Source organism: Pseudomonas abieticivorans (assembly GCF_023509015.1).
In the GTDB taxonomy this organism is placed as follows: domain Bacteria; phylum Pseudomonadota; class Gammaproteobacteria; order Pseudomonadales; family Pseudomonadaceae; genus Aquipseudomonas; species Aquipseudomonas abieticivorans.
In genome coordinates this window covers 120775-178076 of the sequence record NZ_CP094975.1, presented here as the reverse complement: position 1 = coordinate 178076, position 57302 = coordinate 120775, and the positions used below count along the sequence as shown (strand labels likewise).

54 protein-coding genes (2 of these 54 only partly in view) are annotated in these 57302 nt (G+C 61.2%); 35 read left to right on the top strand and 19 right to left on the bottom strand.

Annotated elements, in window-relative coordinates; translation table 11 throughout:
* From L9B60_RS00785 to bcsQ, 5 genes are all read right to left on the bottom strand, one after another.
* Positions 1-440, bottom strand: the 5' portion of a protein-coding gene (locus L9B60_RS00785; protein ID WP_249675138.1) for a cellulose biosynthesis protein BcsC. It extends 2785 nt beyond the left edge of the window; only the first 440 of its 3225 coding nucleotides appear in the window; its start codon is at positions 438-440; the stop codon falls past the left edge of the window.
* Positions 416-1606: a cellulose synthase complex periplasmic endoglucanase BcsZ gene (gene bcsZ, locus L9B60_RS00780; protein ID WP_249675136.1), complete on the bottom strand. Its 1191-nt coding sequence runs from the start codon at positions 1604-1606 to the stop codon at positions 416-418. The genes L9B60_RS00785 and bcsZ overlap by 25 nt, the downstream gene beginning before the upstream one ends.
* A complete protein-coding gene (gene bcsB, locus L9B60_RS00775; protein ID WP_249675134.1) occupies positions 1603-3771 on the bottom strand; it encodes a cellulose biosynthesis cyclic di-GMP-binding regulatory protein BcsB in 2169 nt (722 codons plus the stop codon). The genes bcsZ and bcsB overlap by 4 nt, the downstream gene beginning before the upstream one ends.
* A gap of 62 nt (positions 3772-3833) precedes the next feature.
* Positions 3834-6041, bottom strand: a complete 2208-nt coding sequence (gene bcsA / locus L9B60_RS00770; RefSeq protein ID WP_438866047.1) for a UDP-forming cellulose synthase catalytic subunit — start codon at positions 6039-6041, stop codon at positions 3834-3836.
* Positions 6038-6862, bottom strand: coding sequence for a cellulose biosynthesis protein BcsQ (gene bcsQ / locus L9B60_RS00765; RefSeq protein ID WP_249675132.1), 825 nt, complete (start codon positions 6860-6862; stop codon positions 6038-6040). The genes bcsA and bcsQ overlap by 4 nt, the downstream gene beginning before the upstream one ends.
* Positions 6863-7315: 453 nt before the next feature.
* On the opposite strand from bcsQ, the gene L9B60_RS00760 reads away from it, so the two are divergent.
* Both L9B60_RS00760 and L9B60_RS00755 read left to right on the top strand, forming a co-directional pair.
* Entirely contained in the window at positions 7316-7702 is a 387-nt protein-coding gene (locus L9B60_RS00760; RefSeq protein WP_249675130.1) for a hypothetical protein, read from the top strand.
* Between the two features lie 80 nt (positions 7703-7782).
* Positions 7783-8367: a hypothetical protein gene (locus tag L9B60_RS00755; protein WP_249675129.1), complete on the top strand. Its 585-nt coding sequence runs from the start codon at positions 7783-7785 to the stop codon at positions 8365-8367.
* Here L9B60_RS00755 and L9B60_RS00750 read toward each other — a convergent pair.
* Both L9B60_RS00750 and galU read right to left on the bottom strand, forming a co-directional pair.
* Positions 8361-8687: a mannose-1-phosphate guanylyltransferase gene (locus tag L9B60_RS00750; protein WP_249675127.1), complete on the bottom strand. Its 327-nt coding sequence runs from the start codon at positions 8685-8687 to the stop codon at positions 8361-8363. The two genes, L9B60_RS00755 and L9B60_RS00750, sit on opposite strands and share 7 nt — an antisense overlap.
* Positions 8688-8747: 60 nt before the next feature.
* Positions 8748-9581, bottom strand: coding sequence for a UTP--glucose-1-phosphate uridylyltransferase GalU (gene galU, locus L9B60_RS00745; protein WP_249675126.1), 834 nt, complete (start codon positions 9579-9581; stop codon positions 8748-8750).
* A 240-nt stretch (positions 9582-9821) separates the two neighbouring features.
* On the opposite strand from galU, the gene L9B60_RS00740 reads away from it, so the two are divergent.
* From L9B60_RS00740 to L9B60_RS00685, 12 genes are all read left to right on the top strand, one after another.
* The gene (locus L9B60_RS00740) at positions 9822-10265 is read left to right on the top strand and encodes a low molecular weight protein-tyrosine-phosphatase (protein ID WP_283780549.1); all 444 of its coding nucleotides are present in this window, start codon (positions 9822-9824) and stop codon (positions 10263-10265) included.
* Positions 10266-10404: 139 nt separating this feature from the next.
* A complete protein-coding gene (locus L9B60_RS00735) occupies positions 10405-12621 on the top strand; it encodes a polysaccharide biosynthesis tyrosine autokinase (protein WP_249675124.1) in 2217 nt (738 codons plus the stop codon).
* Between the two features lie 14 nt (positions 12622-12635).
* Positions 12636-13814: a polysaccharide biosynthesis protein gene (locus L9B60_RS00730; protein ID WP_249675123.1), complete on the top strand. Its 1179-nt coding sequence runs from the start codon at positions 12636-12638 to the stop codon at positions 13812-13814.
* Positions 13811-14968 (top strand): polysaccharide pyruvyl transferase family protein, encoded by a 1158-nt coding sequence (locus L9B60_RS00725; RefSeq protein ID WP_249675122.1) that lies wholly within the window; start codon positions 13811-13813, stop codon positions 14966-14968. The genes L9B60_RS00730 and L9B60_RS00725 overlap by 4 nt, the downstream gene beginning before the upstream one ends.
* Before the next feature lie 9 nt (positions 14969-14977).
* Entirely contained in the window at positions 14978-15988 is a 1011-nt protein-coding gene (locus tag L9B60_RS00720) for a hypothetical protein (protein ID WP_249675118.1), read from the top strand.
* Complete coding sequence (locus tag L9B60_RS00715; RefSeq protein WP_249675117.1) at positions 15985-17055, top strand: glycosyltransferase family 4 protein; 1071 nt, start codon at positions 15985-15987, stop codon at positions 17053-17055. The genes L9B60_RS00720 and L9B60_RS00715 overlap by 4 nt, the downstream gene beginning before the upstream one ends.
* A gap of 23 nt (positions 17056-17078) precedes the next feature.
* A complete protein-coding gene (locus tag L9B60_RS00710; protein ID WP_249675116.1) occupies positions 17079-18296 on the top strand; it encodes a glycoside hydrolase 5 family protein in 1218 nt (405 codons plus the stop codon).
* Between the two features lie 168 nt (positions 18297-18464).
* A complete protein-coding gene (locus L9B60_RS00705; protein ID WP_283780548.1) occupies positions 18465-19505 on the top strand; it encodes an acyltransferase family protein in 1041 nt (346 codons plus the stop codon).
* A 425-nt stretch (positions 19506-19930) separates the two neighbouring features.
* The gene (locus L9B60_RS00700; RefSeq protein ID WP_249675114.1) at positions 19931-21037 is read left to right on the top strand and encodes a polysaccharide biosynthesis/export family protein; all 1107 of its coding nucleotides are present in this window, start codon (positions 19931-19933) and stop codon (positions 21035-21037) included.
* Between the two features lie 14 nt (positions 21038-21051).
* Positions 21052-21717 carry a YjbF family lipoprotein gene (locus L9B60_RS00695; protein ID WP_249675113.1) on the top strand — a complete coding sequence of 222 codons (666 nt, stop codon included), beginning with the start codon at positions 21052-21054 and terminating at the stop codon, positions 21715-21717.
* Positions 21714-22472, top strand: a complete 759-nt coding sequence (locus tag L9B60_RS00690; RefSeq protein ID WP_249675112.1) for a capsule biosynthesis GfcC family protein — start codon at positions 21714-21716, stop codon at positions 22470-22472. The genes L9B60_RS00695 and L9B60_RS00690 overlap by 4 nt, the downstream gene beginning before the upstream one ends.
* Positions 22469-24535 (top strand): YjbH domain-containing protein, encoded by a 2067-nt coding sequence (locus tag L9B60_RS00685; protein WP_249675111.1) that lies wholly within the window; start codon positions 22469-22471, stop codon positions 24533-24535. Before L9B60_RS00690 ends, L9B60_RS00685 begins: the two co-directional genes overlap by 4 nt.
* A 73-nt stretch (positions 24536-24608) precedes the next feature.
* Here the strand turns inward: L9B60_RS00685 and L9B60_RS00680 are convergent, their stop codons facing one another.
* From L9B60_RS00680 to L9B60_RS00665, 4 genes are all read right to left on the bottom strand, one after another.
* Positions 24609-26003 (bottom strand): undecaprenyl-phosphate glucose phosphotransferase, encoded by a 1395-nt coding sequence (locus L9B60_RS00680; protein WP_249675110.1) that lies wholly within the window; start codon positions 26001-26003, stop codon positions 24609-24611.
* A 260-nt stretch (positions 26004-26263) separates the two neighbouring features.
* Complete coding sequence (locus tag L9B60_RS00675; protein ID WP_249675109.1) at positions 26264-26914, bottom strand: winged helix-turn-helix domain-containing protein; 651 nt, start codon at positions 26912-26914, stop codon at positions 26264-26266.
* A gap of 38 nt (positions 26915-26952) precedes the next feature.
* Positions 26953-27702 carry an EAL domain-containing protein gene (locus tag L9B60_RS00670; protein ID WP_249675107.1) on the bottom strand — a complete coding sequence of 250 codons (750 nt, stop codon included), beginning with the start codon at positions 27700-27702 and terminating at the stop codon, positions 26953-26955.
* A 24-nt stretch (positions 27703-27726) separates the two neighbouring features.
* The gene (locus L9B60_RS00665; RefSeq protein ID WP_249675106.1) at positions 27727-28434 is read right to left on the bottom strand and encodes a winged helix-turn-helix domain-containing protein; all 708 of its coding nucleotides are present in this window, start codon (positions 28432-28434) and stop codon (positions 27727-27729) included.
* Positions 28435-28886: 452 nt separating this feature from the next.
* Here L9B60_RS00665 and L9B60_RS00660 point away from each other — a divergent pair, with 452 nt between their 5' ends.
* Positions 28887-29717 carry an undecaprenyl-diphosphate phosphatase gene (locus L9B60_RS00660; protein ID WP_249675104.1) on the top strand — a complete coding sequence of 277 codons (831 nt, stop codon included), beginning with the start codon at positions 28887-28889 and terminating at the stop codon, positions 29715-29717.
* Between the two features lie 42 nt (positions 29718-29759).
* Here L9B60_RS00660 and L9B60_RS00655 read toward each other — a convergent pair whose 3' ends face one another.
* Both L9B60_RS00655 and L9B60_RS00650 read right to left on the bottom strand, forming a co-directional pair.
* On the bottom strand, positions 29760-29993 hold the full coding sequence (locus L9B60_RS00655) for a hypothetical protein (RefSeq protein WP_249675103.1): 234 nt from the start codon (positions 29991-29993) through the stop codon (positions 29760-29762).
* A gap of 2 nt (positions 29994-29995) precedes the next feature.
* Positions 29996-31579: a phytoene desaturase family protein gene (locus tag L9B60_RS00650; protein WP_249675101.1), complete on the bottom strand. Its 1584-nt coding sequence runs from the start codon at positions 31577-31579 to the stop codon at positions 29996-29998.
* Between the two features lie 168 nt (positions 31580-31747).
* Between L9B60_RS00650 and L9B60_RS00645 the strand changes: the two genes are divergently transcribed.
* Positions 31748-32215 carry a winged helix-turn-helix transcriptional regulator gene (locus L9B60_RS00645; RefSeq protein ID WP_249675099.1) on the top strand — a complete coding sequence of 156 codons (468 nt, stop codon included), beginning with the start codon at positions 31748-31750 and terminating at the stop codon, positions 32213-32215.
* On the opposite strand, the gene L9B60_RS00640 is transcribed toward L9B60_RS00645, so the two are convergent.
* Positions 32187-33098 carry a LysR family transcriptional regulator gene (locus tag L9B60_RS00640; protein WP_249675097.1) on the bottom strand — a complete coding sequence of 304 codons (912 nt, stop codon included), beginning with the start codon at positions 33096-33098 and terminating at the stop codon, positions 32187-32189. The two genes, L9B60_RS00645 and L9B60_RS00640, sit on opposite strands and share 29 nt — an antisense overlap.
* Positions 33099-33267: 169 nt before the next feature.
* On the opposite strand from L9B60_RS00640, the gene L9B60_RS00635 reads away from it, so the two are divergent.
* From L9B60_RS00635 to L9B60_RS00575, 13 genes are all read left to right on the top strand, one after another.
* Positions 33268-34395, top strand: coding sequence for an FAD-dependent oxidoreductase (locus tag L9B60_RS00635; RefSeq protein WP_249675095.1), 1128 nt, complete (start codon positions 33268-33270; stop codon positions 34393-34395).
* 15 nt (positions 34396-34410) lie between these two features.
* Positions 34411-35427: an SMP-30/gluconolactonase/LRE family protein gene (locus L9B60_RS00630; RefSeq protein ID WP_249675093.1), complete on the top strand. Its 1017-nt coding sequence runs from the start codon at positions 34411-34413 to the stop codon at positions 35425-35427.
* Between the two features lie 28 nt (positions 35428-35455).
* Positions 35456-36739, top strand: a complete 1284-nt coding sequence (hisD, locus tag L9B60_RS00625; RefSeq protein WP_249675091.1) for a histidinol dehydrogenase — start codon at positions 35456-35458, stop codon at positions 36737-36739.
* Positions 36739-37491: an SDR family NAD(P)-dependent oxidoreductase gene (locus tag L9B60_RS00620; RefSeq protein ID WP_249675090.1), complete on the top strand. Its 753-nt coding sequence runs from the start codon at positions 36739-36741 to the stop codon at positions 37489-37491. Before hisD ends, L9B60_RS00620 begins: the two co-directional genes overlap by 1 nt.
* An 11-nt stretch (positions 37492-37502) precedes the next feature.
* Positions 37503-37934 (top strand): VOC family protein, encoded by a 432-nt coding sequence (locus L9B60_RS00615; protein ID WP_249675088.1) that lies wholly within the window; start codon positions 37503-37505, stop codon positions 37932-37934.
* Positions 37931-38923: a fumarylacetoacetate hydrolase family protein gene (locus L9B60_RS00610; RefSeq protein WP_249675086.1), complete on the top strand. Its 993-nt coding sequence runs from the start codon at positions 37931-37933 to the stop codon at positions 38921-38923. Before L9B60_RS00615 ends, L9B60_RS00610 begins: the two co-directional genes overlap by 4 nt.
* 1 nt (position 38924) lies before the next feature.
* The gene (locus L9B60_RS00605) at positions 38925-39875 is read left to right on the top strand and encodes an NAD-dependent epimerase/dehydratase family protein (RefSeq protein ID WP_249675085.1); all 951 of its coding nucleotides are present in this window, start codon (positions 38925-38927) and stop codon (positions 39873-39875) included.
* 61 nt (positions 39876-39936) lie between these two features.
* Positions 39937-41175 (top strand): MFS transporter, encoded by a 1239-nt coding sequence (locus L9B60_RS00600; RefSeq protein ID WP_249675084.1) that lies wholly within the window; start codon positions 39937-39939, stop codon positions 41173-41175.
* A gap of 82 nt (positions 41176-41257) precedes the next feature.
* The gene (locus L9B60_RS00595) at positions 41258-42700 is read left to right on the top strand and encodes a carbohydrate porin (protein WP_249675083.1); all 1443 of its coding nucleotides are present in this window, start codon (positions 41258-41260) and stop codon (positions 42698-42700) included.
* Positions 42701-42952: 252 nt separating this feature from the next.
* Positions 42953-43927, top strand: coding sequence for a VOC family protein (locus L9B60_RS00590; protein WP_249675082.1), 975 nt, complete (start codon positions 42953-42955; stop codon positions 43925-43927).
* Between the two features lie 25 nt (positions 43928-43952).
* Positions 43953-45101 (top strand): alpha/beta hydrolase family protein, encoded by a 1149-nt coding sequence (locus L9B60_RS00585; RefSeq protein ID WP_249679632.1) that lies wholly within the window; start codon positions 43953-43955, stop codon positions 45099-45101.
* Between the two features lie 258 nt (positions 45102-45359).
* Entirely contained in the window at positions 45360-46034 is a 675-nt protein-coding gene (locus L9B60_RS00580; RefSeq protein WP_249675081.1) for a class I SAM-dependent methyltransferase, read from the top strand.
* Between the two features lie 95 nt (positions 46035-46129).
* The gene (locus L9B60_RS00575; RefSeq protein ID WP_249675079.1) at positions 46130-46675 is read left to right on the top strand and encodes a DUF4174 domain-containing protein; all 546 of its coding nucleotides are present in this window, start codon (positions 46130-46132) and stop codon (positions 46673-46675) included.
* 6 nt (positions 46676-46681) lie between these two features.
* Here L9B60_RS00575 and mltA read toward each other — a convergent pair whose 3' ends face one another.
* The 4 genes from mltA to L9B60_RS00555 form a co-directional block, all read right to left on the bottom strand.
* Positions 46682-47833: a murein transglycosylase A gene (gene mltA, locus L9B60_RS00570; RefSeq protein WP_249675077.1), complete on the bottom strand. Its 1152-nt coding sequence runs from the start codon at positions 47831-47833 to the stop codon at positions 46682-46684.
* A gap of 76 nt (positions 47834-47909) precedes the next feature.
* Entirely contained in the window at positions 47910-48350 is a 441-nt protein-coding gene (locus L9B60_RS00565) for a CBS domain-containing protein (RefSeq protein ID WP_249675075.1), read from the bottom strand.
* A gap of 170 nt (positions 48351-48520) precedes the next feature.
* Positions 48521-49852: a glucarate dehydratase gene (gene gudD, locus L9B60_RS00560; protein WP_249675072.1), complete on the bottom strand. Its 1332-nt coding sequence runs from the start codon at positions 49850-49852 to the stop codon at positions 48521-48523.
* A 24-nt stretch (positions 49853-49876) separates the two neighbouring features.
* Complete coding sequence (locus L9B60_RS00555; RefSeq protein ID WP_249675070.1) at positions 49877-51238, bottom strand: MFS transporter; 1362 nt, start codon at positions 51236-51238, stop codon at positions 49877-49879.
* Between the two features lie 222 nt (positions 51239-51460).
* On the opposite strand from L9B60_RS00555, the gene L9B60_RS00550 reads away from it, so the two are divergent.
* Positions 51461-52171, top strand: coding sequence for a FadR/GntR family transcriptional regulator (locus tag L9B60_RS00550; protein WP_249675069.1), 711 nt, complete (start codon positions 51461-51463; stop codon positions 52169-52171).
* 238 nt (positions 52172-52409) lie between these two features.
* On the top strand, positions 52410-53537 hold the full coding sequence (locus tag L9B60_RS00545) for a GGDEF domain-containing protein (protein WP_249675067.1): 1128 nt from the start codon (positions 52410-52412) through the stop codon (positions 53535-53537).
* Here the strand turns inward: L9B60_RS00545 and L9B60_RS00540 are convergent.
* On the bottom strand, positions 53516-54406 hold the full coding sequence (locus tag L9B60_RS00540; protein ID WP_249675065.1) for a LysR substrate-binding domain-containing protein: 891 nt from the start codon (positions 54404-54406) through the stop codon (positions 53516-53518). The two genes, L9B60_RS00545 and L9B60_RS00540, sit on opposite strands and share 22 nt — an antisense overlap.
* Before the next feature lie 111 nt (positions 54407-54517).
* On the opposite strand from L9B60_RS00540, the gene phnD reads away from it, so the two are divergent.
* The 4 genes from phnD to psrA form a co-directional block, all read left to right on the top strand.
* Positions 54518-55387, top strand: a complete 870-nt coding sequence (gene phnD / locus L9B60_RS00535) for a phosphonate ABC transporter substrate-binding protein (RefSeq protein WP_249675063.1) — start codon at positions 54518-54520, stop codon at positions 55385-55387.
* On the top strand, positions 55384-56181 hold the full coding sequence (gene phnC, locus L9B60_RS00530) for a phosphonate ABC transporter ATP-binding protein (protein ID WP_249675062.1): 798 nt from the start codon (positions 55384-55386) through the stop codon (positions 56179-56181). Before phnD ends, phnC begins: the two co-directional genes overlap by 4 nt.
* On the top strand, positions 56181-57002 hold the full coding sequence (phnE, locus tag L9B60_RS00525) for a phosphonate ABC transporter, permease protein PhnE (RefSeq protein WP_249675060.1): 822 nt from the start codon (positions 56181-56183) through the stop codon (positions 57000-57002). Before phnC ends, phnE begins: the two co-directional genes overlap by 1 nt.
* A 150-nt stretch (positions 57003-57152) precedes the next feature.
* On the top strand, positions 57153-57302 hold the start of the coding sequence (gene psrA / locus L9B60_RS00520) for an iron-containing alcohol dehydrogenase PsrA (RefSeq protein ID WP_249675058.1). It continues 942 nt past the right edge of the window; only the first 150 of its 1092 coding nucleotides appear in the window; the start codon lies at positions 57153-57155; its stop codon lies off the right edge, out of view.

Genomic DNA, 57302 nt, shown 5'->3' with positions numbered 1-57302 from the left:
CCTTGGGCGGGACGGCCCTGCAACAGCTCGCGATAGAGCGCGGTGGCCTGCCCGCGGGCACCGGCATCCACCAGGCGGCGCGCTTCTTTGAGGCGCTCCTGGCTTTGAGGCTGCGCCAGGCGGATGTCCTGCTCCAATTGCAGCGCAAGCCGCGTGGGCGGTTGCAAGGCTTGCAGCCGTACGAGGCTCTGCCTGGCCTGGTCCGCGTTGCCCTGCTGCACGCCAATCAGGCCCAGGCCATACAGGGCGTCTGGCTGGCGCGGGTCCAGCAACAGCAGCTTGTTCCACACCTCTGTCGCACGTTGCGGGTTGTCGTGCTGTTGCCAGTATTGGCCCTGCTCGATAAGGCGTAGTTGGGCTGACGGTTGCGCAGCGTGGGCGGGGCTGGCCAGCCATGCGCAGACGATGGCCAGGGTTAGGGTTGGGTAGTGCGGGGGCATGCAGTCTCCCAGGAAAGGCTCAGCGTTCCGTCATCCCGGAAGCGATAGTGGTGATCTGCCCAGCCGAGCGCGAACAGGCTCAGCATCAGGTTGTAGTAGCGTGGCGCGTTGCGGCCGGTGACCGGGTTGGCCAGTTCTGCTTGCAGCGCCTGGTCGACACGTCGCCGTTGCAGGTCGGCGAGCCAAGGGTGGCCCAGGGCCTGGAAGTATGGGATCAGGGCAGCGCTGAAGCCGAACGGCCCCTGGCCCTGCGTTGTGCCGGTCGACAGGCTGACTGTTTCCGGCGGCACGCCTTGCGAGGCCGTGGGGGCCAGCATGCCGTCCAAGGTGCGCAACAGCATTGTGGCCTTGGGTTCGGTGGCCGCGCCCAGGCCCAGCCACAGGTACACGCGAATGGCGTCGTAGCTGCCGACATCGCCCTTGATCGGGTCGATGACCCATAGGCCGCCTTGTTCGGAGGTCGCGCGGTAACCCACCCAGTCCGCGGCAAAGCCGTGCAGGCTGCCGTGTTGCAACAGGGTCACGCTGGTGTTGGCCACGGCGTGCCACAAGCGCTCGTCGCTGTCGAGCGCCAACCTGCGCAGCAGCGGCAAAGGCAGATAGCTGGGGTTCAGGCGCCACAAGTGATCTTCCCCGGCAAAGCCTTGGGGGCCGGGCAGCACCATGAGGCCAAGGCCTGGCAGGGTTACCAGCAGTTGCAACATTACGTTGGCCAGCAGCTTGCGGGCATCGTCGCGGTAGCCAGGCTGATGCCATACGCGTGCGGCTTCCAGCAAGGCGTAGGCGAACCACAGGTCGGCATCGCTGGCCGAGTGGGCATCCTGGATTTGCCATTGGCCATCGTTGCCGCGTCCCCACAACCAGCCCGGCAGGTGCATGGCAATGTCGCCGCCGGCCAGGTTTGCGGTCGTCCAGCGCCACAGGGCGTCGAAACGTGGTTGATCGTTGCCCACCAGGGCAAACAGCATGGCATAGGCCTGGCCTTCGGAGGTGCTCTGGTCCGCCGCCATGGCCGACTCCAGCACCCTGCCATCGGCTTGCACGAACTGGCTGGCATAGCGTTGCCAGAGTGGCCAGGCGGGCACCGGGCAGGCAGCGGCAGCCTGGGCCAATGGCAGCAGGGCCAGGGCCAGGCCGCCGATTATCCCTCGTACGCCGGCGCTCATTCGCCCAGGCGCCGCTTGGCCTGCGCTCGCAAAGCCAGGTAAGCGATAGCGGCCAGCAAGCCTACCGCGCTGGTGGTGGCCAGGAGCATCAGCCAGACGTTTTGCGACAGGTGCCATTGCAGCCAACGCCAAGGGCCCAGGCTGCCGATGTAATAGTCCTGCTCAGCCACCAGTGACTCAACGAGCTTGCCCTTGATCACCACCAGACTGCCTTGCAAGGGATGGGCGTCTTCACCGTTGTCCATGAGCGCGTCGGTCACCTCGCCCAGGCCTTGGGGGCGGGCAGCGATCATCAGCACCACGCTGCGCCCGCGCTGCAAGGGCGACTGAAAGCCTGCGAGGTAGGCGCCCTCATCTGCAGCCGTGTAACGCAGGCTGTCGCGGGCTTCGCGCAGGTTGGCCTTGGGGTCTGGGCTCAACCAGTCGCGTACGCGCAGGGGCAGGTCCGACAGTTCGAAATAGCGCTCCTCACCCGCAAGTGCCACTGGCATGAACCGCTGCCACTGTTCCAGCAACGGTTGGTCAACGGCAGTGGCCAGAACCAACAAGTCTTTGTCGCGCAGGCGTGCCAGTGGGTCGGCTTGCACGACGCTGACACCCGTGGCGGGGTAGCCGGTGGACTCGCCGAAACGCCCCAACACCGTGAGGTAGGCGCCAAGCTCAGCGGGGCTGGGGTGCTCGGGTAGCACCACGGCGGTTTCCGACAGGTCGGCCAGGCGCGTGAACGGGAAGCCACTGTCCTTGAATACCCCAAGGTTGGGCATGGCCATGAAGTGTTCGTAATGGCTCAGGTCCAGGGTCGAGTCCGGGTCGATCACCCCGCGCATGTTGTCGATGATGATGTCGCGGCAATCGCCCTGCTTGATGTAGTCGTACATGAAGCGAAATTGCAGGCGCGATTGCAGCGCTACCGCATTGAGCGGCAGCAGCAGATGCGACTCGCGGGCCAGGCTGTCATCGCTTTTCAAGGCGGCCAGCACGCTGTTCGCAGCGCCAAGCTTGTCCACCGAAGGGAGCGCGATCGACTGGATGAAACTGTCATTGAAGCTGATCAGCAAGGACGAGTTGGTGGCCACCGGCTGTGGGGTGTATCGGTATTTGAGGTTCAACGGTGCGCCACTTTCGCGCCAGCTGAACAGATCCGGTGGCAGACGCAGGGGCACGGTGATCTGCCCCGGGTTGTAGCCGGCCACATTGAGTTGGCCAGCCGTGGCCAGTTCGCCAAGGCGTACCGGACGATCAGAGGGTAACCAGTTGGGCGCGTCGTAGGGGCGTCGCGGTTTGAGCGCGTCGACACTGCCAATGGTCACGCTTTGCCCCGATAAGCCCTTGCCACCCAAAGCCAACGCGCTGGCCGCAACCTTGAGCTCGGCGCTATCGCGGCCGGCCACGATCAACAGTTTGCCCAGTGGGTCGCCGGGGTGAGTGAGCAGGCTCAGCGTAGGCCCCTGCGGGGCAGGCAGGCTGAGACCGGCAACGGTCTGCGCCTCACGCCCACTGACGAATATCACCGCGTTACCACTGGCAGGCAGTTGCCCGATTTGCGCGCCAAAGCGTGCGCCCCGGTAACTGGCCAGTGCACCAAACCGTGACGACAAGGTGCCGGCAGCCTCCAGGGTGGCGTTGTCCGGTGCGCTGGCAAACACGAACGGCAGGTTCAGCGGCCGGGCATCGCGACGATCAAAAAATGGCAGCGGCCAGTTCGCCAAGTCATTGGGTTGGGCGATGGGCGTGAGTGTCAGGTCCAGTAGGCTGTCGTTGCTGATGCGTGCCCAGAGGCTGGAGTGCAGCGGGTCTTCGCACTGCATCGTGTAGTGGCCGATGAACTGCAGGCTCAGGCGGTTGAACTCGGTAATCAATTGCGCGGGGATCTGCACGACCTGTCGCTGCGGGGTGCCGGCCTGCGCCTTGGGCAAGGGCAGGGTGGCGGCCACCTGGTCGTTCACCAGCACGTTGATTTGCGACAGGTCGGCCAGCAAGGCCTGGGAATAGCTGTAATCCAGGGTCAACTGGGCAGCGGTCACCAGTTCGTCGGCGCGCACGTCGAAATTGACGCTGTCGGTTGCCTCCACGCCCTTGAGGGTCATCGAGTAGCTTTTGCCCAATGCCTTGAGTGTGCGGCTGTAGTGAACGGTTGCAGCGTCATCGGCCGGTGCATCGGCCAACGCACAGGGACATGCAGCAAAAAACGTGAGGACAGCGAGCAGGCCGCGGGGGGTAAAAGAGTTCAAGGCTGGGGCGTTTCCACGGTAGGTGGCAGGGAGGGCGTGCGGGTGAATAGCGGGCGCAGTCGCAGGTGCACCGCACCCAGACTGCTCAGGAACAAGTCGCCAATGGCGTGCAGGCCGATACCGCTGACGTGGAGCAGCGCGCGCAGGGGGGCATCGACTTGCCCATTGCCCCAGGTCGAGGCCCAGGTATCGGCACGCGAGAAGGTCAGGCGCACTAACTCGCTTTGCAGTGTCAGGGGCAGGTCGTCCAGGCGCAGCCCGGCCATGTCGCCCTCGTGGAAAATGGCCGAGGCGCAAAACAGGCTGGAGGGAGGCTCGCGCAAGATGCACACGTGCACTTTTTCGCCCAGGCCCAGGGTGATGCCAGCGGGCAACTTCACGCCGATGCCGCGCTGGGAGAAGTCCTGGGTATGACAGTCGAAATGGCTGCCATCGGCGCGCAGGATGCGCACCGGCAGGTTGGCCGCAACCCGGGGTTCGGCGCGTACCTGGGACACTTCCTTGGCCACGGCCACGGCGGTGGCCACGATGATGATGTTGTACAGGGTCCACACCAGGTTGATCGCCAGGGTGGTGGAAACAGACGTATCGCTCCACAGCAGCTTGACTGCGCCGAACAGCAGGCCCAGCACGTTCAGCGTCAACAAGATGATGTAGGGGCGGGCCAGTTGCCAGTCGAAGTAATCCTCTTTGATGATGCCGCCTTTGTCGGTCACGTTGAACGTGCCCAGCGAGGGTTTGACCAGTGCCAGCAGCACCGGGCGCAGGATGTACCAGGCCAGCACCGACTCATACACCTCGTTCCAGAATGAGTGGCGGAAGCGCCCCTGAATGCTGGAGTTGGTGAGGTTGGAGTGGGCGATATGCGGCAGTACGTACACGGTCACCATCAGTGCCGAGGCATGGAATATCTGCGCATCGAATATCAGGTAGGCCAGGGGCGCGGTGAGGAACACCAGGCGTGGCAGGCTGTAGAAAAAATGCATCATCGCGTTCAGGTAGCAAACCCGCTGGCCCAGGTTCAGGCCCTTGCCCAACAGGGGATTGTCGGTGCGAAAGATTTGCGCCATTCCACGTGCCCAGCGAATGCGCTGGGCAATGTGCCGCGACAGGTTTTCGGTGGCAAGCCCGGCGGCCTGGGGGATAGCCAGGTACGCGGTGTTGTAGCCGCGGCGGTTGAGCTTGAGGGCGGTGTGGGCATCTTCAGTGACGGTCTCGGTAGCGATGCCGCCCACGTCCAGCAAATGGCTGCGGCGCATCACCGCACATGAGCCACAAAAGAACGTGGCGTTCCACAGGTCGTTGCCGTCTTGCACCAGGCCGTAGAACAACTCGCCTTCGTTAGGCACGGAACGAAAAGTGCCCAGGTTCTTTTCGAAGGGGTCGGGGGAGTAGAAAAAATGCGGCGTTTGCAGCAGCGCCAGGTTGGGGTCCTTGAGAAACCAGCCTAAGGTGATTTGCAGAAACGAGCGCGTGGGGACGTGGTCGGCATCAAAAATGGCGACGTATTCGCTGTGCGTGACTTTCAACGCTTCGTTCAGGTTGCCGGCCTTGGCGTGGCGGTTGTTGTCGCGGGTGATGTAGTTCACCCCGACCTGCCGGCAGAAGGTCTTGAAGGTGTCGCGCCGGCCATCGTCGAGCACATGCACACGCAATTTGCCAACTGGCCAGTCGATGGCTTGCGCCGCCAGCACCACTAATTTGACGATGCTCAGGTCTTCGTTGTACGTGGGGATGAACACGTCCACCGTGGGCCATTGTTGTTGGTCGGCTGGCAGCATTACCGGTTTGCGTTGCAACGGCCAGGCGGTTTGCACGTAACCCAATACCAGCACCATCAGTGCGTACAACTCGGCCAGCACCAGGCCGTAACCGAACACCGCGTCTTCCCACGTCTCAAAGCTCAAGGTGTCGCTCAGGCGCCAGTACAGGTACCGCAACGAGGCGATCAACGACAGGATGATCAGGCTGATGATGGCCAGGCGGCCCTTGTATTTGCGCACCCAAAGGCTCAGGCAAAAACAGAAGCTGGCGAACACCGCCTGGGCCTGCAGGCCCAGCGGGGCGCTGAGGATACCGATCAGGATGACGATGACGATCAGCGTCAAGCCTGCGCGCATCAGCCACTGTGCAGGCCTGGGCCAGCCGCTGATATGCGCCGCCAAGGTGTCCAGGCAGGCCTGAGGGGTAGGGAAGGCGATCATTGCGCGGCGCGCTCGCCCAACAGTTCACGCAGTGTGCCGGCCAAGGTGTTGACGTCGCGGCAGCCGATGCCTTGGGGCATTCGTAGCAGCGGGTCGCGACCGTAAGCCAGTGATTCACGCAGTTGATGGTCCAGGCGCACCGAGCCGATCAAGGCGCTGCCCAGCCGCTGTTCAAACAACATCACCATGTCTTCGCAAAAAGTGCGCGACTCATCGACCTGGTTCAACACATGCCGGGTGCACGGCGCACGTGCGCCCAGCCCTTGGGGCAAGCTGTCGAGCGCGAGGTAGGAAGCACCGTCGGCCAGGCTCACCACCAGCACCATGTCGGCCACCTGGATCGCTTGTAACGTCGCCTCTGAAGCACCCGAGGGGGTGTCTAGGATCACCGTGTCGCGTTCGCCCAAATCCATGCCCGCCAAGTGCCGGCCCAACCAATCGCGGTCCTCCAGCATCTGCTGCTGGAGGGTGCGATATGCCGCCTCGTCGGCCATGCCGTAGCCCAGGCACTCACTGTGGCTGTAGCCGGGCGTACAGTAGGTGTTCCAACTATCGCCGGGCGCAAGCAACTGTGCCAACCCTGGCGCCCGTGGCGGCGTGCCCAGGTGATTGGGCAGAGCGCCTTGCGGGTCCAGGTCAATGGCGAGGGTGCGCGCCCCCGGGTTTTGCAGGGTCTTGGCCAGGCCCGCCGCCAGCGTGGTCTTACCCGTGCCCCCATTGGCCGACACCAGCGCGATGAGGGTGGCAGCCGTTTGGCGGTACCGGCGATCGGCTTTCGTCGAGCGTTGTTGGCTCAGTTCAGTCAGCAGGTCGCGCAGCAATCGAGAAGGGCTGCCGGGTGTCGAGGCAAGAGGCGCGGCGGCCGATTCTATATCCGTTACTTTAGTAGTAGTGCAGTGCGGTACAGGAGTTATTTCCTGATAGTTGCTTGAACTTGCGCCAATCCGTGAAAAGAGTTTCTTGATATCGTCCGACGCTGACATGCATTGTACCGAAAATGAAATAAGCAAGGTGTGCGCTAGGATAATAAAAAGTGAGGTTAATACCGCTGTTATTAATGTGGGATAAGCGTTAGGAGCTGTCAATCATTGTTATAAGTCGTCAGTGTTTTAAGTGTCGTCCAGCTTGCGGCGGTTAGTAATTGCCGTATCTGTTATAAAACGTCATGCGCGCGTTAAGGGAGGCGTCGTATTATGAAGGTGACGAATTAGGTGTGTGCCCGGTGTTTGCATTTTTATGAGAATACACTTAATTATTTTAACGGGAGTGTCTGCGTGGGCGCCTTGAATAACTTAATGCTGGGCCATGTGCTGAGGAAGTTGACCGATGTCTTTGAGGTGATGTTGATTACCTCAAAAAGTACTGCGCCCCAGGCGGCTGCGATCGCGCAAGCCCAGCAGCGCAAAACATCAGCAAAAATGCCTTATTGGTTGCGCTGCTTGCGTTCAAATACGCCGCTGCAGGTGACTCACGTGTTGTTTCAACATATGCATCAGATGCAAAAAATTGACCGCCAGGGGCGGTTCGAGGCGCAGTCGGCGCTGTTCGAACTGCTGGTAGAGGAAGGCATTGCGATGGACATCGTCAGTTACTCGGCATTGCGCCTGGGGCCGGTGGCACTGCCGACGGCTTGTCGCGCCAAGGCCGGCGTGCGCGTATGATTGCGCGCTGATCCACCTTTTGATACGAGGCTCCATTGGATTCCAGGTTGGCAATCGCCCAATACGCTGGCATCACGGTCATGCTCCCTGCAGCGATCGTGATCGGACTGTGGCTGTGGTTCAACGCCTCGCGCCGCGCGGCTTGCCTGTGGGGCACCGTATTGCTCGGCGTTTACGCCGTGGTGGCCACCAGCAAAATCCTCTACAAGGGCTGGGGCGTGGGTATCGACAGCCTGGACATCGCGGTAATCAGCGGCCATGCGATGAATGCCTGCCTGATTTGCACGGTGGGCCTCAGCTTGTTGGCACGCCAATGGCATCCGGCTTTGCGTTGGCCAGCGGCGGTGGTCGGGTTGGTAGCCAGTGTTTGGTTTAGCGTGACCTTCATCGCGCCTGCCGTTCATCCGTTGCCGGAGGCGATTGCCGGCGCTATCGCCGGGTGCGTCGCAGCCCTGGTGTTTTTAGTGCGCCTGGAGCGGTTGGACGCCGAATCGATTCCCATATCGGCCATTGCCATAGGGGTTACGGTGATTATCCTGTGTGCCGGCATACCCAAGGTCACGGCGGAGTCGCTGCTTAACCATTGTGCGATGGCCATCTCGGGGGTCAGTCATGCGTTTGAGCGGGCGGATTGGCCGGGGCGGGCGCAGGTGGCCCGTTATTGATCCGCCGTGAAACTTCTCAAGCGACTGAGTAATTCCTGCGTTTTATCACCGAGCACGCCTACATCCCCCCGGCTGTCCACGCGCAGCACGACCGCCGCCTCGCCCTGTACCCGGTGCACCCAAAAGCGCCATTGTTCGAACACCATCCGCAAGCCATGGCGCTCATCGATCTCCAGTGCCTGGGCGGCATAGCGCTCACGCAACCGAGTCAGGCAGGCGTCGGCGTTGGGCAAAGCCTGGAGGATATCGCCGGAACTGGGGAATACACCCATTCGCTCCACCAATGGCAACGTTTCAAAAAGATATTCAAGGGCGTTCATGGTGAGGCCTTCTCAGGTAATGGGGCAGGCCGCCCTGTCGTGAGCGGCCGAAGGTCGGGCTCAGCGACCTTTGAGGTACAGTTGTTCGTAACAAAACTGAGTGGCGTCGATGTAGCCTTCCGCACCGCCGCAATCGAAGCGCAGCCCCTTGAACTTGTAAGCCAATACGCAGCCGCTTTGGGCCTGCTTCATCAGCGCATCGGTGATCTGAATTTCACCGCCCTTGCCGGGCTCGGTGTCGGCAATCAAGTCAAAGATGTCGGGGGTCAAAATATAGCGGCCAATAATGGCCAGGTTTGAGGGTGCAGTTTCAGGGCTGGGCTTTTCGACCATGCTGTTGACGCGATAGATGCCATCGCGAATCTGCTCGCCGGCGATAATCCCATATTTATGGGTCTGGTCGGCGGGGACTTCCTGAATGGCCACGATTGAGCAGCGAAACTGTTTGTACAGTGCGATCATTTGCGCCAATACGCCATCGCCGGCCAAGTTGATACATAAGTCGTCGGCGAGTACCACGGCAAAAGGTTCGTCACCAATTAACGGGCGCCCGCTGAGAATGGCATGGCCTAGCCCCTTCATCTCGACTTGCCGGGTGTAGGAGAACGTACAGGTTTCGATCAATTCCCGCGTGCCGGCCAGGAAGGACTCTTTTTCGGTTCCGCGAATTTGATGCTCCAACTCGTAACTGATATCGAAGTGGTCTTCCAAGGCGCGTTTACCGCGACCTGTAACAATGGCCATGTGTTGCAGGCCTGCGTCTCGTGCCTCTTCAACGGCATACTGGATCAGGGGTTTGTTGACAATCGGCAACATTTCCTTGGGCATGGCTTTTGTCGCCGGTAGAAAACGCGTGCCATAACCGGCGGCGGGGAATAAACACTTGCGAATCATGGGCGTACCTTAAAGTTGAAGCGATGAGCTTTGCGGTGGGCGGGATGTCAATAAGCTTAGTACCTCAGCAACTTTTTACCTTATTAATTGGGTGGCTGACAAATGTAAAAGTGCGCGCAATCCCGGGATGTTAGTAATTGTCCTGCTGCACGGTCATGCGTTAATAACTGTCAGCTAACACGGCCGCGCAGTGCGTACTCTGATTGACGTTATCAGGTTGATGTTGCCGGAGTAAGTTCGTTGATTAATCGGGTTCTAATTGTGTGCATTGGCAATATTTGCCGAAGCCCAATGGCCGAGCAGTTGTTGCGCGAAGCGTTGAGCTCTTCGGCCATTGAAATTCATTCGGCGGGGCTTGCGGCATTGGTCGACGCGCCGATCGAAGCGACGGCGCGCAGTGTCTTGGAAGCTCATGGCCACGCTGCGCCAGAGCACCGTGCCAGGCAGTTTACCCGTCAGGCGGCGAGCGATTGCGAGTTGATCCTGGTGATGGAGCAACACCAGGTAGAGCGCATTTTGAAACTGGCACCAGAGGCCCGAGGCAAGGTGTTCCTACTGGGTAAATGGCAGGGCAATCGGGAAATAAGCGACCCTTACTGTAAAGGCGAGAGCGCGTTCAAACAGGCCTATGCATTGATTGAAGAGGGGGTGCAGGCGTGGATCAAACGGTTGGCCTACCCATAAAGTTAGTTTGGTGATCCTGGTGTTATAAACCGTCAGCCGCGCGCCCAGCATCAGCATTAGCATAGTGTCTGTTCGCCGCGGTATCGGCGGGTTCCCTTGTGGATTTTCAATTCAAGCGCTCCTACTGAAGAAGTTTAGAATGCAACCGATCATGCCGAAGGCCTTGCACAGCGAAAGCGACACTCATGAGTTTGTCGCGTTGGCTGCCAACTTGATTGACAGCAAATGGAAAATTGCCGGCCTAACCTCGGTGTTCATGGCCGTGGCCATCGCCTATTCGGTGTTCACACCGCCTATTTTCAGCGCCAATGCACTGGTGCAGGTGGAACCTAAGAAGGCTGATATTTTTGGCCTGTCCGATATCTCCAGCATGCTCGGTGGCGCCTCGCCAGCGGCCACTGAAATAGAGTTGATCAAGTCCCGCTCGGTGGTCGGCAAGGCGGTCAAAAACCTCAGGCTGAATATCATCGTGCAGCCCCGTTATTTGCCAGGGGTAGGGTATTTCCTGGCTAAGCGCTATGAGTCAGCCAACACCGACCTGGCCCCACCGCGCTTGGGCCTTGAGCGATATAACTGGGGCGGTGAGCGCGCCAGTGTCACGACCCTTGAAGTGCCAGACGCACTGTTGGAAAAAGACCTGACCTTGCGCGCCCTCGACGATCAAGCCTATGAGCTGCTTGATGACGACCAGAACCTCTTATTGCAAGGGCACGTAGGCGTCGAAGCCGATCAGCAGGGTGTGAAGATTCTGGTCCGCACCCTTGAGGCCAATCCGGGTGCCCGGTTCACGGTGCGTAAGGAATACCCCATGACCACCATCCTGCGCTTGCAGGACGACATGGACGTGACTGAAAAAGGCAAGGACTCCGGCATCGTCGCACTGTCTTTGGAAAACCGTGACCCTGAACGTGCCAAACAGATTCTCAATGAAATTGGCAGCCTTTACGTCAAGCAGAATGTCGAGCGCACTTCGGCCGAAGCGGCGGCAAGCCTGGACTTTCTCAAGGAACAATTGCCGTCGGTCAAGCAAGACCTGGAAAAAGCCGAATCAGCGCTCAACGCCTACCAAACCCGCAAAGGCACTGTCGATATCAGCGTCGAAACCAAGGCGGTGCTGGATCGGATCGTGGCACTGGATACGCAAATTTCGCAGTTGCGCCTGGGGCAGTTGGAGATGGACCGCCAGTACACCCACGAGCACCCTGCCTACCAGGCATTGGTCAAGCAAATCAGTCAGCTGAATGGGCAAAAGCAAGCGTTGGCCAAGGGCGTCGAAGCGTTGCCTGAAACCCAGAAAGAACTGATGAGCTTGACGCGGGACGTGAAGGTCAGCAGCGAAATCTACACCCAGTTGCTGAACAAGTCCCAGGAGTTGGACGTGATGCGGGCCGGGGCGGTAGGCAACGTGCGCCTGATCGACAGTGCTGATGCCGACATGACCAAACCGGTGAAGCCCAAGAAGCTGCTGATCATCCTGATCGCCACGTTCCTGGGCGCGTTTATCTCGGTGGCCCTGGTGCTGATTCGCAAGAGCTTGAACCGAGGTGTCGAGTCGGTGGAAGACATCGAGCAATTCGGCTTGCCGGTGTATGCGTCGATCCCCCAGAGCCTGCTGCAGGATGAGCAGAAGCCGGGGCGCTCCAAAAGCCTGGTCGCGGGGGTTACCTCGCGGTTGCTTGCCTTCAGTCACCCCACCGACACCGCGATCGAGGCACTGCGTAGCCTGCGCACCAGCATGCACTTCGCCATGCTGGAATCGCACAACAAGTGCGTGATGATTTCCGGCCCCAGCCCGTCGGTGGGCAAAACGTTCGTCTCGATCAACCTGGCCACGGTGATTGCCCAGGCGGGTAAGCGGGTGTTGCTGGTGGATGGCGACATGCGCAAAGGCTATATCCACGAGGTGTTTGGCAAAGAGGCGCAGAACGGCCTGTCGGACATCCTCGTCAAGCGCTCGCCATTGTCCCAGTGCATTCATGAAACCGAGGTGGCGGGGCTGTTTTTTGTTGCTCGTGGGCAAGTACCGCCAAACCCTTCGGAGCTGCTGATGCACGCTAACTTCGAGGCGTTCATCCGTGCGGTTGATGACGCATTCGACTTCATCATCATCGACACCCCACCGGTACTGGCCGTGACCGATGCGCTGATTATCGGACGCCATTGCGGCACCAATTTGATGGTTGCCCGGTTTGGTTTGAGCCCGGTCAAAGAGATCAGCTATGCCCTCAGGAAGCTGCAGCAGAACGGAGTCGGTGTTGGCGGCCTGATCTTCAACGGTTTGCGCAGGACCGCCACCAATAGCTATGGGTACGGCGGCTATGGGTACGTTTACGACTACAAGTCCCACAGCCACTGATCGCCAGGATACCCATGAAAAAGATACTCGGGACATTAGCGGAGCAGGGCGCCTACACGGGCGGGTTCTTTGTCACCCAGGTGATCGCCGCGCGGGTACTGAGCCTGGCCGACTTTGCCTTGTTCAGCGCGATGTATTCGTCGGTGATCCTGCTGAGCATCATCCACGCCTGCACCACTGCCGATATCCTGCTGATGTTTGGCCGGCGCGGGCAGGCGCTTGAATTGCGCAGCCTGTTGAACATCCTGTACCCCGTGGCGGTGCTGGCAGTGCTTGCCACCGGGTATTTCGCGATCACCACGGGGCGCGAGTTGACGGTCGTGCTGTTGCCGTTTTTCTTCATGGCATTTGTCATGTACTGGACATTGCGCAGCTTGGCCATTCTCAATCGCAAGACCTTTGGCCTGTTGGTGCCACCGGTGTTGCAGGTGGCAGTGCTGTCGACGTTGCTGCTCTACCCCGCCATTGCCTCACTGGACCTGATCGTGGCGCTGATTGCTCTGTGCCTGGGCAGCCCGGCGCTGTATTTCTGGCGACGCTTGGGTCGCGGTGAGCCTTACGCCATCGAACCTCGCGCCTGGATCGGCTTCAGCATCAGTAATAGCGCCGCCCAAGTGGTGCTGTGGGCCATGACCCATGGCGTGGTGATTTTCCTGCTGGCCGGTGGCGACACGGCGGGGTCGGCTTATTTTCGCGTTGTCATGACCCTGATCCTGCCTGCTCAGTACTTCGGCATAGCGCTGTCCAATCATTACCTGCCAAGGCTGATGAAGCTGCGGGGGGGCGATCGCACTGCGTACTACCGCCAGTGCGCACAGTTGGCCGTGCTGGGGGTGGGGGCAAGCGCACTGTATGGCGCGTTGCTGATGCTGGGGGGCGATGCAATACCTCGCTTGATCTTCGGCCAGGCGTTCAGCGGCATCGGCCTGTCGCCACTGGCGATCTTGCCGGTCAGCCTGGCGGTCATCCAGTCCGGGCGGACCATTCTCAAGTCATCGGGGTTCAACCACTACGTACTGCTGGCCATGCTAGTCGGCTTGGCCGGTTTCACCCTGCATTTCATTGACCACCAGCACACGTTGACCACTGGCGCGATGTTACTGGGGGTCAACTTGACGGCAGCCAGCATCGTGTTGGTGGTGCTGGTAACGATCGTGTTGTCCCGTTTTAATTCTGCAGAGGTGCGCGCATGAATATCGTGATTGGAGGGGTGCCTTTCAGCCAGAACCTGGGCGACGGGATCATTTTCGACAACATCAAGAACTTGTACGACGGCACCCAAAAGGCCACGAACATATCGCCGCTGGACATCGCCGGCCGCGACGATTTCGAGACGGGCGCGACCTCATCGGACCTGAAATTCAGGGTGCTCTCAGCCATCCCTTCCATGGGCCGCAAACCCCTGTTGGCGTTGTTTTTTTACTTGAAATACCTGGGGGTGTGGCGCAAATCCTGGCGCTCGAAATTGGCCGAGGCTGATCTGCTGACCTTGGGTGGTGGGCAACTATTTTTGGATGAGGAGCTGAACTTCCCGCTTAAATTGTATTTCCTGTCGCTGACCGCCAAGCAGTTGCCCGCGTTGAAAACGGTGATCGCGTTTGTCGGCGTTTCACCCACCTTGAGCCCCGTGGGCAGGCTGTTGTTTCGCCGGGCACTGAAAAATTTCAACCCACAGTCGATCTCGGTGCGCGACGAAGCGTCCAGGCAGAACTTCATTCGGTTGATCAACCCCCACCTGGCGGTCAAGGTGGTGCCCGACCCCGGGGTCAACTCCAAGCAGTGCTATCGGGTTGAAAGCCTGCCAGGCGATCAGCACAGAAGAATTGGAATTTGCATTTCCAATCCCAAGGGGCTCGATGTGCAGGGTCGCCTGGGCAGGGCGTTCCATGCGCAAACCCGCGATTATTTCGAAAGCCTGGTCAAGTTACTCAATCAGCAGGGTTATCACGTCTCGCTGTTTACCAACGGTGCCAGTGAGGACGAATTACTCAAGGACGAGATCCATGAGGCGTGTGCCGCGTGGGTGGCCGTGTGCGAGCAAAAGCCCAGAACGCCGAGCGACCTGGTCAATACCATCAACCGCTATGACCTGATCGTGGCGCACCGGTTACACGCCAACATTATCGCCTACTCCCTGGGCATTACCTCCATCGGGCTGCGCTGGGACACAAAACTTGAGTCATTTTTCAAATCGATCAACCGCGAGCACCTGTTTATCGACACCGTGCTGCCCACGGCCGTGCAGACCGTTGCCCTGATCGATGAACACCTCGACAGCCGCCTGAGCAGCCGGGGCCCGCGGTTGATTCACCAGTTGATGGACGAAGTCGAAAGTCACTTGGCGTAATGATCAATCATGAATAACCGTCAGGATGTAACGCTGGGGGCACGGCTGTTGTTGTGCCTGTTGTTGATGTCATTTGTATTTGCCATCTATCTGTTCCAAGACGTGCTGTTGCCCAAGTACTTCTTCACCGACGCCGGCACGATCAGCAACTTGATTAATTACGTGGACCTGAGCAGTGCCCAGGCCGACTCGTTCGTCACCACCGCCTGGGTGTTCAGCGCGTTGGGTGAAGAGGGCGCGCAGGTATTCCTGCTCGTCGGGGTCATCTGTGTCGTGGTGCTGATGTCGTTCCGTTCGCGGCGCTACGAGCTGATGGCTTTTACCGTGTTGTACATGTTGCCGTTCACCTTGTTCAACTTGAAGCTGTCGAAAGAGGCGATCGTGATTGTCATGAACTTCAGTTGCTGCCTGGCGTGCCTGTCGGGCCGCAGCAAAGTGTTCAAGGTGGTCTTCATCGCTTCGCTGTATGTGCTGTACGCCTACTTCTTCAGGTTTTACTACGCGTTCATCGCGGCGGGCATGGTGTTCTTGACCTGTTTTTTTTCCGCTCATGGACGTTTGCGCACCGGGCTGCTGTGCCTGGCACTGGTGGCTTGCGTGGTATTGCCAGGGGATGTCTGGACGCAGCTGCAATTGGCTCGGGACACGGTCAATACGAGCAGGGAGGGGCTGGGCGACTCGAAAACCATTTTTTCAAACCTGCTGACGCCCAACGGCGTTATCACCGCCTTGCCCAACTCGCTGTACGGCGCGGTGCGCTTTCTGTTTGCCCCGATTTTTTCGTTCCGGCCCCAGGAGCTTCTGCTGTCCATGGTGCTGTGGAGCGTGATCGTACTCATCGTCAGGAATCGCAACTACAGCCACCCGTTGATGGCCCTGCTGTTTTCCAACTTCCTGATCCAGACCTTTTTCGAGCCGGACCTGGGGTCGTTCCTCAGGCACATGACGGCCTACGCCTTCTGCCTTTATGCGGTGCCCCAGGCGCCAAACACTCACGCTATGGACGGGTCAAGAGCATGAATAGAACGCTGCGGGTATTGAACGTCGCCGAGACGGCCAAAGGGGGTATCGCCAGTTACCTGAATATTCTGGAACACCAGCGTGAGGCCTTGAATTGCGAGTTTTCCTATTTGATACCCGAGGCCCATAAGGCCCAGGTCATGTCCGACCGCGTGATTGCCCATGAGTGCGCGCGAGGCTTGGCAGGGACCCTCTCGCTGGCAATCAAGCTGGTCTGGGCGGTGCGCCAGACACGGCCCGATGTCATCTTTGCGCACAGCACCTTCGCTGGCATCAGCCTGTGCCTGGCGTATCCGTTCCTGGGCAAACACGTCAAGACGCTGTATTGCCCCCATGGCTGGGCGAGCTTTCGCGACAGCTCGGCGCGCGTCAAAAAGGTTATCCAGTTCGTGGAGCGCGGTATGTCGTTTATTCCCAGGCGCACGGTGAATATCTCTCACTACGAGCACCGCAAGACACGTGAACTGGGCTTTTCCAACAAGTGCACCTTGATCGAAAACACCGTGCTGCCGGCCACGTCGGCGGACGTGTTGAGTTGTTTTGATAAAAGCAAAATAAACGTATTGTTCGTCGGCCGCTTCGACCGGCAGAAAGGCTTCGATATCCTGCTCGATGCCATCCGGATGATCAACAAGCGCCCCAATAACCTGTGTTTTCATTTGGTCGGGGATTCGGTATTGGCCGGTGAACCGCCCAAGTTCGTGTTCTCGGGCAATGTGTTCTACCACGGCTGGATCGGGGCCCAGGACATCGACTCCTATTACCTGTCTGCCGACTTTTTGGTGATGCCATCGCGTTGGGAGGGCTTTGGCCTGTGTGCCTTGGAGGCCTTTCGCAACGGCTTGCCGGTGATCGCCAGTAATCGAGGTGCACTCCCGGACGTGGTGGTGTCCGATTACAACGGGCTGGTGTTCGATGGCACGGCCAACGGGCTGTACGCGGTCATCCAGACATTGGATAAATGCCACAAGACGCTTTATGCCGACAACGCGCTGAAGGCCTACAACGAAAAGCACAATGTCATCCGTTTCATCGAACAGTACGTGAAGCTGTTCCGTTCGTTATGAGCGTGCGGCCTAAGGGGAACATCATGTTCAAGCGCGCGTCGCTATTGTTGATAGGGTTGTTCGCATCGATTGCCGCCCAGGCGGCACCCATGTTCAACACAGCGCTGCCGGTGCCATTGGGCGTGCAGATCATGCCCAAGGCGGTGACGGATGATGACCTTGCACGCATCAAGGCGGCGGGGTTCGATTTCGTTCGTTTTGGTGTTCGGCCACCCGTGGCCCTGTTGCAGCCGGGCGTCATTGACTACGATCGTTTGCTCGCACGGATCAATGCCCATGGTTTACAGGCATTGGTGACGTTGTTCGGTGGCAATCAGGTGTGGGGCAACACCGTGGCCGCCGACCCGCAGCCGGCCGAGGCATTTGCGCAATTTGCAGCGACCTTCGTAGGTGCCCATCTTGACCAGGTGCAAGCTTGGGAGTTGTGGAACGAACCGGAGATCAAGACGTTTTTAACCCCGGGCAACGAGGCGGTTTTTTCCAATGCAGTGGCTGCCTTCTGCTCCCAGTTAAAGGCTGCCAACGTTAAGCCCAAGCACTTGATGGGCTTTGGTTTCGCCAGGTTTCCTTACAGTGACAGCCGCTATGCACGCTTTGGCAGCGATATCGAACGTGCGGCGAAACAGGGTTGCATCACCGACATTTCAGTGCACCCCTATCGGCGCACGCCCGAAACCGTGAGCCAGGATTACCAAGTGCTTCGGGCGAACCTGGATGCACATGGGTTGGGCACTATCGGCATCGTCTCCTCGGAGTGGGGCTACGCCAGTTACTTTCCCGTACGTACCCAAGCCATGCAGGCCAACCTGTTGTTGCGCATGTACTTGGCCAACATTGCGGCCGGCGTGAAGGCGGCCAGTGTGTATGCCTGGAAAGACTCCGGTAGCGTAGCGATCAGCCGCGAGCAGAATTTTGGCCTCATGCAGGCCGACGAGGTGTCGAAACCCGCGCTGGCCGATATCCAGGCGGCACTGGCAACGCTCAAGCACTTCACCCTGCAGGGCTACGTGAAGACGGGGAGCCTCAACCAGTTGACCTTGAAAGACGGGCTGCGGCAGTTGGACATCTTCTGGGCGGATCAAGGCCGCATGCCGGTGCGCGCGGCGCTGCGTGGTTATTCGAGTTGCCAGCAATTTGCGCTGGCAGCGGGTGATGAGCGCTCATCGTGTAGCCCTGACAAAGGCGAGTTTGAACTGAACGTCGACACGCGCCCACTGGCGATTTTAACGGTTGCCCCCTGAATATTAAAATCTTCTGAAAATAACATTAAGCCCCGGCAGTCATTATAAAACGTCGGCATTTAATTCAAATGAATATCATCCGGCTCAGTATGATGAGTCTCAGATGGCCTGCTTGTCTGGATCAGGTCGGTTCATGGGGTTCTAATGATCGGGGTATAACGAAAGACCATGGTTTATTCCGTTCAATACTTGAGAGCCTTGGCCGCGCTGTTGGTGGTTGTTGCCCATTCGCTGCACAAAGTCGGACAACTTTCATCGGTGCCCATCGAGGGTTTTACCTTGGGCGATGCCGGGGTGGATTTGTTTTTTATTATTTCTGGCTTTGTGATGTGCCATGTCTCGGCTAATAAATCGATAAGCCCCGTGAACTTCATGAGGGCGCGGCTGGTGCGGATCTTGCCGCTGTATTGGTTGTTGACGTGTGCAGCCTTGGTGGTGTTTCTCATCAACCCGGGCATGGTCAACAGCAGTGGCGGCGTGACGACCCTTGTGCACTCGTTCACCCTGTTCCCGGTGGGCCAGAAATTATTGATACAGAACGGCTGGACACTCAGTTACGAGTTTTGGTTTTACCTGATTTTCGCCTTGGGCTTGCAGGTCCAGGGGGCTGCTCGCTTGGCCATTGTGAGCGTGATCATTGTGGGGCTGGTGGCTTTGGGCATGTGGCTGAAGCCGCTCGCCCCGGCATTGTCTTTCGCCACCCAACCGCTGTTGCTGGAATTCCTGATGGGCTGTGCCGCCTACGGGTTGATCAGGCGCGAGTGGCTGGGGCGACCGGCGTATTTGCTGATTCTGGTGCTTGGGCTTGCGGGCGCGGTGGTGGCGAACAATTGCCCAGGTAGCGCATCGCGCGTGCTGCTGTGGGGGGTGCCGATGATGGCGGTATTTATCGGTTGCGTCGGCTTGGAAGCCTGGTTCAGGCAGTGGGCTGAACATGCTGTGGGGCGCCTGCTCAAAGGCTTGGGAGACGCTTCGTATTCCTTGTACCTGTCGCATCCCTTTGCCATTAGCACGGTGGCCGTGCTGCTGAAAAAGTCAGGGTTGCAACACTACACCTTGCTGAGTGTGATCGCCCTCGTGGTGGCCTCATGGGTGGCCGGCCAACTGTGTTATGTGTTCGTCGAGAAGCCTTTGCTCAAGCGCTTTCGGCACTGGGGGCAACCTCGCCAACAGGATACGCACGCAGCCGTTACCCCTCTGCGGCCATAACACGCTGACAGTTAATAACATTGCCTTGAAGGCGTGTGCGCCGCTGTTTTATCAATGACAGGCTGTCGAAAAAAATCATCATTAAAGGGAGTGAATTATGAAGCGAATAGGCATGGCACTGGCCGTAAGTGCAATGTGGGGTGGCGCTGTGTTTGCCGTGGAGCCGCCACTGACACAACCCAGTGGGCTCATCGGCGATGTGACGCCGGCGGGTTACCTGTCGGTGGCTGGCGCAGTGATTGGCGGCGTCTTGGCGATGTCCAATAGTGGTGGAAGTTCCAACGGTACTACCACGGGTACTACCGGAACGACTGGCACTACCGGGACTGGCAACTAGCCCGGAATAACATCGGTGTAACGGGCCACTCGATCGGCGTTGAGTGGCCCGTCTTTCAAAACACGTCTCTCCTCCATGTAGTGTGCTTATGACCGTTAAATTGTTGTTGGTAATTTCGCTCTCGATGCTGTTGCAAGCCTGCCTGTTTGCGCCAGGCCAGACAATGGACACGGCGGCCATGACTTCGGCGAACGGTGCACAAGGTGTGGACTTCATTGCAATCACGCCCAAGTCGATTGCCATGGATGCCGCTGCTGCCGAACAACATCCGGTACCGGCGCCGTTGCTGGCCTATTCGCCAGACGGTTATCGGATCGGGCCCAACGACGTGCTGTACATCACCGTGTGGGACCACCCCGAGTTGACGGCGCCTTCGGGGCAGCAACAACAAATTGATGCCAACGGCCGGCTGGTGCGCCCGGACGGTACGCTGTTCTATCCATTCCTGGGGCCGGTGCAGGCGGCGGGCAAAACCATTGAAGAGCTGCGCAAGTCGATTGCCGCGGGGTTGGCTCGCTATGTCGATAACCCGCAGGTCGACCTGAGTATCCTGCGCTTCGCCAGCCAGACAGTGGTGGTCTCGGGTGCCGTGCTGAAATCTGGAAAACAGTCATTGACCACCAGCCCGTTGAGCGTGGTGCAAGCGTTGGGTGACGCCGGTATCGACACCCTCAACGCGGACCTGGCCAACCTCACCCTGTTGCGCGACGGGCAGCGCTATACCCTGGACCTCAACACCCTGGGGCAACCTGACAACCAGTTGAACAGTGTCTATCTCAAAGCCGACGACACGCTGTACCTGGCGTACAACGATCTGAAAAAAATCTACGTGATGGGGGAGGTCAACCAGCCCCGTGCGCTGACCTTCAAGACGCGCACGCTGAACTTGTCCGAGGTGTTGGGTACGGTCGGCGGGTTGAATCAAAACACCTCCGATGGCCGCGCGGTGTATGTGATCCGCGGGGTCGATAACCTTCAAACCACGCCGGCCAAGGTCTACCAGCTGGACGTGAAATCGCCCTCGGCCATGGTATTGGCGACCCATTTTCAGGTCCAACCCCAGGACGTGGTCTATGTCGGACCTGCAGACGTTACGCGCTGGAACCGCTTCATCAGCCAACTGGTTCCCTCGGCCTCTATCGTAGGCATAGGTGCTGCTGCTCAAAATAACCTGAGTGAAGCGGCCAGCAGATAAGGCGCACTTTGACCGTGAATATTTATCGAACGGGCGCAGCGCTGCTGCTGGCCCTGGGCCTTGGCGGATGTGACCCGTTGTCCCGGGCATCAGTGGACGACTTGGTCACTGCCATCAAGCCAGCACCCGCGTTGCAACTGAGCCCCTCCCAAATCGCCAGCGTCCCCTACGCCCAGCTCAAACTCACCACCCCCTCCGGCGAAGGCGTGCTCGCCCTTGTGCGCCAACGCGGCGACCTGCAGTTCTGGGTCGCGTCCGGCAAGCAGGTGTTGATGCTGCGCGACGGCCTGGTGGTGCGCAGCGTGGGCCTGGGGGTTGGCGAAGATTTGGATGGGACGCAACTGGCCCCAGGTTCACCCTTCAAGCAAGGCTTGCATCAGGTGGCCGACGGTTACCAGAGCGAGCGCTTGATCGACCTCTACCACGGTTACCGCGTGGGTGTACCGGTGCACAGCCGATTCAGCCGGGGTGGGTTGCAAACCCTGCGCATTCTGGACAAGGACTACGCGGTGTTGCGTTTGGATGAACAGATTGATGCCCCGGCGATCGGCTTGCAGGCCACCAATCACTATTGGGTGGACCCGCAGACGGGGGCCGTGTTGCAAAGTGAACAACACCTCACGCCGACCTTGACCGTGACCATTGTGCAGCTCGCCGCCGCGCGCGAGCCGTTGCTATGAGGCGGCTGGCAGGGGTGTTGGCGGGCCTGGCAATGGGGGCGGCGCAAGCCGGGCAGGTCACGGTGAGCGGGGATGTGCTCTACCCAGGAACCGTGGCCTTGCCGGCGCACGCGCGTTTGCTCGATGCCGTGACGGCCGTGCAGCCCAATGCACAAAGCTATTGGCTGGCCGCAGGTTGGCTGCGGGCGAGCCTGGTGCAAGAGCAGGTTCGTCTCAAGACCGGCGTGCTGTTCGACCTCAAGCTGCTTGAACGCGGCGCGATGCTGGAGGGCCTGACGCAGCGTGCTGCGATCGCGCGGCGTGTGTACCAATGGGTGGCGCAGTTGCCGGTCACGGGTCGCCAGGTCGCGGTGCTGGACCCGGTAGCGTTGGAGGTGGGCTTTGCCCGCAATGATCGGGTCGAAGAGGGCGATCGGTTGGTGTACCCCCGCCGTAGCGGTGTCGTGCAGGTCATGGGCGCGGTCGCGCGGCCTTGCCGCTTGCCCTATCAGCCCCTCCTGCAAGCCCGCGATTACCTGCGCGACTGTCCGGCGTTGGTCGATGCCGACCCCGATGACCTGTGGCTGATCCAGCCCGATGGCCATGTAAGGCGTATCGGCGCCGCAGCGTGGAACCGCGAATCGGCTGCCGTGCTGGCCGATGGCGGCACGCTGTGGGTACCGATCCGCACCGATGACCTTGATGTCCCTGTCCCTGAACTTAATCAGCAGTTGACTGAATTTCTGGCCACGCAACTGGCTGAGGTGGCTCCTTGAATTTACGTTTTGCTGCAGTGTTGTTGCTGCCGTGTGGCCTGGCCCATGCCGACCCGCGTTACACCCAGAATGACTTCGGCGGCGTGGGCTTGCTGCAAACGCCCACGGCGCGCATGGCGCCGGCGGGGGAGTTGAGCGTCAACGCCAACCGTACCGAACCTTACAGCCGCTATAGCCTGTCGATGCAGCCCTTCGAATGGCTGGAGGGGTCGTTTCGCTATACCGCGATCACCAATCGGCCCTATGGCTCCCAGGCCCTGAGCGGCAACCAGAGTTACAAGGACAAGGCCGTGGATTTCAAGGCACGCCTGTGGCAGGAAAGCCGCTGGCTGCCGGACGTCGCCTTGGGCTTTCGGGACATCGGCGGCACGGGGTTGTTCTCCAGTGAATACCTGGTGGCGAACAAGCGCGTTGACGATTTGGACTTCAGCGCGGGTATCGCCTGGGGCTACCTGGGCAACCGTGGCGACTTCGACAACCCCCTGGGGGCGTTGGACGAGCGCTTCAAAACGCGCCCGGCCAGCGAGGGCACCGGCGACGTCAACACCAATGCCTATTTCCGTGGGCGGCCGGCGCTGTTTGGCGGCGTGAGTTATCAAACGCCTTGGCCGGCCTTGAGCCTCAAGCTTGAGTACGAAGGCAACGATTACCAGAACGAACCACTGGACAACGTGATCAAGCAAGACTCGCCCGTCAACATTGGCGCGGTCTACCGGCTGACTGATTCGGTCGACCTGAGTGCCGCCTGGGAGCGGGGTAACACGGCCATGTTCGGCATCACCCTGCACACCAACTTCGCCAGCCGCAAAGCGCCGGCCAAGCGTAACGATCCGCCTTTTGAGAGACGCTCGACAGCGCAGCCTGCCCAGGTCGACTGGGCAGACGTGTCCCGGCGCCTGCATGACAACGCGGGTTACCAGGTGCAGCGTATCAGCCAGCAGGGCGCTGAAGTGCGGGTGTACGGCGAGCAGCAGAAGTACTTCTACCCCGCCAAGGCCGTGGGGCGCGCCAGCCGGATCCTGGACAACAGCACTGCAGCCGACGTGACCTGGTTTACCCTGGTGAACGAACGCTATGGCATGCCCTTGGAAGAAACCAGCGTGCCGCGAGAGGCCTTTACCCAGGTCGCCGGTAACCGCGAGGACCTGGCCACGCTCAAGCGTGGCACCGAGGTCAACGCCTCGATGGCTCATCGCGAAACCACGCTGTACAGCGAGCCGTTGCACCCGTTCGATTACGGCTTTGGCCTGGGCTACAAGCAGAACATCGGCGGCCCCGATGGCCTGCTGTATCAGTTCACTGCCGATGCCACTGCCGAGTATCGCTTTACCCGTTCCACCTGGTGGAGCGGCATGCTCAGCGCCAACCTGTTGAACAATTATGACCAGTTCACCTATGACGCCCCCAGCGGGTTGCCGCGCGTACGCACCGACCTGCGTCAGTACCTGACCACCTCGGACGTGACCTTGCCGACCTTCCAGCTCAACCACGCGGTGCAATTGGATCGCGACGTGTACGCCATGGCCTATGGCGGCTACCTGGAGTCCATGTACGCCGGCGGTGGGGGCGAGGTGTTGTATCGGCCTATGGGGGAAAGCTGGGCCGTGGGTGCAGACCTCAATTATGTGCGTCAGCGCGCGTTCGACCAGGGCTTTGGCCTGCGTGATTATTCCACCGTGACCGGTAATGTCACCGGCTACTTCGACCTGCCCGGCCAGGCCCAGGCGGTGGTCAGTGTCGGTCGCTACCTGGCCCGTGACTGGGGCACCACGCTGGACCTTTCACGGGGGTTCGGCAATGGCGTGCGCTTTGGTGGCTGGGTCACCCTGACCACCGCAACCAAGGCTGAGTATGGCGAAGGCAGTTTCGACAAGGGCATCTACCTGTCGATACCCTTCGACGAGTTGCTGAGTACCTCCACCCAGCGCCGCGCCAACGTGGTGTGGTCGCCGTTGACCCGCGACGGCGGTGCCAAGGTTAACCACGCCTATTCGCTGAAGGCCATGACCGACAGCCGCGACAGCCGCTTGCTTTACGACAATTTCGAGAAGATCACCGAGTAGCGTTGCTGATTGAATGGCCTTTAAAAAAAAGGGGGGCGCTCAACCGAGCGCCCCCTTTTTTGTGACAGCAGTATCAGTAGATGTCTTTGGACAACAAGGTGAACGGCGTCTTGCACAAGATCTTCAGGTCCAGCCACAACGACCAGTTATTGATGTAGTCGAGGTCGATCTCCACACGCTTCTGCATCTTGTCCAATGTCTCGGTCTCGCCGCGGCAGCCATTGATTTGTGCCAGGCCGGTGATGCCCGGCTTGATGCGATGGCGGGCCATGTAGGCGAGGATCTTGTCGGCGTAGAAGTCGTTGTGCGCGACGGCATGCGGGCGCGGGCCCACCAGGGCCATGTGCCCCTGCAACACGTTGAACAATTGCGGGAGTTCATCGAGCGATGTGCGACGTATGAAGCGGCCCACCGGCGTAATGCGCGAATCATGACGGCTGGCCTGCACCACATGGGTGTCATCATGCATGCGCATGGAGCGAAACTTCCAGACCTGGATGATCTTGCCGTTCCAGCCGTGGCGCGCTTGCTTGAACAGAACCGGGCCGGCAGAGGTGAGTTTGATCGCCAGTGCGATCACCATCAAGACCGGGGCGAGCACGATGATGGCCAGCAACGCCACGGCCTTGTCGAGCAGGCTCTTGCTCAACGCAGCCGTGGGTTGGCTGGTGAGCGGGCTTTCGTTGAGGTAGATCGCCGGCAAGCCGTTCACCACGCGTACCGAATGGTTGAGCAGGGTCAGGCTGTTAAGGTCGGGTACCCATACCACGTCGACGTTGGCATCGAGCACGTCCAGGTACAGGGCTTCGATGTTTGCGGCTTCGCTCAGCGGGAGGGTGATGTAAAGGCGGCGAATATCGTGGGCCTTGATCAGTTGCCGCAGTGCTTGCAAAGGCCCCAGTACAGGCGGCAAGGCGATATGCCGGGGCAACGGCTGCCCCGCACTGACCAGCCCCACCAGCGGGCATTGATCCAGCTGGCCCAGGGTGTTGGCCAGGCCAATGGCCAGTTCGCCGGTGCCGACGATCAGGGTCCGGTGCTGGCGCTGCAGGTGCCGGTGGTAACGCCGTGAAAACCACTGCAGCGGCAGGTAGGTCAGGGCCTGGGCGGCATAACCCAGCAACGCCCATTGCACAATGACTTGGCGGGAGAACAATTCATCGGCCTTGCAGAGAAAGCCTATGACTGTCAGTACCGACAAGGTCAGCAACCAGCCCGCCAGCAACCGCGTTAAACCGCTCAGGTAGCTGTCCTGTTTGGCATACACCTGGCATAACGAATAGGCCGGCAGCGAGGCCAGCAGCGTCAGTACCGCGCAGGCACGATAATAGAACGCAACATTATCGGTGTGGTAGTAAGCGAGGCTGAACAGCAGCGTGACGATAATACTTGAGGCAATAACCCATTGGCCCCAGAAGGTTAAACCCTTGAGTGCGTATGGACGGGTTAAACGGTTGTTATTAATCATGATCTATCCCCAGAGAGCATCCGTACAGAGGCCGACAGACAAGTGCCACTTCGGTCATTTCCATTATTGTTATTGGGTGGCGTTTTTCAGTGGCACCTTCGACGCGCGCGCGAATGGGCGAGTCTGGAAGTAGATTAATTTAATCAAAGCAACTTAGTCTGACGAGTTATAACGCACGCCGAGTGAGTCTTTGGCTCGGCGGCAGGACTATTATTGTTAGTATTGGACAGCCGTTGGCGTGTCTCCTGCAGCCGTTACAGTTAGCTTTCGCGAACGATGGGTTGGATCAGGCAATACCCGCGGTTTCGAACTGCCCGAAACAGACGTTCGCCGCAACTGGCACTTCTGAATTTGTCCTGCAGGCGGCTGAGGCACATTTCCAGGCCGCGGTACTGGTCGGGTTCCCGGCCAATACTGCGAATCAGGTCGTCCTTGCTGACGACCCGCTCATCGGCTTGCAACAGGGTCCTGACCAACGCCGACTCTATCCCGGTGAGTACCACCTTGGCATCGTCCTTGACCAGCATTTTACGGTCCCGGCCCAGTTTCCAGGTTTCGTTGCAAGGTTGCGGCTGCAGATGTGCAGCGGCGGGCTTGACGCCGTGTTCGGCGGCGGCCAGCGGTGCCGCAAGCTGAGCCGGCCACTGCACCAGGGGCACATGGGGAGCAGGGGGGGCCAACACCAGGCGCGTGTCAGACTTAAGGATCGGCGGGTCAAGTCGCTCAATATGCTGCGAAAAGCGCGCTACCAATTCACTGGCACTGGTGAAATTCGCCAGGCCTTCTACATAGACGCTGGCGTGCGCGGAGTCGTAGTTATCGTATCGACCGCCCGCCAGTACCGACTCGAGTTCGAGTTGTGTCGTGGCGCTGTGGGTCACAACCACAAAGTACTTTCTAGGGGAAGTCATACCGGTTTCCATCATGTTCTCCTTGAAGGATAGAAGTGCTACAGGGGGTCGGCAGGTGAGTAATAGCTTCCCTGAAAAAAATCAAACGGCAGGGCTCTGGCCAGTAAGTGACTCGCGGTATGTTCCACGTTGTCGGCAATAAACGAGACGTGCGTGCGCTGCTTTAACGAACTCATGCGATCGTAAAGCTGATTGAATTCGTCCGGGTTGGTGTTCAGTTTTAAACTCAAGTCCAGAGATGAGAACGGTATTTTTATATAGTCGAACACGTCCAGTGTGGTCAGGATCTCGAAACTTTCGTGGTGCGGGTTATGATGGTCCAGTGCCAGCTCTATGGCGTGGTCCTTGAGCAGGTACACATGCTTTATGATCTTTTTCTTGTGTTTGAAGCTGGCGTCGGCGGGGGCGAGCGCGTTGGTGCTCACCACCAGCGTCTGGCCATGGTTACGGAGCATTTCACCGCTCTGGATCAATTCTTCAAGAAGTGCCGGGTCGGCGAGGTCGGGTTGTGCAATGCACACGAAGCGCCGGCTGAACGTGCGTTCCAGCGGCTTGACGTGGCCTTTCAGGGCGAAAGCCATCAATTGTGTGTGCATAAGCATTTCACTGTAAATACACGCCAATTTGTTGCTCGACAGGCGCGTGCCGGGGTCTAGGCTGCGGGGTTGCTGCTCCAGCAGAATCCTGATTTCACTGCCCAGTGGGCGGTCGTCACGCTTGAGGATTAACTGTCGACTCAAGTAGAAATCAGTATCGTTGGCGAGTTGGAACCGCTGCGACGCATTCATGCTACGCACCTCCCGGTGGGCCTCTCAGATGGGGGAAATCAGGCCTCTGGCGAGCCGGTAGCCGTAGCCACGAACGCTTTGCAGTGCGTTGATGCCAAAGTGGGTCTTGATCTTGCCGCGCAAGCGACTGATGGACTTCTCCAGCGCGCGAGGGTCGTAGAAGCTGATGTTCAAGCCCATGACCGAGGCGATTTCGTCATGGCTCAAAATAAGGTTTCTGGACTTGGCCAAAGCGTCGAGGACTTTCATTTCGATAAATGAAATATCCAGCTTTTCCTGTGCGCCAAGGATGCGCATGCGCGTGGGATCAAGTAGTAAACAGGGTGTGATAGCAGGCGCCGGGCCATTGATCCATTCGCCCAGTTCGCTTAACTCGCGGTCGCTGGACGCGCTGGTTTTCAAGCAGTGATCAGCCCCGGCCAAGTAGAATTTAATCTTGTTATAAACGCCGCTGCCACTCAATATAATATAAATCGTTGGCGTCATATTGTTGGCGCGTAACGTTTCAATCACGGCCAGGCTTTCGTTAACTGCCTCTGTTCGATCAACTTCGACAAAGATGGACTGGTAGCCGTCGATGTCGCTAGTATCACCCTCCAAGTGCTTGTAGCAGAGTGTGTCGATCAGCGTGTTCTGGTACGCATGGCTAGCAATTAGTTGCTTGAAATCTTCGGCAAGCGCACAGGTGCGACCGACAGCGAGCAGCCTCGTCTGCGCCGACGTTAGCATCATTTGGTTCCCTTCAAACGTCATACTGGTTTAGCTCAAGTTGGTGCTGGCAGGCGGATGTTAATGTACAAGTTCCCGAAAATGTCAGACAATTCATAACATTTCCTTGATTGTTTCCATGAAGATCACCGTGTGCATGGCTCTAGAACCTAACCGGTGAGGCGCTGGCAGCCAAGGTGATAGCTGCGCAGACGGCGGTAATCGGGCACTGATACGTTATATAACTTTAGGTATCCGCATTGTGTAGAGAAGGACAATGCACCGAGGCAATAGCATCCGTCAGGTTTAGCCGCTACGGATAATAGTGGTTATTTCACCCATTACTCAACCGCGTTGACCTTTTATAACATTTCGGTGTATTCGCGCGATGCTGCATTAGTATGGCCGCCGGGTACGCTGTGTTCCATTGTCGAACAATAACAAGCCTTTAAATAATAAGGGCTTTTGGGGGATTCATGCAGGTATGGGACGCCACTCAGGCTGTGCTACTCGGTGTGGTGGAAGGGCTGACGGAGTTCTTGCCCATTTCCAGCACTGGTCATCAGATCATTGTTGCAGACTTGCTCAACTTCAGCGGTGAGCGGGCAATGGCCTTCAACATCATCATTCAGTTGGGGGCGATCTTGGCGGTGGTGTGGGAGTTTCGCCGCAAGGTGCTGGAGGTCATCACCGGCCTGCCCAGCCAAGCCCGCTCACGGCGCTTTGCCGCCAACTTGCTGGTCGGTTTTTTGCCGGCGGTGGTGTTGGGGGTGCTGTTTGCTGACGTGATTCATGAGTACCTGTTCAACCCCATTACCGTCGCGGTGGCGTTGGTCGTGGGCGGGATCATTATGCTGTGGGCCGAACAGCGGGTGCATGTGGTGCGGGTCGATGAGGTCGACGGCATGGGCTGGAAAGACGCCCTGAAGGTGGGTTGCTGCCAGTGCCTGGCAATGATCCCAGGCACCTCGCGGTCAGGCTCGACGATTATCGGTGGCTTGCTGTTTGGCCTGTCGCGCACAGCAGCCACGCAATTCTCGTTCTTTTTGGCGATGCCGACCATGGTGGGCGCGGCGGTGTATTCGGGCTATAAGTATCGGCACCTGTTCGAGGCCGCGGATGTGCCGATCTTCGCCATAGGGCTGGTGACCGCGTTCATCTTTGCGATGATCGCGGTCAAGGCGTTGCTCGCCTTCATTGCCAGCCATAGCTATGCAGTGTTCGCCTGGTACCGCATTGCCTTCGGCTTGCTGATCTTGGCCAGTTGGTGGCTCAACTGGGTGGATTGGACGCAAGTTCAGGGGTGACTCTGCAAAGGCCTGGGCGGGCCAGGCGGCACGCCCTCGGCACTACAGGGCGCGCGCCTTGGGCTTGCTCACCCGCCGCCTGAACACCAGGCTGAGCAAGAACAAAACGGTCTTGAGGTCCAGCAACCTCAGGGCCGCTCGAGCCTCCTCGGGGCGTACCTTGGCCACCATCGGCATGGCGCCGAAGATCTTGCCCTTGAGCACCAGTTCGTCACCGTTACGCTCGATGGTACTCACGGCCATCAGTTCGCTGTTGTCGCTGCCGAATATCTTCATGGTCAGTTCCTTGTCACGCGGTCGAAATCGATGCCCAGGTCATCGAACATCTTGATGGCCGTGCCACGGCCTGCGCCGAATACGCCGCCACCGGGGTGCATGAAGGGGCCCACCAGGTAGAGGTTGTCCAGGCCCGGTACGCTCAGGCGGCCCAGGTCCGGCGTGGGGCGGTGGGCGAAGTTCTGGTAGAAGTAGGGCGCCACGCCGTGCACGTCGCCCTGGACCATGGAGTTGGGTGAACTGCGCTCCAGGTCCAGGGGCGAGCACACCGAGCGGGCGATGATGTTGTCGGGCGTGAGGTTCTTGACGAATTTGCGGTAGGCCTGAAGGCTCAGGTCGCCGAATGTTTCCTTGTACTCGTCCCAACGTGCCGCTCCGCCCTCGGCCAGGTTGTAGGGGGCGAAGGTCATGCCGTGGAACATGCCCTTGCCGGGCGGCACGCGGGTCGGGTCGTTGATGCTCTCATCGCCACCGGCCACCAGCCGGCGTTTCGACACACGACCGCGGCGCAGTTCGTCGAAGTCGTCGAGCATGTCGCTCAGGCGGTCGCTGCTCATCATGGTCAACATGGTGGCCCGGCCCACATCGGCGCCGGCATGGAACTCGGCCTTGTGATGCAAATCGTAGTGGCTGACGAACAGGCTGAACGGCGCCAACGTGGCGCGTTCGGCGCGGGCGATCACGCCGGGGTCCAGGCCGTCGACGAAGCGCTTGATCACGTGGGGGTGCAGCGCGCCGATGACCGCGTCGCGGGCCAGGATGCGCTCGCCATCGGCCAACTCGACGCCCGCGGCACGGCCGTCTGAAACGATCACCTTGCGCACTTCGCTGTCGCAGCGGATCTCGCCGCCATGGTGCTCGATGCAGCGGGCCAGGGCCTCGGACAACTTGCCGCTGCCGCCCACCGGTTGCGACACCCCGTGGGTGTGCATGATGCCGACGAACACGTACACGCCCATGCCGGTGCCCAGCTCATCGGGCATCTGCAGGTTTTCGGCGATCACCCGCAGCAAGTGGATCTTGACCTTGTCGTGTTCGAACAGGTTGTCGATGATGTCCAGGGTGCTGCGTTGCATGGCATCGAACATCTCGCGGCCCTCCAGGCTCTGGTCGAGCATGGCGACCATGGCGCCCATGGGCAGCGGTGGCGAGTAGAAGCCGGAGAGGAACATGGGCAGCAGGCCTGCGGCCTTGGTGGCAAGCCGGCGATAGGTTTCGGCATCGCGGGGCGAGACGCTGGCGATGGACTCGCAGGCCTTGTCCAGGTCGCGGTAGGTGATCAGCGCGCTGCCGTCTTCGAAGACCGTGGCATGGGGCACGTCGGAGTAGTTGTAGGTAAGGCCGAACTGGCTGAACAAGCCCAGTTCGTCCTGGGTGATCATGGGGTTGCCCTGGATCATGATGTGCACGCTTGAGTGCTCGTCATGCCAGAAGCCAGGGGTGTTAAGCTGGCGCGTTGTCACGCCGCCGCCCACGTAGCCCTTGCGCTCCAGCACCAGGACTTTCTTGCCGGCCTTGGCCAGGTAGGCCGCGGCCACCAGGCCGTTGTGCCCGCCGCCGATGGCGACGACATCGTAGTGATTCATGTGGACCTTCCGCGTCTGTTGTTCTTGTTGTCAGCGCTATGCCCGTGGGCATGGCGCTGCTGGGGCGATTCTAGAAGCGGTGAGTGAACACGCGGAAGACGGCACTTTTATGTGGGTCGGTTACTTAAATGTGCGTGCCCCCGGGGGACGCAAGGAGTGGAGCAGAGGATGCACAAGGGTGAAGGCTCGCCGCGCGTGGTCGACAGTGTGCAACGCCAGGCACTGGATGATTTGAAGGCACGGGTACTGCGTGGCGGCAACGACCCCCACGGGCCGGTGCGCGAAACCCTGGCGCGCCTGGGCGACCGTTGGAGCCCGCTGCTGTTGTTGGTATTGCGCCAAGGCACGCTGCGCTTTACCGAGCTCCAGCGCGAAGTCAATGGCATGGCCGATGGCACGCTGTCGCAGCGTATCCTGACCTTGAAATTGAGGGCCCTGGAGCGCGATGGCATGCTCGAACGCGTGGTGATCGCCACCATACCGCCGCAGGTTGAGTACAGCCTCAAGCCATTGGGGTTGGCACTGGTGGCGCAACTTGACGGGCTGCTGGCGTGGCTGGAGCAGCAGGCCCCGGCGATCGAGGTGGCCCGCGCGGCGTATGACGCGCCTAGGCCAACCGCGCCGCCGTTTCGATGATCAAATTGCGCAACCACGCCAACCCTGGGTCGTGCTGCTGATATTTGTTCCACTGCATGGCAATGGTCAATGGCGGCGCCGTCCAGGGCGCCGGCACCACGCTCAGGGGCAGGTACTGGGCCCAGCGCTCGGCCAGGCGGCGGTGCATGGTGGCGATGCGCTGGGTGCCGATCAAAAACGGCGGCACGCTGTTGAAGGTGTTGGTGGTGACCTCCACCCGGCGCTCGAAGCCGAAGCTGCGCACGAACCACTCATCGGCCATGGGCGCGCGGTGCTCGCTGCCCCAGCGCACCAGCACGTGCCCCAGCGCCTTGTAGTCAGCCATCGACAACGGCCCGTTCGCTGCCGGGTGATCCTTGCACAGCACGCACACGTATTCATCGCTGAACAGGGCGGTGGAGGGGTGTTCCTTGAGGATGTTGCTGTCGGGCAGCAGTAGAAAATCCACGTGCCCGCGTTCGATCTCCAGCGCCGCCTCGTCGGTGGGCAGGTATTGCTCGATGGAACACTGCGGCGCTATGGCATTGAGCCTGCGGCTGACGTCTGGCAACAGCACCATGCCGACATAGTCCGAGGCCATCAGGGTGAAGTTGCGGCTAGCCCGTTCAGGCTGGAATTGGCTGCGGTTTTCCAGGGTGGAGCGCATCTGTATCAACAGGTCGCGAATGGGCTGCGCCAGGGTTTCGGCCATGGGCGTGCGCACCATCTTGCGGCCGATCTGCACCAGTAGCTCATCCTCGAAATAGTCGCGCAAGCGTGACAGTGCCGCACTGGTGGCCGGCTGGCTGAGGTGCAGGCGCTCGCCGGCACGGGTGATGTTCTGCTCGGCCAGCAGCACGTCCAGCACCACCAGCAGGTTCAAATCCAAGCCATGGAAACGCATGGTCTTGCTCCGGGTTTTTATGATTGTGGGTGCAAGCAGGTGTCGCCGTTATACCTATCCACGCGCTGGATTGCACCTATCCGAACAAACAATTTCCGGCATACCTTGGGGGTGATTAAGGTGGAGTCCAGTCATACAAAAACAAGATTCATGCACAAGGAACGCTTTGATGAGCGACATCAAGAAAGTCCTGATCGTCGGCGGCGGCATTGGCGGGCTCAGCGCCGCCATTGCCTTGCGCAGAGCCGGGGTGGCGGTCGACATCGTCGAAATCAGCCCCCAGGCCAAGGTGTACCACGTGGGGATCGTGGTGCAGGCCAATTGCATCCGCGCCATGGCGCAACTGGGCATTGCCGATGCGGCCGTGGCCGCCGGTTTTCCTTACAAGGGCCTGCGCATTTGCAACCAGCAGGGTGAGGTCAAGGTTGAACTCAGCGGTGCCCGGCTGGCGGGTGAGCAGTACCCGGCCAACCTCGGCTTGACCCGCCCGGCGCTGCACCAGGTGCTGCTCGATGCGGTGGCCGCCAGCGGCGCCAACATGCGCTTGGGTTTGACCTTCAGTGATATCGAACAAGGCGCCGACCATGTCAGCGTGCAGTTCACCGACGGCAGTCGCGCTGATTACGACCTGTTGGTAGGCGCCGATGGCGTGTACTCGCAAGTGCGCACCACGGTGTTTGGCGAGCAATTCAAACCCCGCTTTACCGGCCAGGGCGTGTGGCGCTACAACCTGCCACGGCCCAAGGATTTGCTCTGGTCGCACATGTTCGAAGGCAAGGCCGGCGGCAAGGCTGGCTACACGCCATTGACCGAAGACAGCCTGTACATCCTCTCGGTATTCGAGGAACCCGGCAACCCGTTCTTTGACCCCGACACTCTGGCCGCCGAGTTCCGCCAGCGCCTGGAAGGCTATGGCGGCCTGGTGCCGGAACTGGCCGCGCAAATCACCGACAACAGCCAGGTGGTGTACCGCCCCTTGGAAGCGCTGCTGATGCCCGCGCCCTGGTACCGCGGCCGGGTGCTGTTGATCGGCGATGCCGCCCACGCCACCACCCCGCACATGGGGCAGGGCGCGGCACAGGCGGTGGAAGACGCCGTGGTGCTGGGTGAACTGTGTGGCGCCGAGCTGAACGTGGGCCAAGTGCTCGACGGCTTCATGCAGCGGCGCTTCGAGCGCTGCAAGTTTATCAACCAAGGCTCGGTGCAGATCGGTGAATGGGAGCAAAACCCCACGCCGGATGCCGACTTTGCCGGGCTGATGAAAAAGATGATCGACGTGGTCGCCCAGCCCCTCTGAAGCAAGGACACGCACATGCAACGCAACCCCCTCAAAGGCTGGCAGGTGGACCGCGACGCCATCGGCTTCATCGGCCACGACCTGCAGCGCCCCGAATGCATCATCGCCCAGCCCGACGGCAGCCTGTGGGCCGCCGACGCCCGTGGCGGGGTGATGCACATTGCCGCCAATGGCGAGCAAACCCTGTTGGCGCCCAAGCAGCCGGCAGGGCAGGCGGCGTCTTTCGAATCGCGCTATGTGCAGTCCCAGGGCGCCTCCTTGCCCAACGGCCTGGCACTGACCGAAAGCGGCGACTTCATCATCTGCAACTGGGGCCTGGACCGCATCGAAAAGCTCGATCGCCAAGGCAATATCCAGGTGCTGTTCGACCAGCTTGATGGCAAGCCCCTGGGCAAGACCAATTTCCCGTTGCGCGATCGCCGCGGCCGCATCTGGTTCACCGTGACCACCACGATGCAGCCCTGGACCGACTCGATCAATTCCGGCGTGCTGGACGGCTACATCGGCGTGATCGATGAGCAGGGCATGCGCATCGTCGCCCAAGGCTTTGGTGGCACCAACGAGATCCGCTTCGACGACCACGAAGAGTGGTTGTACGTGGTGGAGAGCAACGTGCGGCGTATTTCCCGTCTGCGCTTGAACGCCAACGGCACGCTCAGTGACCGCGAAGTGTTTGGCCCGGCAGAGCTTGAAGGTTTCCCCGACGGCTTTGCTTTCGACAGCTTCGGCAACCTGTGGGTGACCCTGGTAATGAGCGACAAGCTGATCGCCCTGACCCCCGATGGCGAAGTGTTGACCCTGCTGGACGACGGCAACCCCCAGGCCACCGCATTGCTTAACCAGCATTACCAGGCCAAGACCCTGACCCCGCAGATCATGCAGGCGGCCCACGGCACGTTGGCGCCGTGGTTGGCCAGCCTGACGTTCGGCGGGGCGGATTTGAAGACCGTGTACCTGGGCAGCTTGCAGGGCACGCGCATCCCGTTTTTCCAGGCTCCGGTGGCGGGCCAGGCGCTGATCCACTGGCGCTGACATCCAATGACAAGACAGGAACCTGCAGATGATTCGCTACTTGAAAAAAGGCAAGCCGGCCGAGCAAAAGGCTGAACTCAACGCTCAGGTGCGCGACACCGTGGAGCAGATCATCCACGCCATCGAGCAGCGTGGCGAGGCCGCCGTGCGTGAGTACTCGGAAAAATTCGACCACTGGAACCCGGCGAGCCTGCGGCTGAGTCAGGCAGAAATTCAGGCCTGCATCGATAGCCTGTCACCCCAGGTCATTGCAGACATCCAGTTCGCCCAGGCGCAAATCCGCCGTTTTGCGCAGATCCAGTTGCTGTCCATGCGCGACGTCGAGGTCCAGACCCTGCCCGGCGTGGTGCTGGGCCACAAGAATATCCCGGTGAACTCGGTGGGCTGCTATATCCCTGGCGGCAAGTACCCGCTGCTGGCCTCGGCGCACATGAGCGTGCTGACCGCCAAGGTGGCAGGCGTGAAACGAGTGATTGCCTGTGCGCCGCCGTTCGAGGGCCGGCCGTCACCGCAAATCATCGCCGCCATGGCCATGGCCGGCGCCGATGAAATCTACGTGATGGGTGGGGTGCAGGGCGTCGCGGCGATGGCCCTGGGCACTGAGAACATCGAGAAAGTCGACATGATCGTCGGCCCGGGCAACGCCTATGTGGCCGAAGCCAAGCGCCAATTATACGGCCGCGTGGGCATTGACCTGTTCGCCGGGCCCACCGAAACCATGGTGATCTGCGACGACACGGTGGACGCCGAACTGGTGGCCGTCGACCTGCTGGGCCAGGCCGAGCACGGCCCCACGTCCCCGGCGTTTTGCGTGACCACCAGCACCCGCATTGCCGAGGCGCTGCCAGCGGCGATCGAGAACGTATTGGCGCGCCTGGACACCGCGCCTATCGCCAGCGTGGCCTGGCGCGATTATGGCGAGATCATCCTGTGTGACAGCGATGAAGAGATGCTCGCCGAGTCCGAGCGCATCTGCTCCGAGCACGTGCAGGTCATGACCCGCGACCCGGACTGGTTCCTGGCACGCATGACCAACTATGGCGGGCTGTTTCTGGGCCACCGTACCAACGTGTCCTACGGCGACAAAGTGATCGGCACCAACCACACCCTGCCGACCATGGGCGCTGGGCGTTACACCGGTGGCTTGTGGGTGGGCAAGTTCATCAAGACCCACACCTACCAGCGGGTGCTCACCGACGAAGCCTGCGTGGCCATCGGTGAAGTCTGTTCGCGGCTGTGTGCGCTGGAGCATTTTTCTGGCCACAAGGAGCAAGCCGACATTCGTGTGCGCCGCTTGAAGAAGGCCTCGTGATGAACCGCCTGGAGGGCAAGGTGGCGGTGGTCACCGGCGCCACCGGCGGCCTGGGCGTGGTGATCTGCCAGGCGTTGGCGCGCAACGGCGCCAGCGTGGTGGCCGGTTACAACCGCTCCAGCGACGCCGCCCATGCACTGGTCGCCGACTTGCCGGCCACCGCCAACGGCCACCTGGCCGTGGCGGCGCCGGTTACCGACAGCGCGGCACTGGGCGACCTGGCTCTTCAGGTTCAGGCCCATTACGGTCGCTGCGACATCCTGGTCAATTGCGCCGGCACCACGCGCTTTGTCGCCCACGCCGACCTCGACGGCCTGGACGACGCGCTGATCGACAGCATCCTGGCCACCAACGTGCGCGGCCCCATTGCCTGCACCCGTGCCTTGGCGCCGCTGCTCAAGGCCAGTGGCAACGGTCTGGTGGTGAACATCAGCTCCATCGCCGCGCGCACCGCCATGGGCAGCAACATCGCCTACTGCGCCAGCAAGGCGGCCGTCGACAACCTGACCCTGTCGCTGGCCCGCGCCCTGGCGCCCCAGGTGCGGGTGGTGTCGGTGGCGCCGGGGCTGGCCGACACCGAGTTCGTCCAGGGCCTGGCCCAGGGCTGGCGAGACGAGCAGGCTGCGCGCACGCCGTTGGGCCGGCTGGCGCTGCCCGAGGAAGTCGCCCAGGCGGTGTTGGCCCTGGCCTGCCACCTGACCTTTACCACCGGCGCCGTCATCCCTGTGGATGGCGGTCGGCCCTTGAGCTGAGGAGAGCGTCGATGTTTGCGATCAAACCCCACCATGGCGGCATCAGCGTGCCCAGCCTGGACGCTGCCATCGCCTGGTACCAGCTGATGTTGGGTTTCGAATTGGAAAGCCGTGCGTACATCGAGCAGATCCCGGCGCACATCGCGTTTATCCGCTGCGGCCAATACCGCATCGAACTGTTTGAGCTGGACCAGGCGCAGCCCTTGCCGGCCGAGCGCCGCGAGCCGCACCTGGACCTCAAGACCCATGGCCACAAGCACCTGTGCTTTGCCGTGCTGGATGCCCCGGCAGCCTTTGCGGCGCTGCGCGACAAGGGCGCCGACATCGTCTTCGAAAACGTTATCGACGGCACGCCCATGGGTTTTTTACGCGACAACAGCGGCAACCTGCTGGAGCTCATTCAATGCCCGGCCCTGTGGCCGGCGCAAGGAGAACACCGATGAAATTGGCAACCTTAAAAGATGGCAGCCGCGATGGCCGCCTGGTGGTGGTCAGCCGCGACCTGAGCCGCGCTGTGCTCGCCAGCGGTATCGCCGCCACGCTGCAGGCGGCCCTGGACGATTGGGCGCGTTGCGAGCCGGCGTTGCAGCAACTGTCTGCCGCGCTCAACGAAGGGCGCGCAGCCCAGGCCTTCGACTTTGAACCGCGTGAGGCCATGGCGCCGCTGCCCAGGGCCTACCAATGGGCCGACGCCTCGGCGTTTCTCAACCACGGCAGCCTGATGGAGCGTGCGTACAATCTGGACATCAAGAAAGACCCCGGCGTGCCTATCATCTACCAGGGTTCGGGGGACGACTTTCTCGGCGCCTGCGACGATTACCCGGTACCGGGCGAGGAGCACCAGATCGATTTCGAGGGGGAGGTGGCCGTGGTCCTCGATGACGTGCCCATGGGCAGCCAGCCGGCTGCCGCGGCGGGCCATATCAAACTGTTGATGTTGCTCAACGACGTCAGCCTGCGTGCGCACCTGTTCAAGGAAGTGAGTATCGGTTTCGGCCCGCTGCGGGCCAAGCCCTGCACCGTATTCGCCCCGGTGGCGGTCACTCCGGATGAACTGGGTGAGGCCTGGCATGAGGGCCGCGTCAAGCTGCCCTTGCACGTACAGTGCAATGGCCAGCGGTTTGGCGAGCCCAATGGCCAGGAGATGGATTTCAGCTTCCCGGAGTTGGTGATGCACCTGGCCCGCACCCGCAACCTGCGCGCCGGCACGGTGCTGGGTTCGGGTACGTTCTCCAACCGCGACTACAACGTCACAGGCTCTGCGTGCCTGGCCGAGCGCCGCGCGGTGCAAGTGATCGAGCAGGGTGAGGCGAGCACGCCGTTCCTAAGCTTTGGCGACCGCCTGCGCTTCGAGATGTTCGGCCTGGACGGGCAGAGCCTGTTCGGCGCCATCGACCATCGTTTCGTCCCCGCGCCTGGATTGGAGAGCTGACATGCACGTACTGATTACCGGCGCCAACGGCTTCGTCGGCGCCACCCTGGTGCGCCGACTGCTGAGCGACCCCGAGGCGCTGACGGGTTGGACGCAACTGACCTTACTGGACCTGGCATTTCACCAGCCGCCGCAGGATGCCCGCGTACGTTGCCTGGCCGGCAGCATCGCCGACACCGCGCTGTTGGCCGATGCGCTGGAAACCCCGGTGGACATCGCCTTGCACCTGGCGAGCATCCCCGGTGGCGCGGCCGAGCGTGATTACGCCCTGGGCCGGCAGGTCAACCTGGACGCCACCCTGGCGCTACTCGAAGGCCTGAAAGCGCAACAGCGCCCGGCGCGCGTGGTGTTCGCCAGTACCATCGCGGTCTATGGCTCGCCCTTGCCCGCCACGGTGGATGACCACACCCCGCTGCACCCGCAACTCAGTTACGCCACCCAGAAGCTGATGGGCGAACTGCTGATCGACGACTTCAGCCGCCGTGGCTGGATCGATGGCATCAGCCTGCGCCTACCGGGTATCGTGGCGCGCCCGCCGCAACCCTCGGGCCTGCTGTCGGCCTACATGAGCGACATGTTCTGGAAGCTGGCCGCGGGCGAGCGCTTCGATTGCCCAGTGTCGCCGCAGGCGCAGGCTTGGTGGATGTCGGCGGCGCGCTGTGTCGACAACCTGTTGCACGCCGCGAAGCTACCTGCCGAGCGCCTGCAGGCGCGCCGCGTGTTTGCCCTGCCGGTGCTGCACCTGAGCATGGCACAGTTGATTGACGGGCTGTGCCAGCATTTGGGTGAAGACCGCCGCGCCCTGGTGTTTTACCAGCCCAATGAACAACTGGAAGCGAATTTTGGCCGCTACCCGCCGTTGCAGGCCCAGGCGGCCCAAGCGTTGGGTTTGCGTCATGACGGCGACCTTTCGCAACTGATCGACCGAACACTGCGACAACCGCTGGCGTAAACCTTTGCCCAGAAAAAACAGCGTGCGTTTTACCCCTTAATAATAACAATCCGGAGAGGCCATGAACGCTCCCACCCGCATCACCCAGTCCAAGGCGACCGTTGCCACGTACCTGCTGTTGCTGATCAATTGTCTGTCGCCCATGGCGGCGATTGTCGTCGCGCCCAGCCTGCCGCAAATGCAGGCGCATTTTGCCAGCGTGCCCAACGTCGAGTTTCTGATCCCGGTGGCCCTGACGGTGCCGGGCCTGTTGGTGGCCTTGCTCAGCCCCCTGGTGGGCATCCTCGCCGACCGCTACGGGCGCAAGCAGTTGTTGGTGGCCTCCATCGTGGGCTACGGCATTTTCGGCCTGATGCCGATGTTCCTCGATTCGCTGTACGCGATCATCGTCAGTCGCATTGCCCTGGGCTGCGTGGAGGCGGTGGTGGTGACGGTCAGCACCATGCTGATCGGCGACTACTACAGCGGCGCGCAACGGCAGAAATACCTGGCGCTGCAAACCACCTTCGCCTCGGCCTCGGCCATCCTGTTTTTCATGGTGGGTGGTGCCTTGGGTGAGATCGGTTGGCGCATGCCTTACGTGGTGTACGCAGTGCCCCTGGCCCTGGCGTTGCTGAGCAAGATCATGCTGTGGGAGCCGAAGGCGGCGAGCATGGCCTCGGATGAAGAGCAGGGGCGTGTGAGCGTGACGTTCCGGCCCATGATGTTGCTGGGCATCTGCGTGGTGACCTTCATTGGCGCGGTGATGTTCATGATTTTGCAGATCCAGATGGCCTACCTGCTGGGCGACATCGGCGAGCACTCACCGCAAACCGCAGGCCTTGTCGCTTCGGCCTGCAGCGTGATGATTGTGCTGGGCACCTTGAGCGTGCACATGCTCACCCGCGTGGGCCTGCGTACGCCGCATTGCCTGGCGCTGGCGTTCGGCCTGATCGCTACCAGCTTTTTGCTGATCCCGGCGATGCACACCTGGCAGGGCATCATGCTGGTGGCCCTGGTCAATGGCCTGGGCTGCGGCCTGATGTTGCCCACCCTGGCCATCTGGAACATGCGCGAACTGCCCTGGCAGCGCCGCGGCCTGGGCACCGGCATGTGGTACGGCAGCTATTGCCTGGGCATGTTCTGCAGCCCGATCCTGGTGGTGGCCACCGGCAAGCTCAGCGGTAGCCTGGCCACCACGGTGGGCTGGGCCGGCTGGCTGTGCGTGCCGGTGGTGGTGCTGGCCTTGGCTGCCAGCCTGGTCAAGTACCGGGCGGCGCGCCACCTGCAGGTGATGGGCGTCAACCTCGAAGACGCCTGACTTTTGCTGATCGAACACTCCGGTGCCCTGGCACCGGAGCGGACACCCTCATCCTCGAAAAAACAATAAAAAGAGACTGAACATGACGATTCGAGCGGCGCTTGGCTGTGCACTGATGATCGCGGCGGCAGGCCCCACCCTGGCAGCCGAAACAGGCCCGGTGGCCGATACCATGGCCACTGAATATCCCAACGAGAAGATCGGCCCACGGGTGCTCAACGTCGAGCCCAACATGCCACCGGCCAGTGGCAAGCTGCTGGAGCAGCAAGGCAAATGGCTCAACGACCACGGCATCAGCCCGCACCTGTCGATGACCGAGATCTACTTGCGCAACCCCAGCGTGGGCCTGAACACCGGCAACCATGAAGCGCTGACCATCTTTGCCATCGGCGCCGACTTCAACCTGGACAAGCTGATCGGCTTGCCGGGCGGCACCGTGCACTTTGAGCAACTGTATGTGCCTTGGACCAGCAACCTGACGTACGGCGGCCAGGTGGGCGATGTGATCGCGGGTAAACCGGGCCCCTATATTCCAAGGGTCAGCCACCTGAGCCTATTCACCTACGAACAGAAGTTGATGGACGACACGCTGGCCATCGAAGTGGGCAAAAGCAACGCCGGCAACTACTTCGCACTGCCGCTGTGCAATGTCCCGCTGGGCTGTGTGAATGCGATCCTGCAGGACAGTGCCGGCATCAACCCTCCACCCTATGCCAACTGGGGCGCCCGGGTTGGCTACGACTTCAGCCCCGCCATCCGCGCCCAGGTGGGCGCCTGGCGCAGCAACAATGCCTACCCGTTCACCAACGGCTGGGAGCGTGACGCCGGCGACAGTGGCGGCACCATGAGCACGCTGTACCTGGCCAACCTGGCTTATCGCAGTGACTACCGCATGGAGGCCTACCCGCAGACGTTCGAGGTGCTGGGCTTTCATAACAACGGTCAGCAAACCGACCCCTATTACACGGTAAACGGTACCTCCAAGGTCACCGACGCCAGTGCCGCAGCCGACACCAGCAAGGGCGTGAGTGGCTTCTACCTGGGCGCCAAGAAAACCGTGTGGCGCCAGGACGGCGGCAAAACCAACGACCCCAACCCCACTGCCGTGGCGGCCTACGCCAGCCTGACCCACACCCTGGACGAAGACACCACCAACGGTGTCGGTACCCAGGGCAATGCCGGGCTGATCCTTTCAGCACCGTTTCGCAGCCGGCCGTTCGACAGCTACTCGGTGAACGTCAATTGGGCGCAACTGACCAGCCGCGAGCAGCGCTTCCTGGAAGAGGCCCATGCCGCTTCCGGAGGGGGCAGCTACAACCCGGGGCGTAACGAATACGCCGTGGCCCTGGACGCCAATTTCATCCTCACCGACAGCATCGTCGTCAGCCCGTTCGTGTTGCGCACCTGGGGCGCCAGCAGTTGGCTGAACCCCTACACCGGCGTCAACCCGCACGATGGCTACGCCGCTGGGCTGCTGTTTCACGTGCAGTTTGACGAAATGCTCGGGTTAAACACTCACCATTGATCAAGCGCACCGGCGAGCCTGAGGACCTGTGCGGGGTGCTGGCGTTCCCTGGCCTGGCCAGCGTCGAGCTACATGACCGGCCAGGTATTCAACGTCGATGGGGGCTTTTTGTTCTAACCATCCAGCGCATGGATAGATCCCATGCCGACAAACGATTGGTGGGCATGCGCGGGGGTTCTTACTCTGGCCTGGCAACCGAGCACACAAGGACAACAATAATGCAGCACAACCCAATTTCAGAGGAGGCCTGACATGGCAATCGTCGGCATCGACACCCTGTTGTATGGCGTCGAAGACCTGGCCACGGCCTCGCGCTTCTTCGACGATTTCGGCCTGGTACGCTTGAGCGCCAACGCCGAAGAAACCCTTTACCGACTGGATGAAGGCTCGACCATCATCGTGCGCGGTATCCAGCACCCCAGCATCCCGGCTTCGCGCTACGAAGGGTGTGGCGTGAAGGAAACCATTTGGGGCGTGGACAACGCCGATAGCCTGTCGCGCTTGGTGGCGGACCTTGCCAGCGACCGCGACGTGCGCCTGGGCGACGACGGGGCCTGGCATTTTCACAGTGACTGCGGCCAGGCCCTGGGCTTGCGCGTGTTCAGCCGCAAGAAGGTCACCTACGCGCCAGACCCGATCAATGCTTCGGGCAACGTCAACCGCCTCAACCAGCACCGCAAGTGGCGCACCCGCGCGCGGCCCAAAACCATCAATCACGTGGTTTTTGCCGTGGATGACTATTGGCAGAGCTTCGCGTTCTTTCGCGACCGCCTGAACTTTCGCCTGTCTGACCACCAGAAGGGCGTGGGCACTTACCTGCGCGCCGACGGCGCCCATGAGCACCACAACACCTTTTTGCTCAACAACCAGGCGCCGGGGGCTGGCGGCGTGCCGCGCTTCCATCACACCTGCTTTGGCGTCGAGGATTTCGACGAGGTGATGGTGGGCTCCAACTACATGACCAAACGCGGCTGGCAGCACGGGTTCCTGGGCACGGGGCGGCACCGCATCGCCTCGGCCATTTTCTGCTACTTCAACTCGCCCACCGGCGGTGAGGCCGAATACGGCGCCGATACCGACTACCTGGACGACAACTGGGTACCGCGCGAGTGGGAGTTTCGATTTGGCACGGCGCAGTGGATGGGCAACCCGCCCGCATTCATGCAGGACGACATCCCTTGGGACGTGACCTTTTACCAAGGCGAACATCCGGCCGTGCGCCGCTGAATTTCATAAGGATTGATCCATGAGCATGTTCCAGTATTTCGAAACCAACTACGTATGGAGCCTGGCGGTGGCTGCGGCCATCGAGATGGGCGGCAAGATCGGCGAGATCGAGAGCATGTGCAGGCCCCTGCTGGCGGTGGCCAGGCAAGGTGACGACGAAGGCACCCAGGCGTTCCTGGCGGCGTGGGAGGCGGGCGGTGACAACCTGGTGGCCCTGGCCGAAGAAGACCAGGCTGCGGGTCGGCTGCTCAGCGCCGGTGACAAACTCAACCGCGCCGCGGTGTATTTCATCACCGCCGAACGCATGCAGGCCCACGGCTACGCGCCGCGCAAGGCGCTGTATGCCAAGTTTCTGCGCACCTTTGCCGAAGGCGTGAAACTGTCGGGCGAGAACACCCAGCGCTTTGAAATCCCCTACGCGGGTGCCCATATCGCCGGCCTTTTTACCCCGGCTGACGGCGTCGTTGGCCCCGCCCCATGCCTGGTCATCGTCAACGGCCTGGACAGCACCAAAGAGATGGTCCACCGCGCCGGTATGTTCCCGCAGCTGTTGGCCAAGCGCGGTATTGCCAGCCTGTTCATCGACCAGCCCGGCACCGGCGAGGCCCTGCGCCTGCACGGCATGACGGCGGTGGCCAATACCGAGCAATGGGCCACGCCGCTGGTGGACTACCTGCACACCCGTGCCGAGATCGACCCGCAGCGCATTGGTTTGCTGGGCGTGTCCTTGGGCGGTTATTACTGCCCGCGCGCCGTGGCCTTCGAACCGCGTTTCGCCTTGGGCGTGGTGTGGGGCGCTAACCACAACTGGGGCGAAATGCAGAAACGCCGCCTGGCCCGCGAAGGCGAGCGCCCGGTACCGCATTACTGGGAGCACGTGCGTTGGGTGTGGGGGGCCAGTGACATGGAAGCGTTCATGGCCTTGGCCGAGCAGGTTCATCTCAATGGCGTGATGGAACGTATCAAAGTGCCGTTTTTGGTGGCCCACGGCGAGGCCGATCGGCAGATACCGCTGGAGTATGCCCATCAGTCGTTTGACCAGCTTACTAACAGCCCAGATCGGGAGTTGAAGGTGTTTACCCAGCGTGAAGGGGGTGTTCACCACAGCAGCCTGGACAATACGGCGAACGCGGGGGCGTGGATTGCCGATTGGGTGGCACAGCGGTTGGGATAAGGGGGAGGCTACCTTCACCCCGGCTCTTTCCCACCGGGCGAGGGCTGGGGGGCTGTTCCACTACGGCCTAAATGTATCAACACATGTCTATTTATATTCATAAAAGAATTATAAACTTAAGTTTATCAAGTTGTTTCGATACATGCGTAACATGCTGTTACACGTAACTAGCCTGTCTCACGTTTTTTTCACATCTCCATCACTTCTTGCTGATTTTTCTTTCATAAAATAGTGCCCATCGGTTACTGGAGAAAGATCATGAGCGAACCCATCAAACTCAAGTTTTCGGAAAAGTACGACGAGCAGCATGCTCAGCGTTACTTCCATAAACATCAGAAGGAATTTTCCCGGCGCATGTCCCATCGGCGTGACGAGCAGGTGGCGCGCAAGGCGCTGGCGCTGGCCGGGGAGCCGGGTTTGGTGCTGGATTTGCCCTGTGGGGCGGGGCGTTTCTGGCCGCTGCTGGCCGAGAAGCAAAACCGGGTCATTATTGGTGCAGACAACTCCGCCGATATGGTCGCCACCGCGTGCAAGTTCCAGTCGGCCGATATCGTCAAGCGGGTCAAGCCGGTCGTAACTTCGGCCTTTGATATTGAATTGCCAGATGAGTCAGTTGACAGCATCTTTTGCATGCGCCTGTTGCACCATATTGGTGATTCTGCACATCGGGTGTCGTTGTTGAAGGAGTTTCACCGGGTAACCCGCGATACCGCGATTATCTCGCTGTGGGTGGACGGTAACTTCAAGTCCTGGAAACGCGCCCGTGAAGAAGCCAAGCGCAAGCGCGGCCCGGACGGTTACCAGAACCGTTTCGTGATCCCGCGTGCGACCATCGAGGCAGAATTCGTGCAGGCGGGGTTCCGGGTGCAGGAGCACGTTGATTTCATACCGATGTACGCGATGTGGCGGGTTTACGTGCTGCGCAAGGTATAGCGCTGCGGCTAAATCTCAGAAATTCGGCACCCCGGCTGGACCTTTTGCCAACATGCGCAATCATTAGTGCACGTCTAAGTAAAAGGAAGGTGCACATGTTCATTCGGTCCCTGACCCTCGCCACGCTGTTTGCCATCACGGGCACCGCCCTGGCGGCCGACAGCGACAGCCCCTTGGCCAAGGATCGCGGGCAATCGCGCCCGTTGATCGTCATCGCCCCCAGTAGCGTGGATCCCACCCTGGTGGGCCTCAAGAAAGCCCTGGACGAGCCCGCCAACCACCAGGCCTTCGTGCAGCGCAACATGGTGCTCTACACCGTGGTCAACACCATTGGCCAACGTGACGGCAAGGACTTGAACCCCCAAGACACCATGGCGTTGATCCGCGAGCTCAAGTTGGGCGCCAGCAGCGGCACCAAGATCATTCTGGTGGGCAAGGACGGCGAGAAGAAGCTGGAGAAATCCGGGGCCATCGAGCCCCAGGAGATTTTCAGCACCATCGACCAGATGCCGATGGCTGAAAAGGAGGCCGCGGCGGCGGCGCCTGCTGCATCTGCGCCGGAGCCCAAGGCCAGCGGCAAGGCGGCCAAAAATGCCAAGCCGGCCAAACCTGCGGCAGCGCCCCAGCCGCTGGACGACTGAGGGCGATCAATGAGGGCCGGGCAATGCCTGGCCTTTGGGCCACAGCAACCAGATCTGCCCCGATTGCTTCATGTTGCCCGCCAACTCGCCTGCGGCATCACCGGTGCCCCAGAACAGATCCGCGCGCACCTCGCCAGCGATGGCGCCGCCGGTGTCTTGCGCAGCCACCGGGCGGTTGATCGGGGTGCCGTCCGGGCGCGTGGTTGAAAGCCACAGCAGGCTGCCCAGCGGGATCACCTTGCGGTCGATGGCCACGCTGTAGCCGGTGGTCAGCGGCACGTTCAGCGAGCCGCGTGGGCCCTCGTTGCTGTCCGGGCGGGTGCTGAAGAACACGTAGCTGGGGTTGCTGGCCAAGAGCTCCGGCACGCGCTGCGGGTTGGCCGTGGCCCAGTCGCGGATGCGGCCCATCGATACTTCCTCTTTCTTGAGCAAGCCTTGCTCCACCAGCCAGCGGCCCACCGGCTTGTAGGGGTAGCCGTTCTGGTCGGCGTAACCGATGCGCATCTGCCGGCCGCTGTCCAGCTGGATGCGGCCCGAGCCCTGGATTTGCAAGAATTGCAGGTCCATTGGGTCGCGCAGCCAGGCCAGCACCGGCGCGTTCACGCCTTTTGTCTGGATGGCGGCCGAGTCGTCATAGGGGCGCAGCACATGCCCATCCAGACGGCCGCGCAGGCGCTTGCCCTTGAGTTCCGGGTACACGCTGTCCAGCGCCACGATGATCAGGTCGTCCGGTACGCCCAGCACTGGCACCGGGTGCTCGGCGTCCTGGGTCAGGCTGCCGGGGTACACCGGTTCGTAATACCCGGTGATCAGGCCCTTGTCACCCTTGTCGGCCGAACGCAGGCCATATACCTGCAGGGTGTTCTTGAGGAAATCGCGAACCTGCGCAGGGGTGGCCGGCAATGCCGGCGCCTGGGCACAGGTGGGGCCCCAGGTGGCGTCGTTGGCCAGGCGCTTGCACGCCGAATACCAGGCGCCGTAACCGGCCAGCAGGTCATCGTCGCTGGTGGCGGGCAGGGCGTCCCAGTTCACCGCGGTGTAGGTGGGCACCGCAGGGGCGGCAGCCTTGTGGCTGCCAAAGTCGCAACCGGCGAGCAGGGCAAACAGCGGCGCCGCGCACAGCAGCAGGCGGCGCCAGGGAAAGTGGAGGTCAGTCACGCGCAGGTTCCAGGTCATCACAACAAGGTCGCCAGCTTGGTCAAAGCTGGCGCCTGCGTCAATGCGAGGGGGTTATCTATTCGCCACGAATGTATTGCTCAAGTTGTTGGATCAGGTTGCCTTGTTCGGCAATCGCCTCCTTGACCAGGTCACCGATCGACAGCAGGCCGATCAACAGGCCATGCTCTACCACCGGCAAGTGCCGCAGGTGGCTGTCGGTCATGATGTTCATGCAGTGGTCGATGCTTTTGTGCGGGTCCACCGAGATCACCGGCGAACTCATGATGGCGCTGACCGGCGTACCCACCGATGAGCGGCCCAGCAGTACCACTTTGCGCGCATAGTCGCGCTCGCTGAAAATGCCCACCACTTTGCCGCCTTCGACCACCGGCAAGGCGCCGACGTTCTTATCGGCCATCACCTTCAGGGCTTGCAGCACCATCTCGTCCGGCGCCACGGTGTGCACTTGCTGATGCTGCAGGGCCTTGAGTTTCAACAGTTGTGCCACGGTCTTCATGGGGATTGCTCCAGTGCGTGCTCTTGTTCCTACAGCATCGTAGACGCAAGGCAACTGAGCAAGGCTAAAAGCGCCATGGAGGTGATTGAAAGCGTCAATGGAGTGAAATGGGCTATTGCCTGAGTGGCAGGCCTCACCGGGATGCCCGGGGAGGCGACTCGACAGGGTAATCAACGCACCAGGCAGGGCTTCTTGTTGTCAAACTGCCAGCCCGGGATGAGGAACTGCATGGCCACGCTGTCATCCCGCGCGCCCAGGCCCATGCCCTTGTACAACTCGTGGGCCTTGGCCACGGCGTCCATGTCGATGTCCACGCCCAGGCCCGGTTTGGCGGGTACTTTCACGTAGCCGCCTTGGATTTGCAGCGGGGCCTTGGTCAAGCGCTGGCCGTCCTGCCAGATCCAGTGGGTGTCGATGGCCGTGATCTCGCCCGGTGCGGCCGCGGCCACCTGGGTGAACATGGCCAGGGAGATGTCGAAGTGGTTGTTGGAGTGCGAGCCCCAGGTCAGGCCCCATTCGTGGCACATCTGCGCCACGCGCACCGAGCCCTGCATGGTCCAGAAGTGCGGGTCGGCCAGCGGGATGTCCACCGATTGCAGTTGGATGGCGTGGCCCATTTCGCGCCAGTCGGTGGCGATCATGTTGGTGGCAGTCGGCAGGCCGGTGGCGCGGCGAAACTCGGCCATCACCTCGCGGCCCGAGTAGCCGTTTTCCGCACCGCACGGGTCTTCGGCGTAGGCCAGCACCTTGTGCTGGTCACGGCACAGGGCGATGGCCTGTTTCAGTGACCAGGCGCCATTGGGGTCCAGGGTGATGCGCGCGTCAGGGAAGCGCTCGGCCAAGGCTGTGACCGCCTCGATCTCGTCTTCGCCGCGGAGCACGCCGCCTTTCAATTTGAAGTCATTGAAACCGTACTTGGCCTTGGCCGCTTCAGCCAGGCGCACTATGGCCTGCGGCGTCATGGCTTTTTCGTGACGCAGGCGGCTCCAGTCGTCGGCCGCCTCAGGCTCGCTGCGGTAGGCAAGGTCGGTGTCGTTGCGGTCACCGATGTAAAACAGGTAGCCGAGCATTTTCACCGCGTCGCGCTGCTGGCCTTCACCCAGTAGGGCGGCCACCGGCACTTCCAGAAACTGGCCCAGCAGGTCGAGCAGGGCGGCTTCCATGGCGGTCACGGCGTGGATGGTGATGCGCAGGTCGAAGGTTTGCAGGCCGCGGCCGCCCGCGTCACGGGCGGCGAACGTGCTGCGCATCTGGTTGAGGATGCGCTGGTACTGGCCAATGGGCTGGCCCACCACCAGGCTGCGGGCGTCTTCCAGGGTTTCGCGGATGCGCTCGCCGCCGGGCACTTCACCCACGCCGGTGTTGCCGGCGCTGTCCTTGAGAATGACGATGTTGCGGGTGAAAAAGGGCCCGTGGGCGCCGCTGAGGTTAAGCAACATGCTGTCGTGGCCGGCGACCGGGATCACTTGCAGGCTGGTGACGATGGGGGCAGAAGTGGTCATTTTATTGTCCTTGTTCACGAGTATTCAGTGCGACTTGCCGAGCACGGCGTGCGATGGCGCGATAGGGGTATTGGGTGCCGCAGGCTTGGGCTGGGTCTTGGCGAAAAACACCAGGATCGCAGCCAGCACCGAGGTGCCGGCCAGGCCATACAGGCCGCCCTGAATGGAGCCCGTGCTCTGCTCCAGAAAGCCGAAAGTGGCCGGGGCGACAAAACCGCCCAGGTTGCCGATGGAATTGACCAGGGCGATCACCGCCGCGGCGATGCGCACGTCCAGGTAGCCTTGGGGGATGGGCCAGAACAGCGACGAGGCCGACTTGAAGCCAATGGCTGCGAAGCACACCGCCACGAAGGCGAAGACGGGCCCGCCGGTGGTGGACAGGAACATGCCCGCCGCCGCGATCAACAGCGCCGTGGCCACCCAGGCCTGCTGGAACTTGAACTTGCCCGACAACGAGGCGAAACCGTACATGGCAACGATCGAAATAAACCATGGGATGGAGTTGAAGAAGCCCACTTGTATGTCGCTCAAGTCGCCCATCTTTTTGATGATGCTCGGCAGCCAGAAAGTGGCGGCGTAAATGGTCAGCTGGATGCAAAAGTACAGGCCGCAAAACAGCAGGATCTGGCCGTCCTTGAGCAGTTTGCCAAGGGTCGGCTTGACCGTGCTCAAGGCTTCACGTTCGCGTTGTTCCTGGTCGATGGCACCTACCAGGGCATCTTGCTCTTCACGGCTCAGCCAGGTGGCGTCGTGGGGCTTGGAGTCCAGCCAAAACCACACGAAAAAGCCCAGTAGCACCGAGACCAGGCCTTCGATGGCGAACATCCACTGCCAGCCGTGCAGGCCCAGGCCTTCGATTTGCAACAGCGCGCCCGACAGGGGCCCGGAAATCAACGAGGCCACGGCCGAGCCGCTGAGGAAGATGGCAATCGCCTTGCCGCGCTCGGCACTGGGCAGCCAGCGGGTAAAGTAGTAGATCACCCCGGGGAAAAAACCGGCTTCTGCCACGCCCAGCAACACTCGCAGGACATAGAAGTGGGTCTCGGTTTGAATGAACGCCATCAGCGTGGCGACGATGCCCCAGGTAAGCATGATGCGGGTCAGCCAGATTCGCGCACCCACCTTTTGCAGCAGGATGTTGGACGGCACCTCGAACAGCGCGTAGCCGATGAAGAACAGCCCGGCGCCCAGGCCGTAGGCGGCCGCGCCGATGCCCAGGTCATGCTCCAGGTGCGTGCGCACGAAGCCGATGTTGACCCGGTCGATGTAGTTGACGATGAACATGATGACGAACAGCGGGAGCACGTGGCGCTTCACTTTCGCCACGGCGCGGATCAGGACCGGGTCGCTGGGTGCGATGGCAGACGGACTGCTGGATGGATTCAATTCAACTCTCCCACTGATTGTTTTTATGCGGGTTGGCGAGTGACGCGGGTGATGGCGGCACTGGCGTTGACAGTCATCATACAACCTGTTTTTTCCAGCTGTAAATGGGGTTTATCAATTAATTTAGAGTTTAGATCGTAGTTGTCATACAAGCTGTGGTGTGCGCGGGAATGCACGCAGAGTGGTAAGCTTGCCGCAGCCTTTTTGTGTGGATGGCACAGCATGCACGATCAAACCGCCGCGCCCCTGCGCAAGCGTTCCAACAGCCTGGCCCATGACCTGGTGCAGGTACTGACGCAAAACATCGAACTGGGCCAGCTTGCACCCGGCCAAAAGCTGCCTTCGGAAACCACCCTGGTGCGCGAGCATGGCGTCAGCCGCACGGTGGTGCGCGAGGCATTGTCCAAACTGCAAGCCTCCGGTTGGGTGGAAACCCGTCACGGCATTGGCACCTTTGTGCTTGCGCGTGAATCGCAGCTGGGTTTGCGCCTGACGGTCGACACCGCCGCCAACGTGCGCCGCGTGCTGGAGTTGCGCATGGGCCTGGAAGTGCAGGCGGTGGCGCTGGCAGCGGTGCGCCGCAGCGACAGCCAACTGGCCCACATGCGCCAGGCGCTGGACGATTACCAGGCGTCCCTGGCCAATAACGACAGTTGCGTTGAGGAGGACAAGCGCTTCCACCAACTGATCGCCGAGGCCACCGGCAACAGTTATTTCACCGAAATCATGCAGCACCTGGGCAATGCGATGATCCCGCGCACCCAGGTCAAGGGCGATGAGCGCGGCGGCGCCGACTTCGCCCACCTGGGTTACTTGGCCAATCTGGAGCACGAGGCCATCCTCAATGCCATCGGCAAGCAAGACCCGGACGCCGCGCGGGCGGCGATGGTGCTGCACCTGACCAACAGCCGCGACCGGTTTTCGGGAAACTGACAGCTCGTTAGGTTTCATGGTTATGAACGTTCCCCCACCCTGTGGGGCGGATTTATCTGCGAAGGTCCCCCCCCCGGTGCTCCTGACACACCTAGGCGACCTTTTCGCGGATAAATCCGCTCCTACAAGGCGAATGGGCCGAGAATGCAGAGGGCGTTGATGGGTTTCAGTTGTCCCCCCTAGTAGCAGGGTGCCACAATCGCCGTTTGACTCTGTATTCCACCCTCAGGCGGCTCACATGGACTCCGGTGCACCTCGGCAGGACCAGGATTTTTCAATCGCGGGGCAGGTGCGCACCGACCAACTGCATCAACTGTTTCGCCAGTCGGTATCGGCGGTGTTGGGCAGTTACCTGGCGGCGGTCATGCTCAGTTGGCTGTGCTGGGAGCGTCTGGACCCAGACGTGGTGGTGACCTGGATCGGCCTGTTGACGGCCTCGACCTTGCTGCGTGTGTCGATGTTCGTCGCTTATTTTCGCAGCCCCGAGGCAGAGCGCACGCCGCATCGCTGGGAATGGCGATACTGGGCCACGCTGGCCCTGTCCGCTGCTATCTGGGGTGTCGGCGCGCTGGCAGTGATGCCGCCCGATGACCTGTTGGCCCAGGCACTGGTGATGCTGTTCACCGTCGGCATGTCGGTCAGCGCCGTCAGTTGCTATTCGGCCTACCGGCACATGACGTTGGTGTCGATCGCGCTGGTGCTGTTGCCGTGCACCACCTGGCTGCTATTCCAGCACTCAGTGATTCAAGTGGGCATGGCCTTGGCGGTGCTGGTGTTTGCCTCGTTCGTCAACCGCGCCACCCGCAAGCTGTCCGATGCCTTGGAGCAGGCCTACCGCCTGACCCGTGAAATGGAGCACGCGCACCGCCTGTCCACCCATGCTGCGCAAACCGACGAGCTCACGGGCCTGAAAAACCGCCGGGCGTTTTTCGAGCAGGCCCAGCAGTTGTTTCATGACTGCAAGCGCAACCAGGTGCCGCTGTGCGCACTGATGCTGGACATGGACCATTTCAAGCACATCAATGACACCTACGGCCATCAGGTTGGCGATGAGGTGCTGCGGCAAATCGGCGGGGTGATCAGCACCTCGTTTCGCAAGGCCGACGTCTTCGGCCGGTTGGGCGGCGAGGAGTTCGCGGTGTTGCTGCCCGACACCTCCATCGAGGTGGCCCTGGCCATCGCCGAGCAACTGATCCAGACCATCGCCGGCCTGCGCACCGAGCCGGTGCAAAACCTCACCGCCAGCCTGGGTGTCGCGGCCACTGACATCCGTGATCGCGACTTGTACAACCTGATGAACAACGCCGACAAGGCGCTTTACCAGGCCAAGGCCTTGGGGCGTAATCAGGTGGCCGTGGCGGTTTGACGCCTGGCGCTGGCGGCATGGGTGGCGGCGGCGAACGAGGCAATGATCTGGCTGGTGCCGCGCTCGGCCAGGTAATACAGGTAGGTGTGGGTGGTAACCGGGTCGCCGGCCAAGCGAATGGCCTTCAGGTGCGGGTCGGGGATGAACTCGGCCTGGGACACCGCGCCCAGGCCGATGCCGCGGATCACCGCCTCGCGCAACGCTTCGCGGCTGCCGATCTCCATCACGCGGCGCGGCGTCACGTCGTGCTCGGCCAACGCCTTGTCCAGCGCCAGGCGGGTGGTGGAGCCGGTTTCCCGGCTCAACAGCGGCTGGCCTTGTAGCGCCTGCAGCGGCACTTCGTCAAAGCGCGCCAAGGGGTGGTCGACGTTTACGAACAGGATGACCGGATGGCTTGCATACAGGTGCGTGCAAAACGCCGGGTCGTCATGAAGGCCGGCCAGCACGCCGACGTCGGTCACGTAGTTGGCCAGGTCTGCCAATACCGTCGCCGAGTTGCCGATGCGTATCGAGATGTCGATCTGCGGGTACGCGCTGCGGTAAGCATCCACCATCTCGATCACGTGAAACGGCCCCACTGCGCCGATCTTCAACTGGCCGCGGTTGAGCTTGCCGCAATCGCGCAGCAGGTTGAACGCTTCCAGCTCCAGCACCCCCAATTGCTGGGCAATGGGCAGCAACTGCCGGCCGGCCGCCGACAGTTCCAGGCGCCGGCCGCGGCGGTGAAACAGTTCCACGTTGTAGTCGCGCTCCAACACCTGGATTTGCGTGGTCGCGGTGGGCTGGCTGATGCCCAGGGCGCGGGCACCGGCGCTGAAGCTGCCGTGGCGCGCCACCGCCAGGAAGGTGCGTAGTTTGGTCGTGGACATCCATAGCTTCCATCAATAGTTTTGTCGGTAATTGCATATTGAATCGATAGCGTGACTGTCACGTGACACTTCTAGGTTAGGGGCACCTCCACCCACCTTGCCGGGAATGCCATGAAACCTATCGCCCATTTGCTGCGTCTGGCCAGCTTCAGCCTGCTGCCTTTGCTGGTCACCCCCCTTGCCAGCGCCGAGGAGGTGTTGCGCATCGGCCTGATTCCTTCCGAAGATTCGCAATCGATGATCCAGAGCAGCCAGCAGGTGCTGGCCCAGCTCTCGGAAAAACTCGGCATGCCGGTCAAACCCTTCGTTGCCACCGACTACAACGGTGTGATCGAAGCGTTACGCGCCGGCAAGCTGGACGTGGCGTACCTGGGTCCGTTTTCCTACGTGCTGGCCCACCAGATGGCCGGCGTGGATGCGTTCGCCGTGGCCGTCACCCGCAAGGCCGGTACCAGCGCTTACCACAGCCAGATCCTGGCGCGCAAAGACAGCGGCATCAACACCCTGGCCGACCTCAAGGGCCACACCTTCGCCTTTGTCGACCCCACCTCGGCCTCTGGCCACCTGTTCCCCAAGGCGGGCCTTGAAAGCGCCGGCTTGAAGCCGGACACGCTGTTTTCGCGGGTGATATTTTCCGGCTCCCACGATGCCAGCATCCTGGCAGTGGCCAACCACAAGGTCGACGCCGCCGCGGTGGCCGACCGTATTTTTGCCGCCGCGGTGGCCCAGGGCCTGGTCAAGCAGGACGACTTCCAGGTGGTCTGGTCGTCGGCCGACATTCCGGAGTCGCCGATGGTCTGGCGCCAGGCGCTGGACCCCGCGCTCAAGCAGAAGCTGGCCGCCGCCATGGCTTCGATCAAGGATGTGCCGTGGGGCGACCAGGGCATGCTCAACGGCTTCCAACCGACTACCGATGCGGCCTACGACGTAGTGCGTAACACCGCCACCGTGCTCAAGGTCGACCTGCGGAGCCTGAAATGATCCGGGTGCGGCAACTGACCCAGCGCTACGGCGACAACCGCGTGCTGCGCGGCATTGACCTGCAGGTGCAGGCCGGTGAATTCGTGGTGGTGCTGGGGCCGTCCGGCGCGGGCAAGTCCACCTTGTTGCGCTGCATGAACCGCCTGGCCCAGGCCGACAGTGGCGAGCTGGTGATCGCTGGCATCGACGCCATGCGCCGCGACCATCAACGCCAGCTGCGCCGCCAGGTGGCGATGATTTTCCAGCACCACAACGTGGTGCCACGCCTGTCGGTGCTCAAGAATGTACTGACCGGGCGGCTGGGCTCGGTGCAAACCTTAAGCTCGGTGTTGCAGCTGTTCAGCCGCACTGACGTGGAATTGGCAATGAGTTGCCTGCGCCACGTGGAACTTGAACACAAGGCGTGCGCCCGCGCCGATTCGTTGTCGGGCGGGCAACTGCAGCGGGTGGGCATCGCCCGTGCGCTGGCGCAGCGGCCCAAAGTGATTCTGGCCGACGAGCCGGTCGCAAGCCTGGACCCCAAGACCGCCCGGTTGGTGATGCAGTACCTGCGCGACGCCACTCGGCAACTGGGCATTACTGTGGTTTGCAACCTGCACCAGGTGGACCTGGCCTGCGAATTTGCCGACCGCATCGTCGGCCTGGCCCATGGCCGCTTGGTGTTCGACGGCGGGCCGCAGGCGCTGGACGAGGCGGCGTTGGCACGTATCTACGCCACCGCCGACCCGCTCACTGCGGCAGACGTCGGGGCGCTGCCTGCGCCTGTGCAATGGATGACGGAGGGGGCTGCCTGATGAACCTTGAACAGCGTTATCAATGGCTGGTGAATACGCCGGACTCCTCGCGAGGCTGGCTGCGGGTGGTCAGTTTGCTGCTGATTGCGGCGTACGTGTTGCACTGGAGCGCCCAGGGCGCGCAGTTGAGCCTGAGTGAACTGAGCCAGGGCTTGCCGCAGATCGGCGACTTTATCCAGCGCTCGTTGCCGCCAGACCTGAGCATCCTGCCGGCGCTTTGGCAGCCGGCGCTGGAAACCTTGCAGATCGCCCTGTGGGGCACCTTGCTGGGGATCGTGCTGGCGGTGCCGCTGGCCTTCCTGGCGGCGCGCAACCTGCAAGGCAACCGCTGGCTGTACGCCGGCACCCGGCAACTGCTCAACGTTATCCGCAGCATCAACGAGTTGATCCTGGCCCTGGTTTTTGTCTCGGCAGTGGGGCTTGGGCCATTCCCCGGCGTGCTGGCGCTGGCGCTGCATGGCGTGGGCATGTTGGGCAAGTTCTTCGCCGACAGCATCGAGGAAATCGACCAGGGCCCGATCGAGGCGCTGCAGGCCACCGGTGCACGACCCTTGCAGGTGATCGTGTTTGGCGTGTTGCCGCAAGTCATCACCGCCTGGATCGCCGTGGTGCTGTATCGCTTCGAAGTCAACCTGCGCTCGGCCACGGTGCTGGGCATGGTGGGGGCGGGCGGCTTGGGCTTCGAGCTGATCAGTAGCCTGAAGCTGTTCAAGTACCCCGAGACGGCCAGTTGCATCATCGTCATCACGGTCATGGTGGTGCTCGCAGACCTGGTGTCCAGCCAACTGCGCCGCCGTATCCAAGGCGCCCATCGCCACTGACTTCATGGAGCCCTACTTTTGAACAGCGCCTCGTTGGGCCAGCAGCCGTGTATCGGTTTGGCCGATGCAAACACACAATCAATCGATTTGAGCAAAACCTCGAAGGCCATGACTATGACCACACCCCACAACAACAATAAGGGAAACATCATGCCTGCTCATTTCCATAACCCGGTGGTGACCTGCTTCGGCAGTGGCAGCCTAAGCCAGGTGCGCACGCTCACCGAGGGCCAGACGGTGGCCTTGGTGACCTTCCCCGAGGCCCGCGGCCTGGGCCTCGTCGACCAGGTGCAGGCGTTG

Bases quoted from the DNA above. Each gene is read 5' to 3' on its own strand.
- L9B60_RS00665 (WP_249675106.1), bottom strand. From the start codon at position 28,434: ATGATGCTAACGTCGGCGCAGACGAGGCTGCTCGCTGTCGGTCGCACC.
- L9B60_RS00575 (WP_249675079.1), top strand. From the start codon at position 46,130: ATGTTCATTCGGTCCCTGACCCTCGCCACGCTGTTTGCCATCACGGGC.
- L9B60_RS00750 (WP_249675127.1), bottom strand. From the start codon at position 8,687: ATGAACGCCCTTGAATATCTTTTTGAAACGTTGCCATTGGTGGAGCGA.
- L9B60_RS00735 (WP_249675124.1), top strand. From the start codon at position 10,405: ATGCAACCGATCATGCCGAAGGCCTTGCACAGCGAAAGCGACACTCAT.
- L9B60_RS00645 (WP_249675099.1), top strand. From the start codon at position 31,748: ATGCACAAGGGTGAAGGCTCGCCGCGCGTGGTCGACAGTGTGCAACGC.
- L9B60_RS00610 (WP_249675086.1), top strand. From the start codon at position 37,931: ATGAAATTGGCAACCTTAAAAGATGGCAGCCGCGATGGCCGCCTGGTG.
- L9B60_RS00705 (WP_283780548.1), top strand. From the start codon at position 18,465: ATGGTTTATTCCGTTCAATACTTGAGAGCCTTGGCCGCGCTGTTGGTG.
- L9B60_RS00550 (WP_249675069.1), top strand. From the start codon at position 51,461: ATGCACGATCAAACCGCCGCGCCCCTGCGCAAGCGTTCCAACAGCCTG.
- L9B60_RS00580 (WP_249675081.1), top strand. From the start codon at position 45,360: ATGAGCGAACCCATCAAACTCAAGTTTTCGGAAAAGTACGACGAGCAG.
- bcsA (WP_438866047.1), bottom strand. From the start codon at position 6,041: ATGATCGCCTTCCCTACCCCTCAGGCCTGCCTGGACACCTTGGCGGCG.
- L9B60_RS00545 (WP_249675067.1), top strand. From the start codon at position 52,410: ATGGACTCCGGTGCACCTCGGCAGGACCAGGATTTTTCAATCGCGGGG.
- gudD (WP_249675072.1), bottom strand. From the start codon at position 49,852: ATGACCACTTCTGCCCCCATCGTCACCAGCCTGCAAGTGATCCCGGTC.
- phnC (WP_249675062.1), top strand. From the start codon at position 55,384: ATGATCCGGGTGCGGCAACTGACCCAGCGCTACGGCGACAACCGCGTG.
- L9B60_RS00565 (WP_249675075.1), bottom strand. From the start codon at position 48,350: ATGAAGACCGTGGCACAACTGTTGAAACTCAAGGCCCTGCAGCATCAG.
- hisD (WP_249675091.1), top strand. From the start codon at position 35,456: ATGATTCGCTACTTGAAAAAAGGCAAGCCGGCCGAGCAAAAGGCTGAA.
- L9B60_RS00690 (WP_249675112.1), top strand. From the start codon at position 21,714: ATGAGGCGGCTGGCAGGGGTGTTGGCGGGCCTGGCAATGGGGGCGGCG.
- L9B60_RS00720 (WP_249675118.1), top strand. From the start codon at position 14,978: ATGAATAACCGTCAGGATGTAACGCTGGGGGCACGGCTGTTGTTGTGC.
- galU (WP_249675126.1), bottom strand. From the start codon at position 9,581: ATGATTCGCAAGTGTTTATTCCCCGCCGCCGGTTATGGCACGCGTTTT.
- L9B60_RS00730 (WP_249675123.1), top strand. From the start codon at position 12,636: ATGAAAAAGATACTCGGGACATTAGCGGAGCAGGGCGCCTACACGGGC.
- L9B60_RS00675 (WP_249675109.1), bottom strand. From the start codon at position 26,914: ATGACTTCCCCTAGAAAGTACTTTGTGGTTGTGACCCACAGCGCCACG.
- L9B60_RS00630 (WP_249675093.1), top strand. From the start codon at position 34,411: ATGCAACGCAACCCCCTCAAAGGCTGGCAGGTGGACCGCGACGCCATC.
- L9B60_RS00605 (WP_249675085.1), top strand. From the start codon at position 38,925: ATGCACGTACTGATTACCGGCGCCAACGGCTTCGTCGGCGCCACCCTG.
- L9B60_RS00620 (WP_249675090.1), top strand. From the start codon at position 36,739: ATGAACCGCCTGGAGGGCAAGGTGGCGGTGGTCACCGGCGCCACCGGC.
- bcsZ (WP_249675136.1), bottom strand. From the start codon at position 1,606: ATGAGCGCCGGCGTACGAGGGATAATCGGCGGCCTGGCCCTGGCCCTG.
- L9B60_RS00655 (WP_249675103.1), bottom strand. From the start codon at position 29,993: ATGAAGATATTCGGCAGCGACAACAGCGAACTGATGGCCGTGAGTACC.
- L9B60_RS00670 (WP_249675107.1), bottom strand. From the start codon at position 27,702: ATGAATGCGTCGCAGCGGTTCCAACTCGCCAACGATACTGATTTCTAC.
- L9B60_RS00715 (WP_249675117.1), top strand. From the start codon at position 15,985: ATGAATAGAACGCTGCGGGTATTGAACGTCGCCGAGACGGCCAAAGGG.
- L9B60_RS00590 (WP_249675082.1), top strand. From the start codon at position 42,953: ATGGCAATCGTCGGCATCGACACCCTGTTGTATGGCGTCGAAGACCTG.
- phnE (WP_249675060.1), top strand. From the start codon at position 56,181: ATGAACCTTGAACAGCGTTATCAATGGCTGGTGAATACGCCGGACTCC.
- L9B60_RS00700 (WP_249675114.1), top strand. From the start codon at position 19,931: ATGACCGTTAAATTGTTGTTGGTAATTTCGCTCTCGATGCTGTTGCAA.
- L9B60_RS00595 (WP_249675083.1), top strand. From the start codon at position 41,258: ATGACGATTCGAGCGGCGCTTGGCTGTGCACTGATGATCGCGGCGGCA.
- phnD (WP_249675063.1), top strand. From the start codon at position 54,518: ATGAAACCTATCGCCCATTTGCTGCGTCTGGCCAGCTTCAGCCTGCTG.
- L9B60_RS00600 (WP_249675084.1), top strand. From the start codon at position 39,937: ATGAACGCTCCCACCCGCATCACCCAGTCCAAGGCGACCGTTGCCACG.
- L9B60_RS00635 (WP_249675095.1), top strand. From the start codon at position 33,268: ATGAGCGACATCAAGAAAGTCCTGATCGTCGGCGGCGGCATTGGCGGG.
- L9B60_RS00725 (WP_249675122.1), top strand. From the start codon at position 13,811: ATGAATATCGTGATTGGAGGGGTGCCTTTCAGCCAGAACCTGGGCGAC.
- L9B60_RS00755 (WP_249675129.1), top strand. From the start codon at position 7,783: ATGCTCCCTGCAGCGATCGTGATCGGACTGTGGCTGTGGTTCAACGCC.
- L9B60_RS00660 (WP_249675104.1), top strand. From the start codon at position 28,887: ATGCAGGTATGGGACGCCACTCAGGCTGTGCTACTCGGTGTGGTGGAA.
- L9B60_RS00640 (WP_249675097.1), bottom strand. From the start codon at position 33,098: ATGCGTTTCCATGGCTTGGATTTGAACCTGCTGGTGGTGCTGGACGTG.
- L9B60_RS00710 (WP_249675116.1), top strand. From the start codon at position 17,079: ATGTTCAAGCGCGCGTCGCTATTGTTGATAGGGTTGTTCGCATCGATT.
- L9B60_RS00650 (WP_249675101.1), bottom strand. From the start codon at position 31,579: ATGAATCACTACGATGTCGTCGCCATCGGCGGCGGGCACAACGGCCTG.
- L9B60_RS00680 (WP_249675110.1), bottom strand. From the start codon at position 26,003: ATGATTAATAACAACCGTTTAACCCGTCCATACGCACTCAAGGGTTTA.
- L9B60_RS00540 (WP_249675065.1), bottom strand. From the start codon at position 54,406: ATGTCCACGACCAAACTACGCACCTTCCTGGCGGTGGCGCGCCACGGC.
- L9B60_RS00585 (WP_249679632.1), top strand. From the start codon at position 43,953: ATGTTCCAGTATTTCGAAACCAACTACGTATGGAGCCTGGCGGTGGCT.
- L9B60_RS00615 (WP_249675088.1), top strand. From the start codon at position 37,503: ATGTTTGCGATCAAACCCCACCATGGCGGCATCAGCGTGCCCAGCCTG.